The organism is Glutamicibacter sp. AOP38-B1-38, assembly GCF_052377485.1.
Lineage (GTDB): Bacteria > Actinomycetota > Actinomycetes > Actinomycetales > Micrococcaceae > Glutamicibacter.
Genome location: NZ_JBQSWU010000017.1, coordinates 1 through 57,002 on the forward strand (window position 1 = coordinate 1; position 57,002 = coordinate 57,002).

Annotated in this window: 53 protein-coding genes, 1 tRNA gene and 1 riboswitch (1 of these 55 running past the window's edge); of the genes, 28 read left to right on the plus strand and 26 right to left on the minus strand. The window is 60.1% G+C overall.

Features of this window, described 5'->3' with window-relative positions:
- Positions 1-9 precede the first annotated feature (9 nt).
- Complete coding sequence (locus ACT3TP_RS11200; RefSeq protein WP_096283001.1) at positions 10-1,152, minus strand: glycosyltransferase family 4 protein; 1,143 nt, start codon at positions 1,150-1,152, stop codon at positions 10-12.
- 882 nt (positions 1,153-2,034) lie between these two features.
- On the opposite strand from ACT3TP_RS11200, the gene ACT3TP_RS11205 reads away from it, so the two are divergent.
- Positions 2,035-2,904: a DMT family transporter gene (locus ACT3TP_RS11205; RefSeq protein WP_444620607.1), complete on the plus strand. Its 870-nt coding sequence runs from the start codon at positions 2,035-2,037 to the stop codon at positions 2,902-2,904.
- Here ACT3TP_RS11205 and ACT3TP_RS11210 read toward each other — a convergent pair.
- Positions 2,901-3,104: a hypothetical protein gene (locus tag ACT3TP_RS11210; RefSeq protein ID WP_096282917.1), complete on the minus strand. Its 204-nt coding sequence runs from the start codon at positions 3,102-3,104 to the stop codon at positions 2,901-2,903. The genes ACT3TP_RS11205 and ACT3TP_RS11210 overlap by 4 nt on opposite strands.
- A gap of 168 nt (positions 3,105-3,272) precedes the next feature.
- Here ACT3TP_RS11210 and ACT3TP_RS11215 point away from each other — a divergent pair, with 168 nt between their 5' ends.
- Together ACT3TP_RS11215 and ACT3TP_RS11220 are read left to right on the plus strand one after the other, a co-directional pair.
- Complete coding sequence (locus ACT3TP_RS11215; RefSeq protein WP_096282918.1) at positions 3,273-3,818, plus strand: peptidylprolyl isomerase; 546 nt, start codon at positions 3,273-3,275, stop codon at positions 3,816-3,818.
- Positions 3,819-4,066: 248 nt separating this feature from the next.
- On the plus strand, positions 4,067-4,774 hold the full coding sequence (locus tag ACT3TP_RS11220; RefSeq protein WP_176484042.1) for a rhomboid family intramembrane serine protease: 708 nt from the start codon (positions 4,067-4,069) through the stop codon (positions 4,772-4,774).
- A 494-nt stretch (positions 4,775-5,268) separates the two neighbouring features.
- Here the strand turns inward: ACT3TP_RS11220 and ACT3TP_RS11225 are convergent, their stop codons facing one another.
- Positions 5,269-5,883: a LysE/ArgO family amino acid transporter gene (locus ACT3TP_RS11225; RefSeq protein ID WP_444615401.1), complete on the minus strand. Its 615-nt coding sequence runs from the start codon at positions 5,881-5,883 to the stop codon at positions 5,269-5,271.
- Between the two features lie 71 nt (positions 5,884-5,954).
- On the opposite strand from ACT3TP_RS11225, the gene ACT3TP_RS11230 reads away from it, so the two are divergent.
- Together ACT3TP_RS11230 and ACT3TP_RS11235 are read left to right on the plus strand one after the other, a co-directional pair.
- Complete coding sequence (locus tag ACT3TP_RS11230) at positions 5,955-6,839, plus strand: ArgP/LysG family DNA-binding transcriptional regulator (RefSeq protein ID WP_444615402.1); 885 nt, start codon at positions 5,955-5,957, stop codon at positions 6,837-6,839.
- Between the two features lie 82 nt (positions 6,840-6,921).
- On the plus strand, positions 6,922-7,239 hold the full coding sequence (locus tag ACT3TP_RS11235) for a DMT family transporter (RefSeq protein ID WP_096282922.1): 318 nt from the start codon (positions 6,922-6,924) through the stop codon (positions 7,237-7,239).
- Positions 7,240-7,242: 3 nt separating this feature from the next.
- Here ACT3TP_RS11235 and ACT3TP_RS11240 read toward each other — a convergent pair whose 3' ends face one another.
- Entirely contained in the window at positions 7,243-7,500 is a 258-nt protein-coding gene (locus ACT3TP_RS11240) for a cell division protein CrgA (RefSeq protein WP_096282923.1), read from the minus strand.
- Between the two features lie 213 nt (positions 7,501-7,713).
- Between ACT3TP_RS11240 and ACT3TP_RS11245 the strand changes: the two genes are divergently transcribed.
- From ACT3TP_RS11245 to ACT3TP_RS11255, 3 genes are read left to right on the plus strand one after another with little or no spacing between them, the layout of a single operon-like run.
- Complete coding sequence (locus ACT3TP_RS11245) at positions 7,714-8,490, plus strand: class E sortase (RefSeq protein ID WP_444620608.1); 777 nt, start codon at positions 7,714-7,716, stop codon at positions 8,488-8,490.
- Positions 8,491-8,499: 9 nt separating this feature from the next.
- Entirely contained in the window at positions 8,500-8,667 is a 168-nt protein-coding gene (locus ACT3TP_RS11250) for a hypothetical protein (protein WP_176484044.1), read from the plus strand.
- Complete coding sequence (locus ACT3TP_RS11255) at positions 8,664-9,308, plus strand: anthranilate synthase component II (RefSeq protein ID WP_096282925.1); 645 nt, start codon at positions 8,664-8,666, stop codon at positions 9,306-9,308. Before ACT3TP_RS11250 ends, ACT3TP_RS11255 begins: the two co-directional genes overlap by 4 nt.
- On the opposite strand, the gene pknB is transcribed toward ACT3TP_RS11255, so the two are convergent.
- The 7 genes from pknB to ACT3TP_RS11290 form a co-directional block, all read right to left on the minus strand.
- Entirely contained in the window at positions 9,309-11,225 is a 1,917-nt protein-coding gene (gene pknB / locus ACT3TP_RS11260; RefSeq protein ID WP_444620609.1) for a Stk1 family PASTA domain-containing Ser/Thr kinase, read from the minus strand. It lies immediately after the preceding gene.
- Entirely contained in the window at positions 11,222-13,018 is a 1,797-nt protein-coding gene (locus ACT3TP_RS11265; RefSeq protein ID WP_444620610.1) for a protein kinase domain-containing protein, read from the minus strand. Before ACT3TP_RS11265 ends, pknB begins: the two co-directional genes overlap by 4 nt.
- Positions 13,015-14,409, minus strand: coding sequence for a penicillin-binding transpeptidase domain-containing protein (locus ACT3TP_RS11270; protein ID WP_444620611.1), 1,395 nt, complete (start codon positions 14,407-14,409; stop codon positions 13,015-13,017). The genes ACT3TP_RS11265 and ACT3TP_RS11270 overlap by 4 nt, the downstream gene beginning before the upstream one ends.
- A gap of 62 nt (positions 14,410-14,471) precedes the next feature.
- Positions 14,472-15,860, minus strand: a complete 1,389-nt coding sequence (locus tag ACT3TP_RS11275) for an FtsW/RodA/SpoVE family cell cycle protein (RefSeq protein ID WP_444620612.1) — start codon at positions 15,858-15,860, stop codon at positions 14,472-14,474.
- Positions 15,857-17,254, minus strand: a complete 1,398-nt coding sequence (locus ACT3TP_RS11280) for a PP2C family protein-serine/threonine phosphatase (protein WP_444615408.1) — start codon at positions 17,252-17,254, stop codon at positions 15,857-15,859. Before ACT3TP_RS11280 ends, ACT3TP_RS11275 begins: the two co-directional genes overlap by 4 nt.
- A gap of 3 nt (positions 17,255-17,257) precedes the next feature.
- Positions 17,258-17,737, minus strand: a complete 480-nt coding sequence (locus ACT3TP_RS11285; protein WP_444615409.1) for an FHA domain-containing protein FhaB/FipA — start codon at positions 17,735-17,737, stop codon at positions 17,258-17,260.
- Entirely contained in the window at positions 17,734-18,555 is an 822-nt protein-coding gene (locus tag ACT3TP_RS11290) for an FhaA domain-containing protein (protein WP_444620613.1), read from the minus strand. The genes ACT3TP_RS11285 and ACT3TP_RS11290 overlap by 4 nt, the downstream gene beginning before the upstream one ends.
- Positions 18,556-18,825: 270 nt before the next feature.
- On the opposite strand from ACT3TP_RS11290, the gene ACT3TP_RS11295 reads away from it, so the two are divergent.
- Positions 18,826-18,909, plus strand: a tRNA-Leu gene (locus ACT3TP_RS11295).
- Positions 18,910-19,232: 323 nt separating this feature from the next.
- On the plus strand, positions 19,233-19,748 hold the full coding sequence (locus tag ACT3TP_RS11300; RefSeq protein ID WP_444615411.1) for a YdeI/OmpD-associated family protein: 516 nt from the start codon (positions 19,233-19,235) through the stop codon (positions 19,746-19,748).
- On the opposite strand, the gene ACT3TP_RS11305 is transcribed toward ACT3TP_RS11300, so the two are convergent.
- Positions 19,749-20,792 (minus strand): LacI family DNA-binding transcriptional regulator, encoded by a 1,044-nt coding sequence (locus tag ACT3TP_RS11305; protein ID WP_444615412.1) that lies wholly within the window; start codon positions 20,790-20,792, stop codon positions 19,749-19,751.
- A gap of 138 nt (positions 20,793-20,930) precedes the next feature.
- Between ACT3TP_RS11305 and uriH the strand changes: the two genes are divergently transcribed.
- From uriH to ACT3TP_RS11350, 9 genes are all read left to right on the plus strand, one after another.
- On the plus strand, positions 20,931-21,890 hold the full coding sequence (gene uriH, locus ACT3TP_RS11310) for a uridine-preferring nucleoside hydrolase UriH (RefSeq protein WP_444615413.1): 960 nt from the start codon (positions 20,931-20,933) through the stop codon (positions 21,888-21,890).
- A gap of 91 nt (positions 21,891-21,981) precedes the next feature.
- Positions 21,982-22,680 (plus strand): dienelactone hydrolase family protein, encoded by a 699-nt coding sequence (locus ACT3TP_RS11315; protein WP_444615414.1) that lies wholly within the window; start codon positions 21,982-21,984, stop codon positions 22,678-22,680.
- A 77-nt stretch (positions 22,681-22,757) separates the two neighbouring features.
- On the plus strand, positions 22,758-23,189 hold the full coding sequence (locus ACT3TP_RS11320; protein ID WP_096282935.1) for a universal stress protein: 432 nt from the start codon (positions 22,758-22,760) through the stop codon (positions 23,187-23,189).
- Positions 23,190-23,284: 95 nt separating this feature from the next.
- On the plus strand, positions 23,285-24,004 hold the full coding sequence (locus ACT3TP_RS11325; RefSeq protein ID WP_444615415.1) for a LysR family transcriptional regulator substrate-binding protein: 720 nt from the start codon (positions 23,285-23,287) through the stop codon (positions 24,002-24,004).
- A 42-nt stretch (positions 24,005-24,046) separates the two neighbouring features.
- Entirely contained in the window at positions 24,047-24,835 is a 789-nt protein-coding gene (locus ACT3TP_RS11330; protein ID WP_444620614.1) for an enoyl-CoA hydratase/isomerase family protein, read from the plus strand.
- A gap of 2 nt (positions 24,836-24,837) precedes the next feature.
- Positions 24,838-25,512 carry an alpha/beta hydrolase gene (locus ACT3TP_RS11335; RefSeq protein WP_444620615.1) on the plus strand — a complete coding sequence of 225 codons (675 nt, stop codon included), beginning with the start codon at positions 24,838-24,840 and terminating at the stop codon, positions 25,510-25,512.
- Positions 25,509-26,414: a carbohydrate kinase family protein gene (locus ACT3TP_RS11340; protein WP_444615418.1), complete on the plus strand. Its 906-nt coding sequence runs from the start codon at positions 25,509-25,511 to the stop codon at positions 26,412-26,414. Before ACT3TP_RS11335 ends, ACT3TP_RS11340 begins: the two co-directional genes overlap by 4 nt.
- Positions 26,411-27,205, plus strand: coding sequence for an HAD family hydrolase (locus tag ACT3TP_RS11345; RefSeq protein WP_444615419.1), 795 nt, complete (start codon positions 26,411-26,413; stop codon positions 27,203-27,205). Before ACT3TP_RS11340 ends, ACT3TP_RS11345 begins: the two co-directional genes overlap by 4 nt.
- The gene (locus tag ACT3TP_RS11350) at positions 27,202-27,918 is read left to right on the plus strand and encodes a glycerophosphodiester phosphodiesterase family protein (RefSeq protein ID WP_444620616.1); all 717 of its coding nucleotides are present in this window, start codon (positions 27,202-27,204) and stop codon (positions 27,916-27,918) included. The genes ACT3TP_RS11345 and ACT3TP_RS11350 overlap by 4 nt, the downstream gene beginning before the upstream one ends.
- Here ACT3TP_RS11350 and ACT3TP_RS11355 read toward each other — a convergent pair.
- On the minus strand, positions 27,915-29,204 hold the full coding sequence (locus tag ACT3TP_RS11355) for a mandelate racemase/muconate lactonizing enzyme family protein (protein ID WP_444620617.1): 1,290 nt from the start codon (positions 29,202-29,204) through the stop codon (positions 27,915-27,917). The genes ACT3TP_RS11350 and ACT3TP_RS11355 overlap by 4 nt on opposite strands.
- Before the next feature lie 192 nt (positions 29,205-29,396).
- Here ACT3TP_RS11355 and ACT3TP_RS11360 point away from each other — a divergent pair, with 192 nt between their 5' ends.
- The 4 genes from ACT3TP_RS11360 (at position 29,397) to ACT3TP_RS11375 (ending at position 33,634) form a co-directional block, all read left to right on the plus strand.
- Positions 29,397-30,323: a carbohydrate ABC transporter permease gene (locus ACT3TP_RS11360; RefSeq protein WP_105554076.1), complete on the plus strand. Its 927-nt coding sequence runs from the start codon at positions 29,397-29,399 to the stop codon at positions 30,321-30,323.
- On the plus strand, positions 30,316-31,290 hold the full coding sequence (locus ACT3TP_RS11365; RefSeq protein WP_444620618.1) for a carbohydrate ABC transporter permease: 975 nt from the start codon (positions 30,316-30,318) through the stop codon (positions 31,288-31,290). The genes ACT3TP_RS11360 and ACT3TP_RS11365 overlap by 8 nt, the downstream gene beginning before the upstream one ends.
- A 71-nt stretch (positions 31,291-31,361) precedes the next feature.
- A complete protein-coding gene (locus ACT3TP_RS11370) occupies positions 31,362-32,717 on the plus strand; it encodes a Gfo/Idh/MocA family protein (RefSeq protein WP_444620619.1) in 1,356 nt (451 codons plus the stop codon).
- A gap of 8 nt (positions 32,718-32,725) precedes the next feature.
- Positions 32,726-33,634 carry an NAD-dependent epimerase/dehydratase family protein gene (locus tag ACT3TP_RS11375; protein WP_444620620.1) on the plus strand — a complete coding sequence of 303 codons (909 nt, stop codon included), beginning with the start codon at positions 32,726-32,728 and terminating at the stop codon, positions 33,632-33,634.
- Between the two features lie 36 nt (positions 33,635-33,670).
- On the opposite strand, the gene ACT3TP_RS11380 is transcribed toward ACT3TP_RS11375, so the two are convergent.
- Genes ACT3TP_RS11380 through ACT3TP_RS11400 form a run of 5 tightly spaced genes read right to left on the minus strand, consistent with a single transcriptional unit; the run spans position 33,671 to position 40,271 of the window.
- The gene (locus ACT3TP_RS11380) at positions 33,671-34,765 is read right to left on the minus strand and encodes a M24 family metallopeptidase (protein WP_444615425.1); all 1,095 of its coding nucleotides are present in this window, start codon (positions 34,763-34,765) and stop codon (positions 33,671-33,673) included.
- A 28-nt stretch (positions 34,766-34,793) separates the two neighbouring features.
- Entirely contained in the window at positions 34,794-36,899 is a 2,106-nt protein-coding gene (locus ACT3TP_RS11385) for a DUF6807 family protein (RefSeq protein ID WP_444615426.1), read from the minus strand.
- A 47-nt stretch (positions 36,900-36,946) separates the two neighbouring features.
- Complete coding sequence (locus ACT3TP_RS11390) at positions 36,947-37,855, minus strand: sugar phosphate isomerase/epimerase family protein (RefSeq protein WP_444620621.1); 909 nt, start codon at positions 37,853-37,855, stop codon at positions 36,947-36,949.
- The gene (locus ACT3TP_RS11395) at positions 37,852-39,108 is read right to left on the minus strand and encodes a dihydrodipicolinate synthase family protein (protein WP_444620622.1); all 1,257 of its coding nucleotides are present in this window, start codon (positions 39,106-39,108) and stop codon (positions 37,852-37,854) included. The genes ACT3TP_RS11390 and ACT3TP_RS11395 overlap by 4 nt, the downstream gene beginning before the upstream one ends.
- Positions 39,105-40,271, minus strand: a complete 1,167-nt coding sequence (locus ACT3TP_RS11400) for a Gfo/Idh/MocA family protein (RefSeq protein ID WP_096282950.1) — start codon at positions 40,269-40,271, stop codon at positions 39,105-39,107. The genes ACT3TP_RS11395 and ACT3TP_RS11400 overlap by 4 nt, the downstream gene beginning before the upstream one ends.
- Positions 40,272-40,436: 165 nt before the next feature.
- Between ACT3TP_RS11400 and ACT3TP_RS11405 the strand changes: the two genes are divergently transcribed.
- Positions 40,437-41,426, plus strand: coding sequence for a LacI family DNA-binding transcriptional regulator (locus ACT3TP_RS11405; protein WP_444615429.1), 990 nt, complete (start codon positions 40,437-40,439; stop codon positions 41,424-41,426).
- 185 nt (positions 41,427-41,611) lie between these two features.
- Positions 41,612-42,928, plus strand: coding sequence for an ABC transporter substrate-binding protein (locus ACT3TP_RS11410; protein ID WP_444620623.1), 1,317 nt, complete (start codon positions 41,612-41,614; stop codon positions 42,926-42,928).
- 63 nt (positions 42,929-42,991) lie between these two features.
- Here ACT3TP_RS11410 and ACT3TP_RS11415 read toward each other — a convergent pair whose 3' ends face one another.
- Complete coding sequence (locus tag ACT3TP_RS11415; RefSeq protein WP_444620624.1) at positions 42,992-43,969, minus strand: hypothetical protein; 978 nt, start codon at positions 43,967-43,969, stop codon at positions 42,992-42,994.
- A 91-nt stretch (positions 43,970-44,060) separates the two neighbouring features.
- Between ACT3TP_RS11415 and ACT3TP_RS11420 the strand changes: the two genes are divergently transcribed.
- Complete coding sequence (locus tag ACT3TP_RS11420) at positions 44,061-47,240, plus strand: HAD-IA family hydrolase (RefSeq protein ID WP_444620625.1); 3,180 nt, start codon at positions 44,061-44,063, stop codon at positions 47,238-47,240.
- Positions 47,241-47,349: 109 nt separating this feature from the next.
- Here the strand turns inward: ACT3TP_RS11420 and ACT3TP_RS11425 are convergent, their stop codons facing one another.
- The 7 genes from ACT3TP_RS11425 to ACT3TP_RS11455 form a co-directional block, all read right to left on the minus strand.
- Positions 47,350-48,756 (minus strand): sugar porter family MFS transporter, encoded by a 1,407-nt coding sequence (locus ACT3TP_RS11425; protein ID WP_096282953.1) that lies wholly within the window; start codon positions 48,754-48,756, stop codon positions 47,350-47,352.
- Positions 48,757-49,023: 267 nt separating this feature from the next.
- Positions 49,024-50,295: a uracil-xanthine permease family protein gene (locus ACT3TP_RS11430; protein ID WP_096282954.1), complete on the minus strand. Its 1,272-nt coding sequence runs from the start codon at positions 50,293-50,295 to the stop codon at positions 49,024-49,026.
- A 29-nt stretch (positions 50,296-50,324) separates the two neighbouring features.
- Complete coding sequence (gene thiD, locus ACT3TP_RS11435; RefSeq protein WP_444620626.1) at positions 50,325-51,761, minus strand: bifunctional hydroxymethylpyrimidine kinase/phosphomethylpyrimidine kinase; 1,437 nt, start codon at positions 51,759-51,761, stop codon at positions 50,325-50,327.
- The gene (gene thiE, locus ACT3TP_RS11440; RefSeq protein ID WP_096282956.1) at positions 51,758-52,399 is read right to left on the minus strand and encodes a thiamine phosphate synthase; all 642 of its coding nucleotides are present in this window, start codon (positions 52,397-52,399) and stop codon (positions 51,758-51,760) included. The genes thiD and thiE overlap by 4 nt, the downstream gene beginning before the upstream one ends.
- Positions 52,392-53,186, minus strand: coding sequence for a hydroxyethylthiazole kinase (gene thiM, locus ACT3TP_RS11445; RefSeq protein WP_096282957.1), 795 nt, complete (start codon positions 53,184-53,186; stop codon positions 52,392-52,394). The genes thiE and thiM overlap by 8 nt, the downstream gene beginning before the upstream one ends.
- Positions 53,176-53,270, minus strand: a riboswitch (TPP riboswitch). It overlaps the preceding gene by 11 nt.
- A 34-nt stretch (positions 53,271-53,304) precedes the next feature.
- Positions 53,305-53,673, minus strand: coding sequence for a GntR family transcriptional regulator (locus ACT3TP_RS11450; protein WP_444620627.1), 369 nt, complete (start codon positions 53,671-53,673; stop codon positions 53,305-53,307).
- Positions 53,670-55,199, minus strand: coding sequence for a hypothetical protein (locus tag ACT3TP_RS11455; RefSeq protein WP_444620628.1), 1,530 nt, complete (start codon positions 55,197-55,199; stop codon positions 53,670-53,672). Before ACT3TP_RS11455 ends, ACT3TP_RS11450 begins: the two co-directional genes overlap by 4 nt.
- An 87-nt stretch (positions 55,200-55,286) precedes the next feature.
- Between ACT3TP_RS11455 and ACT3TP_RS11460 the strand changes: the two genes are divergently transcribed.
- Positions 55,287-56,720: an aldehyde dehydrogenase family protein gene (locus tag ACT3TP_RS11460; RefSeq protein ID WP_444620629.1), complete on the plus strand. Its 1,434-nt coding sequence runs from the start codon at positions 55,287-55,289 to the stop codon at positions 56,718-56,720.
- Between the two features lie 76 nt (positions 56,721-56,796).
- On the plus strand, positions 56,797-57,002 hold the start of the coding sequence (locus ACT3TP_RS11465) for an amino acid permease (protein ID WP_444620630.1). Its footprint extends 1,237 nt past the window's final position; 206 of the gene's 1,443 nt are visible here — the first part of the coding sequence; the start codon lies at positions 56,797-56,799; its stop codon lies off the right edge, out of view.

A 57,002-nucleotide genomic window follows, 5' to 3' on the forward strand; every position in this document is an offset into this window, starting at 1 on the left:
TCAATTCGACTACTGGCTGACGCGGGCACGCATCACATTCTTGTAATGGCCCAGCAACTGTTCACCGATACTGAACCACGTCCGCTCTTGCACGCTCAGATAGGCGGTTCGAGCAAATGCCAGCCGCTTGGCATCATCGTAAATCAGGTCGCTCACCCGGGCGCGAAGCTCATTGAGATCTCCCGGGGCGTAAAGCCACCCTGTGCGCGAGGAATCCACTAAATCCAGTGGCCCTCCCCTGCCCACCGCTACGACCGGCACAGCGCAAGCCATGGCTTCTTGGATGGTTTGGCAGAAGGTTTCCGAGGCGCCTGGATGGACGAAAACATCAAAAGATGCAATGACCTCCGCTAATCGGGTACCCGAGAGGAAGCCGGTGAAGTGGGCATCGGGCAACGCATTGCGTAGTTCGTCTTCCAAAGGCCCGGAACCAACCACCACGATTCGGGTGTTCGGCAGCGAATTGAGCACCCGAAGATCTGCCACCTGCTTCTCTGCGGCCAGGCGGCCTACATAGCCAATGATGCGTTCACCATTGGGTGCGATAGCCGTACGGAACTTTATATCGCGACGATCTGGTGTGAACTGAACGGTATCCACTCCCCTGCGCCCCAACGCGAGCCGTGTAACGCCCAGAGATTCGAGCTGGCGCCTAGAAAAGGAACTTGGCACCAGCGTGAGGTCCGCGGCCGTGTGAATGGCTCTGACGTGTTCCCAGAGCCTCTCGGTGAGCCATGGCATCCGATAACGCGCCGCGTAGGTCGGCACTTCGGTTTGATACATCGCAAGAGTCGGGATATCCAATTCCTGGGCGGCGCGCAAGGCACGCCAGCCCAGGAGGAAAGGACTTGCCAGGTGAACTACGTCGGGAGCTTCCTTGGCCAGGATTTTTTTGAGCCGGCCGGTGCCGCCGGCGGCCAGGCGCACTTCTGGATATCTGACCATGGCGACTGAAGGGACGGTGATTACCGGAAAGCCCTTGTACGTCCGTGGCACGCTATGGCCCTTGAGCTCACCGGACAGTGAGCCCGCCGGGGTGATAACCACCGCGCTATGGCCGGTGAGGGCCAAATGATCGAGGGTCCTTAGGACCGAATTGGTGACCCCATTGACGTGGGGCAGGAACGATTCAGCAACGATAGCAACCTTCACATCTCCATACTGCGGTTTCGGGGTAACGCCGAGCTTAACGTGCCCTACAGCGTTCATTAACTTCTAGCATCGGCCAATCGCCAGGTAGTCATATCCCACGAAAATTATCGAAGGCGACTCTACCTAGGCGGCCGCCGAACATGGTTCATGGCGGTGAACAGAAAGTAGATCGGGACCTTCGACTCGGAGTCTTGCGTTTCCCGGTACTCATTCGGCCGGGCGGCGCGAGCGGACATATTTCCCCCGGACCTTCCTGGCTTCGCAAGGGTTGTGGAATCTCCGCCTCCGGAGATGCCATTGCGCGGTTGGACGGGTCCCGAGGACCGGAACCGGATTCGCGTTGGCAGCGAGACCGGTTCTAGTGGGCTATGGGCCCGGAGCAATTACCTCGAGCGGTGTTTTCCATCATGCCGGCGGGAACTGTCGTTAGGATCGTGCCGATCCCGGTGACCTTCCGCTTGCCGTCGATTTCAGTTTCCGCCATTGCCTTTGCCGCCACGATTATGGCCGCCCGAAGTGTTGCCCTATCAGTGAGGCTGGGGCGTTGGTCCTGTTCGCGGTGTATATGCCCAGCCGCTTGGGGCTGGCCGGTGGCAACGAGATCGCTAAATTTCCAATGGGTCCCGAAGCAGTCCCTCGCGCGATCGGCGTGGAAAGTGGCATGCAGAATTTTCGGATTGGCAGCTGTTTGACCAGTCAGAGTTTCTCCGCCGAAGCCGGCCATTCCTGTGCCGTGTTTGTGCCGCAAGAGGGATGGGCGAATCGATTTATTAGAGCTTGAGTTGGGTGTATGCATAAATGCGTATATATAAATACGAATCTTGGCGGGCTGACTCCGGGCTCGGCTCAAGGCAGTGATCCTGAACTTGTAAGCTTAGCCGGGTGACGTTCTTATTGGCCGCGGTGGGAATACTCGGCATTTCAGCTTCTGGCCCCATCATCGCGGCATTTCCCAGCGTCCCGGTGATGTCCATGGCGTTCTGGCGCAATGCGGCAGCGGCCCTCATTCTTGCCGGGCCTTCGATCAGGAAGAATCCTCGGGCGTACCTGCAATTCACTCGCCGCGAATGGTTTTATCTTCTCGTGGCCGGCAGCGCGCTTGCCCTGCACTTCGTGTGTTTCATGTTTGCCGTCCGAATGACCAGCGTGGCAGCGGCTACCGCCTTGGTTTGCATTCAGGGTGTTTGGATAGCTTTGTTTCAGTCCCTGCGCGGAGTTCGCTACCGCTCCCCGGTAATTATCGGTATGAGCGTCGCGATCCTAGGAGTAGTGACGATCACCGGATTCGATTTGGGGCAGGGGCGCATCGCATTCTTCGGAGACCTCCTGGCGCTAGCCGGTGGCATCCTTGCGGCTATTTATACCTTCGCCGGCGCAGCGGCACGGCGCACCATGACGACGTCCAGGTACACCTCGATCTGCTATGCGGTCACCGCGGTGTTGCTGCTGCTGATGTGCTTCTTTACCGGCCAACCGCTCTGGGGGTTTGATGCTTGGGGTTGGTTGGGGATCATCTTGCTGACGGTGTGCGCACAGTTATTCGGGCATACCGCGATGAACCATTTGTTGAGTGTTCTCGGCCCGTTGACGGTTTCGACGTTGATCTTGTTGGAGATTCCGGGCGCTGCACTGCTCGCGGCTTTGCTCTTGGGCCAGGTGGTTCCCGTCGGGACCTATCTGGGTTTAGGGATTATTCTGCTGGGACTCGTGCTGGTGGTGCGTGGGCAGGCCAAGCCCAAACTTGAGGCCTAGTCCTCGGAAATAAGCTTTTGGACTTCGGCGACGTCCGCCTCGCGGGATTCAACAGGTTGTTGCGGTTCGGCGATTTTTGGTTCATTTTCCCAGGGGTCCTCGACCGGCCTGGAAGCCTTCCACATGGCGACCCCCAAGGCCACGAGTCCGACGAACACGCCGAATGCTAAAAGTTTTCCTGCTGCACTTTTCTTGCTCATGGTTGCTCCCTAATGAATCAATTTTCGTTACCAGCTACCTCCAGACTAGGCAGTTAGCCGATACGAGGCCAGTGTTCAACAGGCGCACTCGGATAATGGCGGAAATGTTTCACTCAACGCGTACCCCAGCTTTGGCGGCCTCGGCCCTACTCATGGGAGAATAAAGCCATGACCGCAAACGCAACGCATAAAGCCACGATTCACACTACTTTGGGCGACATTGTCGTCGATCTTTTCGGCAACCACGCCCCGAAGACCGTAAAGAACTTCGTTGGCTTGTCGACCGGTGAGCAGGAATGGGTACATCCAGAGTCCGGTGACAAGAAGGCCAACACCCCGCTATACAGCGGCACCATCTTCCACCGCATCATCTCGGACTTCATGATTCAGGGTGGCGACCCACTGGGTCAGGGCTTCGGCGGCCCAGGCTACCAGTTCGATGACGAGATCCACCCAGAACTGGACTTCAACGAGCCATACAAGCTAGCGATGGCAAATGCCGGTATCCGCATGGGCCGTGGAACCAACGGTTCCCAGTTCTTCATCACCACCGTCCCAACCGCTTGGTTGCAGGGCAAGCACACCATTTTCGGTGAAGTGACCGAAGCCGAATCACGCAAGATCGTCGACGCGCTGAACGCGGTCGCCACTGACGGCCGTGACAAGCCAACGGAAGATGTTGTTATCAACTCGGTAGATATCGAGACCCTGTAACACCCTCTTTACCGACGTCGGCTCCGGTGATTCCCTAGTGGAGTCGCCGGAGCCGACGTATTTAACAGACAAACGCGCAAATGAGATCAAGGTTGAGATAGATGTCTTACGGTCAAGTGACTCCCGCGGGCCAAACCGCCCCCACCTGTTTTAAGCACCCCGAAACGATCTCATATGTGTCATGCACCCGCTGTGGTCGCCCGGTGTGCCCACGCTGTCAGGTACCTGCACCTGTCGGAGTCCAGTGCGTGGAATGCGTCAACCAAGCAAACAAGAACATTCCCACGCAGCGCACCGAATTTGGCGCACGAGCGCGCCAGGGTGCCCCGATTGTCACTTATACGTTGATCGCACTTAACGTCCTGGCCTATATTGCACAGTGGGTCATCCCGGGAACCACCGAGAGTATGGTGCTGGTGCCCGCGCTGGCTGGGTGGGAACCCTGGCGCCTGATCACTAGCGCATTCGCTCACTCAACTGGATCCATTTTTCACTTGGCGATGAACATGTACGGAGTTTACCTCTGTGGTGTATTCCTAGAGCCTCGCTTAGGTCGGGCCCGCTTCGGCTGGTTGTATCTGCTCAGCGCTCTAGGCGGGTCATTGGGGATCCTGTTGCTTAGCCCCGCGCTGAGTGCCACCTTGGGAGCTTCGGGCGCACTGGCGGGACTTTTCCTTTCCCTCTTCGTGGTCTTTCGCACCAACAAGCAAGTGCTGCGGCAAATGGGTATCGTGCTGGCGCTAAATATTGTGCTCGGCTTCGTCGTCTCGGGGATCTCGTGGCAAGGACACTTAGGTGGCGCCGTGATTGGCGCGCTAGCTGCCGCCTGCATCGTCCTGGTGCCCCGTAATCCACAGCGTTCAAAGATTCAGTTCACGTTGCTGGGGATTATGACGATACTTGTTGCCGTGGCGATATATCTTTCCGCAGCAGCGGTCAAATGGCCGATGGGCTAATTCGAACTCTCTGGACCCGAGTTATCCACACAATTTATCCACACTGTTAATAACTTACATCCGTGTAACTCACAATTGAATGCCAATCCCCCACCGCTGAGACCCCCGAAGTTCCGCGGATATGCCATCCGAGGTATTGAATACGCACAGCCTTACCCACATTTGTGGATAACTTTTAAACAGGGCCTGTAGATAGCGATACTACGAAGGAGCATGAGGGGTGTGATTGCTTGTTCGAATCTTTAAGCGAATCGGCATATTTTGGGGATATCCCTGATATAGGCGTGATGTCCACACGAGTAATCCACAGTGTTAATAACTTACAACCATGTGATTCCACAGCCTTTATTCGACCCTGACTAGGTCTTTTCTATAATATATACAAGTAGTCTCAGTGTTATCCCCATCTGTGGATAAAGTTGTGAACAAGTAAGCGCGACTGTTCTCCACAGGGCATGTGGATAAGCCGTTAATACTGTGGATATCTGACGCGCCTAGTCAAAGAGCGGCAGTACTAGCAAGGCAGCAAAAGCGGCCATGAAGACGCAGATAATTCCGTCAAGAACGCGCCAAGACTTGGCGCTGGAGAACACCCGGGCTAAAAACCTTGAGGCATAGCCAAGGGCGACAAACCAAGCGATGCTGGCGGCTATCGCACCACCGGCGAAGTGCCACTTCCCCTCACCTTGCGTGACAGCCACCGAACCTAGCAGCAGCACGGTATCCACATAGACATGCGGATTAAGCCAAGTCAGCGCAAGCGAGGCCAGAATGACGGATAGCCTGGCGGTCGGCGCCGATGACTTCGATGTACTCAGAACACCCGGAGAAATTGCCCGACGTAGCGCGAAAATTGCATAGCAAGCAAGGAAGATGAACCCACCTACCCTCGCATAAGTGAGAATCCATGGTGCGCGCTCAACGATGGCGCCGATTCCGGACACGCCTGCGAGGATCAGCAAAATGTCTGACAGAGCGAAGATGCATACCGTTAGTAGTACGTGCTCTCGTCTGATTCCCTGGCGCAAAAGAAAGGCATTCTGAGCTCCGATGGCAATGATTAGCGAAAGCCCTGTGGAGAAGCCGAGGAGTGCTGACGTGTGGATCATGAGGTAACCGTAGAAGAAACTCTTTTTCGCTGTCGAACTTAAAAAACTGATGTTGCATTAGTGTTTCTAATGTGAATCTTGATCTTGAGCACCTAGACACACTTCTTGCGGTGGTGGATGCAGGCAGCTTCGACGATGCTTCTATCGACCTTGGCGTGACCCCGTCCGCAATCAGCCAACGTATAAAAGCCTTGGAAAGCCGCCTCGGTTCAATATTGCTGGTGCGCAGTCGGCCCGTGAAACCAACGGAGAAGGGTGCCAGAGTTCTGCGATACGCTAGACAGATTTCCTTGTTGGGCACAGAATTCAGCCACGAACTCATGCGAGACGAGGTGCTTCAGGGCAAAATCACGCTCTCGATCGGCGTAAATTCCGATTCTCTCGCGACCTGGTTTTCTCCCGTATTCACCGAACTGACTCGGTGGCCGCAGCTTAGCTGCGAGATTCTACGCACCGACGAAAATCTCACCATGGAACTACTTCGCACCGGACGGGTCAGCGGCGTGGTGACTAATAGCCCAGAAGTAGCGCAAGGATGCTCCGTGCAGCGACTAGGGGCTATGCGATACCGAGCGGTAGCGGCGCCAAACTTCTTGAGCGCGTGGGCTGCTCAGGATCTGTCGCAAATGCCGATAGTACTTTTTGATCGAGCAGACCCGCTCCAGCACCAAATGCTTGAGCTTATAGACAGCTCGAAGAATCGACCTACCGGAACTATTTATTACGTCCCGGACTCTTCGCAGTTTGTCCAGGCAATACGCGCCGGCATGGGTTGGGGTATGGTGCCGGAGCAACAATTGTGCTCAGCGCCGGAGCTGAAAGCACTCGACGATAGTTGGTTCATCGACGTCCCCTTGTACTGGCAGCGCTGGTCGGTGGATTCACCTGCGCTTGACCGGCTCGGGTCCATATTGCTCAATGCCGCAGAGCAAAACGGGCTAGATTTGCTAATCTGAGAGGGAGTCGGCAGCAAGCCCACTCCCGGACGAGGGAGCCGTACCCGGAACGACAGCTAAGACGGCCAGTAAGGTAACTGGCATGTATTGGCTAATTCTTGTGATCTCGGGGCTATTTGAAGCGGTTTGGGCTACAGCATTGGGGATGAGCTCAGGGCTCACAAAACTCGTCCCAACAATTATCTTTTTCACTGCGCTAGTGATTTCAATGGGCGGGCTAGCCTACTCAATGAAAGAAATCCCCACCGGGACCGCCTATGCGGTCTGGGTGGGGATTGGGGCTTCTCTGACGGTCATCTATTCAATTGTGACCGGTCAAGAAGCATTCTCAGCACTGAAAGTATTCTTTATCGTGGGGCTGATCGGCTGCGTAATCGGGCTTAAAGCCGTCAGTCACTAAACGCTATTTCCAGCCAGTCGTCATGAAGAAGCCGACCATGGCAATGCCAAAGCCGATGACAATGTTCCAACCGCCAATACTAGGGATTGGGAATAGTGTCTGCGAAATGTAATAAACAATAATCCAGACCAATCCCAGGAGCATCAAGCCGAACATCACTGGCTTGTACCAGCTGGGCATGGGCTTATCCACCGCATGTGCGCCTTGTGCTGTCTGCTGGGACTGTGTTTTGTTCTTGCGTCGTGGCTTAGACTCTGGCACTAGAACGCTCCCTCGGCTTCATCCGCATAGTGTAGTAAATGTGGGAGACTCTCAGGTCTTCCCGGTAGGCTTGGGGCAGGTAATGAACGAAAGCTCGCATCGATTTCCTGCGTAGATTCCATACTAGCCGTAATGTGCATAGTCCATTGATTTACGGTTCACGGAAGTTCACCCGTTTTCTAATGCCCGATCGCCAAAAGGAGCATCACCGTAGTGAATCGTGTAGCGTCCGCGCCCGGGCGAAGAATGGCTCGTGAAAAGCAAACGGTCGGAAGCAGGATCACTGGATTCCTCGGTGAACTGCTCATTACCTTAGGCATCGTCCTGATGCTTTATGTCGTCTGGGAACTGTGGTGGACGAATATCGATTCTGCGAATGCCCAGAAAGAAGTCACGCAGAACCTAGTTCAAGACCTAGGCGATGTGGTGATTCCCGAAGAAGGCGTCGAAGAAGAAGAGGAAATCGACTACGGCCCTGCGCCGGTGGCCGAAGCTGATCCGGGGGACACCTTCGGGATCATGTACTTCCCAACCTTCGGTAAAGAGGGGACTCACCATCCGGTGAGCTACGGTGTGCAGAGTTCCGTGATCGATAATCTCGGAATCGGTTACTACCCGAATACCCAGTTGCCGGGAGAAAAAGGCAATTTTGCGGTCGCCGCTCATCGCCAGACCCACGGACAGGTCTTTTGGGATATCGATAAATTGGATAATGGGGACCACGTCTACTTGCAAACCAAGGAAGGCTATTACACCTACACCTGGTTTGACACTGAAATCGTAGCTCCGTCCAATGGCGACGTTCTGCTTCCAACGCCCCATCAGTGGGGCGTTGAGCCCACGGAATCAATTCTCACGATGACCAGTTGCCACCCGCCATTTAGCACCCGTGAACGCATCATTGCCTATTCCGAGCTGACCGATTGGCGCCCACTAGATGCCGGTCCGCCCAAGGAAATTCGGGAACTCGTTGCAGACGCCACAAGCTAGGGAGAAATAATGTACGCATGGATTTTTCGAAATCTGCCAGGACCGGTGTGGTTACGCATTATTGAGGCATTGATCCTGATCGCTGCGGTCGTGTTGTTGCTGATGGTGTATGTTTTCCCATGGCTGTCGCAATACAGCCCATTTACCGATTCTACGATTGGCCAGATAACCCCGTGAGTACCACCAAGATCCTCGTAATCGACAATTACGATAGCTTCGTCTACACCCTCGTCGGTTATCTTCAAGAGCTCGGCGCGGAAACAACCGTGTACCGCAATGACATGATCAGCCTCGAGCAGGCGATCGAACTTGCTTCCGAGTACGACGGGGTGCTGGTTTCTCCTGGACCAGGGGATCCTGCCGGAGCTGGAGTGAGCATCGACCTGATCAAGTGGTGCGGTGCGCACTCCAAGCCGATGCTCGGCGTCTGTCTGGGCCACCAGGCCCTAGCCGAAGCCTATGGAGGCACGGTCACGCATGCCGAAGAGCTGATGCATGGGAAGACCTCATTGGTCAGCCATGAAAATCATCCGGTTTTCAAGGACGTGGCCAATCCATTTACCGCCACGCGCTACCACTCGCTCGCTGCCATACGCGAGAGCATCCCGGAGTCCTTGGAAATTATCGCGCAAACCGCCGGGGGAGTCGTCATGGGATTGGCACATCGCAGCGCGCCGCTGTGGGGGCTGCAATATCACCCCGAATCCGTGCTCACCGAACAGGGCTATCAGATGCTCGGCAACTGGTTGGAGTTCGTAGGTCTGCAGGGCGCGGCCGGCAAAGCCGCAACCCTTAGTCCACTATTCAGCGGAGAGTAGCTACCCCTCTTGGTTTCCTCTGCCTTGACCATTGCCATTCCCAGGTCCGCTTGTGGACTGAGGAGGCTTTGACGATTCTGGCGTCGAAGAAGTAGCTTCTTCTGGCTCGTCAGTTGCCTCGGACTCTTCCGAATCATCGGAAGGTTCCGAGGGCGTAGGGGTTTCGCTGGGAGTGGGTTCGGCCCGTTTAATCGCTTCAGATACCTTCACCAGCGATCCCTGGGGGGCTTCCGTGCCGGCGACGGGATCCTGCAAGAAGAGCGTGCCTGGCTCCTCATCGCTCTCGACCTCAAGGAACTGCGCACGCAGTCCCACATCATCTGATGTGAGTGCCTTTTCCGCTTCATCGCGGCTCATCCCAGTAATGTCTGGAACCTTGACCATACCCGTTGAAAGAATCAGGTCAACGGTCGAACCAGCCTTGACCTTCGAGCCTAGCTCAGGGCTGGTACCAATCGCCCAATCGGTAGGGATGCTCGGGTGGTTTTCGCGGCTAACTTCGCCAACGACCAGTCCTGCTTCGCGGATTGCATCGCGGGCTGCCACTTCGGATTGGTTCTCCAAGGACTCAGGGATAACCCGATCCTCGGATCCATCGGAGATGAAAAGCTTCACCGTGGAATCCTTGGGAAGATTCGTCCCGTCGTTCGGATCGGTGCGCGTGGCCTTATTCTCATCAATGTCGTCGCTGAATTCATGTTCGACGTTCACCTTGAAGGTCGCATCATTCAGCAATCGCGTCGCGTCCTCCTCCGAAAGGTTCTTAACCTCGGGAACTGCCACTGGCGCGCGCTGTTCTGCCTCCGCCTGCAGGGAGCGAATGACCAGGAAACTAGCGATGCCCACGGCGAGCAAGGCGATAATGGTCAACAACCAAATCAGGCCACGATTCGACCGATGGTCCCGGGGCTCGGTCTGCCGAGCATCTGAACGGGAGGAAAAGACCGGGTGCTCGCTGGTGACCGGGTGCCGCGGTGGGGAACTCTCTTCTGCACGCTCATAAAATGGCACGCTAGCGGCGAGAATCGTGGCCGACTCGTCTCGGTATTCAATGCCGTTTTGCGCATCCTCTAGGGCCGTGGCAAAGGCTCCGGCGGACTGGAAGCGTTGGTCCCGTTCCTTGGCCAGGGATTTGAGCACCACCGGGTCATAGATTTCCGGGAGATCGCTGTTGACCTCACTCGGCGGAACTGGGTTCTCGCCGACATGCTGGTAGGCGACCGAAACCGGGGAGTCCCCGGTAAAAGGAGGCTGATGGGTGACCAACTCGTAGAAGAGGCAACCGGCGGAGTAGATATCCGAACGGTAGTCCACCAACTCACCGCGCGCTTGTTCGGGAGAGAAGTACTGCGCGGTGCCAACTACCGCGGCAGTCTGCGTCATCGTCGCTGAGGTGTCCATGGCCCGGGCGATTCCGAAGTCCATGAGTTTCACGTGGCCCTCATCGGTCAACATGATGTTGGCCGGCTTGATATCGCGGTGCACCACATTTTTCATATGCGAATGATCCAGCGCATCGCATACGCCGCGAATTAGTTCGACCGCATACTGTTCGTCGACTTGCTCTTCGCTCAGTACCTGCTTCAAGGTTCGTCCGGAAACATATTCCATGACGATATATGGAGAGGTGGCATTGCTGTGTTCGGTAGCCGGAAGCTCACCGGTGTCATACACGGCAACGATATTCGGGTGGCTCAGCCCGGCTACCGATTTCGCTTCGCGACGGAATCTGTTGACCACCATCGGATTATCCGCTGTGTCCTGCCGCAGGACCTTCACCGCGACCTTGCGCGCGAGCGTATGATCGGTGGCCAAGTACACGTCGGCCATGCCACCGCGGCCGATCAACGAGTGAATTTCGTAGCGGTCGGCGATCAGCCGGGGCAAGCCTGGCGGCAATGCATCAAATTCACTCATGGTGCTTCGCTTATGCCTGTTTCTTCTGGTGCTGGCGAATCGGTGGGGCTTGACGTTGGTGTGGTGCTAGGCGTCGACGAAGGGGTCTCCTCGGGCTCTGGACCCGAGGAAATCACCAAGGTGACACGAGAGCCAGGGGAGACCTGGGTGCCTTCGACAGGCATCTGGCTCAGCACCGTGCCGGCAACGGAAGAGTCGTACTCTTCCCCTCCCTTAGCCACGGCAAGTCCGGAATCCTGCAGCAGCTTCTGTGCTGCCTCATAGCTCATTCCGGTGACCGCGGGAACCTCGGTCATTTCGGGAGCCTTGGCATAGCTGACGTTGATGGTGGAACCCGGTTCAACGCTGCCGGTCGGGGACACCGACAAGACCTCGCCCGGTTCGGAACTGGAAGTTTCTTCTGCTGCGGCAGCTACGTCCAAGCCAAGCGCCTCCAGCACGCTGGTCACCGCGTCGATGTCCTGCCCGACCAAGTTAGCGGGCACGGTGACGAACTGGGCCGACTCCGTTGGTTCGGAGCTCTCCTCGCTAGGCTCGTTGGTTTCCTCGCTAGGTTCGGTGGTTTCCTCGCTTGGTTCGGAGCTTTCCACAGAGGCGGTGGTGCTGGCCGGCGGAACGGTCGGCTCCTCATTCGAAGAGTTGATCTTGGGAATCAGCCAAGTGCCGAGGGCGATGAGCGCGGCCAGGACGATGACAACCACCAATGGAATGATCCACGGGTTGCGCTTTTCCTCGGCATAGTCGTCTTGACGGTCAACCTGATGCTCGTCGAAGCCTTCGTCATCATAGCCTGCGGCGGCGAGCCCGGCTTCGGCCGGTGCCACTACGGTCGGCATGGCGTTGGTCAACGGCGGAGCGGTTTCGACAGGGGTCACCGCGCGGGTGGCGTCATCGTCGATGTTCAATGCCTGGGTGGCATCATCTTGCACGCCGGTGATCAGCATACCGGGTACGGCGATGGTCGCGGTGTTCGTATCCCCCTTGCGCAGTGCCTCGGCGGCGTCGGCCAGCGCGTTGGCGTTAGCTGGACGGTCTGCCGGGTTCTTGGCGAGCATCGACATGACCAATTGGCGCACTGGTGCCGGAAGCGAATCCGGCAGGGCCGGAGGCGCGTCGTTGACCTGGGCCAAGGCGATGGCGATCTGTGATTCACCGGTGAAAGGGCGACGTCCTGCAAGGCACTCGTATCCGATGACACCCAGTGCATAGATGTCCGAGCTGCCGGTGGCGATCTGTCCGGTAGCCTGCTCGGGGGCCAGATACTGGGCGGTGCCCATCACCTGTCCGGTGGCGGTCAGCGGGACCTGGTCGGCCAGACGTGCGATGCCGAAGTCGGTAATCTTCACCACGCCGGTAGGCATGACCAAGATATTTCCCGGCTTCACGTCGCGGTGAACCAAGCCGTGCTCGTGGGCTGCGGCCAAGGCGCGCGCGGTTTGAGCGATCAGCGACAAGGTGCGGTCCACCTCGAGCTTGCGCTCGCGTTCGATGATCGTCGAAAGCGGTGGGCCCGGAACGAGTTCCATGACCAGGTACGCGGAGCCTTGCTCCTCACCGTAATCGAAGACTCCGGCGATGCCCGAGTGGTTCAGCAGCGCCGTGTGGCGCGCTTCGACGCGGAAACGAGTCAAAAAACTCTCGTTGTCCGTGTATTCCTCTTTGAGGATCTTGATCGCTACTAGACGCCCGAGAACCTGGTCTCGTGCCTTCCAGACCTCGCCCATGCCACCGATCGCGATGCGGTCGGTCAGCTTGTATCGACCGCCCAAGGTGGTGCCCGTTACTGGCCTCACTTGTTGAACACCGCCTCTGTCATCTTCTTCATCAGTGACCCGGCCGTGTTGTGGCCGGTGTTGTAAGGTACATCGTGAATTGCGATAGTGATCGCCACCTGTGGATCGTCTCCCGGGGCAAAGCCCGTCATCCAAGAATTGAATAAGGCAGTTCCGTTGGCGTCTTCACGCCCGGTCTGCGCGGTGCCGGTCTTGGCGCGAAGATCGACCCCCGGAACGCGTGCGTTCATTGCCGTGCCGGAAGCAACCGGCCCAGCCATCATGTCCGCAACTTCGTTAGCGATTTCGGGCGTCGTCGCCGTCGAGAACGCCTTCGGTTTGGGTTCTTCAATTACACGCAAATCAGGAGCAACCACTTTCTTGACCAAATTGGGCTGCATGATGACGCCGTCATTTGCGATTGCCATGGCAACCATGTTCATTTCCAAGGGTGTCGCCTTGGTATCATCTTGGCCAATGACAGCGCGTGCAAACTGATCCTTTGTGCGGTTTTCCGGGAATGTGCTCGGGCGAACGGAGAGCGGAATTTCAAGCTGCTGGCCAAAGCCAAAGCGCTCGGCCACGTCGGAAAACGGCTTCTCTCCGAGATCTAGAAGCATCGCACCAAACGGGGTGTTGCAGCTTTGCGTGAAGATGAAGTCCAGTGTGGCAGTTGGCCTTCGATCGCAAATGCCCGCGGAGAAGTTTGTTAGCGGTGGTCCACTGCCCACATCGAGGCTACTCGGATTCTGCAGTTCTGTGGTTCGATCGTATTCCCCAGACTCCAGGGCCGCCACCACGTTGAGGATCTTGAAGGTCGAACCGGGCCAGATAGGCGTATCAATCGCCGGGTTGACGTAAGTGCTCAGGCCCTTGGAGCTATTCAGCTCCTTCATGTTCTCCGCCGCAGCAGAGGTCGAATGCACCGCCAGATCGTTTGGATCGTAGCTCGGCTTCGAAGCCATGGCCAGAATGTCTCCGGTTTTCGGATCCGTCACCACAATAGTGGCCTCTAAGTCGTTGGGAATCATCTCGTAGGCTTGCTTCTGGAGTTCCCCGTCGATGGTCAACTCGACCGATGCGCCTTCCGCGGTTTGTCCGGTGAACATCGCGGTGAGCCGGTCAAAGACGAGGTCGGAACTGCTGCCGGTCAACCAGTCATTGAGCTCTGATTCCAGGTGTGTGCTGCCATTGGCCAAAGAGTAGTAACCGGTTAGGTGAGCGTACTGCTCGGGGTCGTTGTACTGGCGCTGATAGGTGAATTGACCGTCGTCGGTGGGTACCGATTCGGCAATGGGTTTGCCATCCACCAAAATGGCACCACGCGGCAGGTCGAACTCGCGGAAGAGCTGACGCTTATTCAACGAGTTCTCGGCAAGTTTATCGGAGCTGAAGAACTGGATGTAGCTCATTCCGGCCAGGCAAATCACAAACATCATGGTCAGCGCGATCCAGACGCGCTTAATGGCTTGATTCATACGTTCTTCACCGCCTTTGGGCTCGTAGCTCCCGGAGTCGCAATCTCGTCGGTTGGACCCACGCCGCCGGTCATCGGTCGGCGCGAGTTATGCGAAATCATCAGCAACAAGGAGATGATGATCCAATTGGCGAGCAAGGAGGAGCCGCCGGCCGCCATAAATGGAGTGGCCAGACCGGTCAGTGGAATCAAACGTGTTACGCCGCCGATGATGACGATGCACTGCAGCCCCAGGGTGAAGGACAACCCCGCCGCAAGCAGCTTGCCGAAGGTATCTCGCGAACCCAATGCGGCACGTAAACCGCGGCTGATCAGCAGCATGTACAGCAGGATAATAGCCGTCAGGCCGATCAGGCCGAGCTCTTCACCGAAGGAAGCGATGATCATATCCGAGTTCGCTAGCGGCACCCGGTAGGGGGATCCCTCACCTAAGCCGGTGCCGAAGAGACCGCCATCGGCCATGCCGAATAGTCCTTCGACGATCTGCATGCTGCCGCCCGTGGCCTGGTAGATCTCCGGGTCGAAGGCATTGAGCCAAACATCGATGCGCCGGGTCACGTGGCTCATCGTGGTGGCTGCGAAGACACCGCCGGCTGCGACCATGAGCAAGCCGATCAGCACCCAGGAGATGCGCGCGGTTGCCACGTAGATCATCACGATGAACAGTCCGAAGAAGAGAATCGAGGAACCCAGATCGCGCTGGACCACCAGCACTCCGATGGACAAGATCCAGGCCACCACCATCGGGGCCATATCGCGCCGGCGGGGCAATTGCAGCGGTCCGATTTTGCGCCCGGCCAGCAAGATCAGATCTCGGTTGGAGGAAAGATACCCGGCAAAGAAGATCGACAAGGTGATCTTTGCCAGCTCACCTGGCTGCATTGAGAATGCGCCGAGTCGAACCCAAATACGGGCACCGTTAATGGTCACGCCGAACCCTGGAATCATCGGCAGCAGCAGCAGGATAATGGATGCCAACAAGGCGATATAGGTAAATCGGCGAAGCATGCGATGATCGCGAATCGCCCACAGAACGATGGCGGCGATGATGACCGCGATAGCGGTCCAAAGCAGCTGCCGCATCGACTGACTTGTGGTTTTGGCCAAGTCAATACGGTGAATCATGGCTAGGCCAAGAGCGTTCAGGGCCACCGTAATCGGAAGTATTACCGGGTCGGCATATTTGGCGAAGATGCGCAGCATGATGTGCATCAACAGCGCGAGTCCAGCCAAAACTCCGGTCTGCACAAAGAAGTCTTTGCCGTCGTCGCTGTCCGAGGAACTTCCGACGAGGAAGAAGGCTGCGGCGCCCACGCTCAAGGCCAGCAGCAGCAGGACCAGCTCAAGGTTGCGCCGTGGAACCGGTGCGGTGTGCAGTTCGCTCATCGCATGATCTCCTGACAGTAGGCTGGCGGAAGGGGAAGGTCATCGCTGGCACCGTCTGCACCTGGTGCCAGGACCGGACAATTCTGTTTCGCTGTAACCAGCAACTCTTGAATCATCATGCTTGCGTGCTCAAGGCTGTCTGCCGGAATGGAGGATTCCACCCGTTGGCGCGAGTACTCTGGCAAGGCTTCGAGCGGGATATTGCTGACCGTATCAACCTCGGATAGCGAGATGGGGCCAAGCTCCTGCGGCACTCCCTTGTAGATGGCGACCTTGTCTCCGACAGCGCCAACATAGAACTGGGTTTGCGTCCACAGATAACCCCAGACCCCGAGCCCGATCACCAGAAGCGTGATCATGGTCAGCAGCAAGGGCATGATCCAACGGCGGTGCGGCGCACGCGACTCGAGCGGATCGAGGATTTCTCCGGCCGCAGGGGAGCGGTGCGTGAGCAGCGCGGCGGCGCGACGCTCGCCGGTGTGCTGGGTGACCACCGGTATCTGCCCGGTCTGCGTGGCAAGCTGCGCGGCTCCGACAAGGAGGTGGGGGCGCTGAGAAATTTCATGGCGCAGGACCGACGCGCTCGCCTCAACATCGCCTTCGGCGGCGATGGTCAGCTGGCCGGTATCCGGGGCCGGCTCGAGAACCGAGGGTTCGGCATCTTCGGATTCGTCGACCTCGACCAGCTCAAAGAGCACCACCGTGACATTATCCGGGGCGCCATTGCGCAAGGTCGTGGCCACGAGTTCATTGACGGCCGCATCCATATCTGCGGTGCCGCGCACGATTTGTTCGATTATGGGCACGGCTACCGCATCGGTTAGCCCATCGGAGCACAGCAGCCAGCGTTCGCCAGCGGTTGCCTCGAGCTGTTGTACATCAAGTTCGGGGGAGGCATCCGAATCGCCAAGCACGCGCAACAGCACGTTCTTATGCGGGTGGGTCTCTGCCTCGTGGGGTTGAATGCGCCCCTCTTCGACAAGCCGCTGCACGAACGTGTGGTCACGGCTGATCTGTTCAAACTCGTTGTTTTTCAGCCGGTATGCGCGGGAATCGCCAATGTGCGCCATGTGCAGGGTCTGCCCAGAGAGCAACAGCGAGGTGACGGTGGTACCCATTCCCGAAAGCTTCGGGTTCGCGCCCACTAGTTCGTTGAGAACCAGATTAGCCGCCTGGATTTCATCGGGAAGCGCATTTTGCGGGTCTGCAGTGTATCGATGGTCAAGATGTACCAGATCCAGCACGGTGGATGCCGAGGCCACATCGCCACCGACGTGTCCGCCCATGCCATCGGCAAGTACCGCAAGATATTCTCCCGCGTAAGCGGAGTCATCGTTCTTTTTGCGCACGCGTCCGACATCGGACATCGCCGCGAATTTGAGCTTTAAAGCCATTGGCTAGGCCTTCAATTCCAGGACAGTCTTCCCGATGCGGATTCGCTGTCCCGGTTCGACCGGCTGCGCGCGGGTGAGCTGGCTTTCGCCTATGAAGGTGCCGTTGGTGGAGCCAAGGTCTTCGATGAACCAACGGGAACCCTGTGGGAAAAGTCGGGCATGGCGGCCCGAGGCGTAGTCGTCTTCAAGCACCACGGTGGCATCCTGAGCGCGGCCGAACAGGATCGGCTGGCCCTGCAACGGGATACTGCGCCCTGCCAGGGGGCCTTCAACGATCTGCAGGGTATGTACTGCCTTGCGCGTGCTGATCTCTGGTTCGGCAAGTTCTGGATTCTTTTTCAGTGCCCGGGCGCTAGGTGCTCCGGTTCGAGCTCGGGTGCCGATCACCAAGTCACGGCGCATCGCACCGACGATGCTCAGCACGAGCAGCCAAATCAAGACAAGAAAGCCAAGTCGGAACAGGTTGAGAACCAGATCATTCATGCACGGCCTCCGTTGCTAGGCGTAATTAGGCGAAAGACTATCTTGGTCTGTCCGATAGTGATGATCGAACCGTCCAATATACGCGTCTCACCCGAAATCTTCTTACCGTCCACATAGGTGCCGTTGGTTGAACCTAGATCGGTGACGGCATAAGCGCCCTTGCCCTTCGCTTCGAAACGGACATGCTGCCGCGAAACGCCGGTGTCATCCACGGGGATGTCGGTGCTCGCCGAACGCCCAAGCACGATCGAATGGTGATGAAGCGCGAAGCGTTGTCCGTTGACCTCGACAATCGCCTGTTTGGGAAGCGGAGGGGCTGCCGCCGCCGGCGGGGGAGTAGGGCGTGGCTGAGCGGAGGTTTTGGGGTCCGCAGCTGCGGCGCCCTGTTCCTGCTGCGGCTTGGAGGCCTTCGCCTTGACCGGGGCCGAAGCTGCCGGGTTGGCGCTGGAGTCCTTGACGGAACCGGAAACTTCCATTTCGCCGGGCTTGAGCTCCTGGGAATTCACGAAATGAATCATGATGTTTCCTTGGACCGAATAGCCTTGGGTTACTGCATGTTCCGCGGTTACCTTGGCCATCTCGTTGACGACCGGTGAGTCCCACGACTTGGCCGTTGCAAAATCCTTGTCGCTCAACGAGACGATGAAATCGTTCGGAGCAAGACTGCGACCCTCGCTGATCGCCAGAATTCCACGATCCATTTCGTTGCGCAGGGCGCTGGTGAGTTCAACCGGCTTGATGTCTGCGGTGCTGGTGCCACGAAAGAAGCTGGTGACGACCTTCTCCAAGCCTCGTTCGACGTTGTCGAGAAAGCTCATTGCGTGTGCTCCTTTCCTGTAGTCCACGGCGTTTGAAGGCCTTGCGATCTTAGTCTGATGCCTTCGAGACACAGAACTTCATTATCGATCTTACTGTTTACAGCTGTGCAATTCCCGGAAATATCCTTGAAGGAACGACCAGCATCATATTCAACGCCCCAGCAGCCCAAAAGGTTTCATGTGGCGCTAAGCACATGTGGGCCCTCTGATTAGGTGAACGGCAAAAAGTGCGTGTAAGCTATTTCTTGTTGCCGCGAGAGCGGGAATCATGCGCGAGTGGCGGAATTGGTAGACGCGCTGGCTTCAGGTGCCAGTGCCCTTCGGGGCGTGGGGGTTCAAGTCCCCCCTCGCGCACATGTGGAAAGAACCTCTCACTGGTCTGAAAAGACCAAGTGAGGGGTTCTTTTCGTTAACTCGCAAATGATCTTGATTTCGGTTCATGGCTCATAATATGGAGCCAAGGGCTCAGGGCGTGCCAATAGCCAGCGCCCAGCGAGCGGCGAAAACCATCGCAGTAATCCTGGCCTCACGATCTGCACGATTCTCCTGATTCGAGAAAAATTATTCGCCGGGCGTGGGAGCAGCCACTTCTTCCCGGCCTTAAACCCGGCCATATTGCCTGCGCGGCCCATCACATAGAATCGGATTCGTTGGATTACCGAAACGATGAGGGCGTCATGGCAGGCACTAGCAAAAGCATCGAACTGGCCGGAACCGTGCACCAAATCGAGGATCGATTGGTGTTGCGCTTCGAGCAAGAATCCAGTCAAAAACTTCCCAGTCGTGGGCAGGTGGCTGTGCGGCTGGTGGATTCAAACCAAAGTCTCATAGTGGAACCGGATGGGCGCCGTGGGCATTGGCTGCCTGCCGAACAGCTTGATCTGGAACTCGGGCAGCGACCCGTATTGCAAGTGGCGATCGCCGAGCAGTGGCCCGAGGTAACCCTCCCAGAAGATCTAGCCGGCGCCCTTGACGACGCGAGCGATCTGCAGGACACCTGGGAAGGGCTGACTCCCATGGCCAGATGGGAATGGGCGCGGTGGGTCAAGTCGACGAAGAACGCCGCGACCCGACAGCGGCGGGTGGAAGTCAGCATTTCCAAGCTGCGCGACGGCAAGCGGCGCCCCTGCTGCTTTGACCTGTCTTCCTGCACCGACCCGGAAGTTGCCAAGAGCGGAAAGCTGATCGAGTAGTTATTGGGCCCCACCGCTAGAGGCGCGAATCATGAGTTCGCTGGACAGCAGTAATTGGGATCGCTCGAGGCCCTTGCCCTCGATCAGGGTGCGCAGCGCCAGGGCGGCCTCAATGCCTACGGCCTGGGCATCGAGGCGAACGCTGGTCAGCGAAGGGTTCGAGGTAGCGGAGAAGGGCAGGTCATCGAAGCCGGTGACCGCCAACTCTTCGGGGATCCGCACCCCAGCGACGCTTGCGCCATGCAATACGCCGTAGGCGTGCGTGTCCGTGGCGCAGGCCAACGCGGTGATGCCCGCGTGTTTCCATTGCTTCCAGTTCGCGGAGAAGGTCGCTGCGGCGTCTCCCATTTCAATGGTCGAGGATCTGATGGCGGTCGCCGGAACTTCCATGCCGTGTTCGGCCGCCGCGTCCAGAAAGGCTTCGCGCCGCATGCGCAGGGTGGCGGTTCCGGTGTTTGCGTCGAGATAGCCAACTTTGCGGTGGCCCTGTGCGGCGAGGTGTGCCGCCACATCTCGTGCGCCTTGGAGCACATCAAAATTCACCGATGGAACTTCTTCTGGCGCATCCGGCGCATCGAGGGCGATCATTGGCAAGGGGCTGGATAATTCGGCGAGGAATTCGGGCGTGGGCGCATGGACGAGCAATCCTGCTGGGCGCAGGCCCAGCAGGCGCCGGGTTTCGGCGGCGCTGGGCGACAGGCCGGCGTCGGTGACCGACAGCAGCAGCTGGTAATCCTCCCCGAGGACCCCGCGAACCCCGGCGATGAGCTTAGCGAAGAAGGGGTTTGAAATATCCGGGGCCACCAGAATGACCAGCGAGCTGACCCCGCGAGCCAGCGAACTGCCGATGCTATCCACGTAGTAGCCGAGTTCGCGAATAGACTCGCGAACTCGTGCTTCATTCCTTTTGGAGACTCGTCCGCTGGATTTGCCATTGGCCACCAGCGAGACGGTTGCCGTGGAAACTCCAGCATGGGCCGCGACCATGGCAGCGGTGACCTTGCGCGCTGGCTGGGGTTGGTTCGGCGAATCACCATTATTCATGGCTCCATCCTAGTGTGCCGTCGAGCGTGCGCAATGTCGGGGTTAAGCGCTTGACGCTTGGCGTTATCCGAGGAAGAATCGAGGGTAACTACACATCGAACTCCCGATAGCCGGCTATCGGGCGGATCAAGGGCGCACATGAGCACACCACGTAAGATCATCCTTGACTGCGATCCGGGGCACGACGACGCGGTCGCCATCCTGTTGGCCCATGGAAATCCGCAGATCGAGCTGCTTGCGGTAACGACCGTCGTCGGCAATCAGACGCTGGAGAAAGTCACCGACAATGCACTGGCGGTGGGCACCATCGCCGGGATCACCGGGGTGCCGTTCGCCGCCGGTTGCCCGCGCCCGCTGGTGCGCAATATCGAAACCGCACCCCAGGTGCATGGTGACTCCGGGATGGACGGCCCGGCCCAGCCTAGCCCGCGCATCGAATTGGACGAGCGTCATGCGGTGGACCTGATCATCGAAACGATCATGTCGCACGAGCCGGGGGAGATCACGCTGGTGCCTACCGGAGCGTTGACGAATATCGCGTTGGCGGTGCGCCGCGAGCCACGCATCGTCGAGCGCGTGCGTGAGGTCGTGCTGATGGGCGGCGGCTACCACACCGGGAACTGGAGCGCCGTGGCCGAATTCAACATCAAGATCGACCCCGAAGCGGCGCATATCGTCTTCAACGAGAACTGGCCGGTGGTCATGGTGGGCTTGGACCTCACGCACCAAGCGCTGGCCACCAAGGAGGTGGTGCGGCGCATCGAGCAAATCGGCACCGGCCCGGCAAAATTCGTGCGCGAGCTCATGGACTTCTTCGCCCAGGCCTACCATGACCACCAGGGCTTCGACGCCCCGCCGGTGCATGATCCCTGCGCCGTGGCCTATGTGATCGATCCAACCGTGGTGCGCACCCTGCGCGCGCCGGTCAGCGTTGAATTGCGCGGCGAACTGACCTTGGGCATGACGGTAGCGGACTTCCGCGCCCCGGCTTCGGCCGATTGCCACACCTCGGTGGCCGTGGATCTGGACCACGAACGCTTCTGGGATCTGGTTGTCGACGCCCTGGAACGCATCGGTGAGGTCGAGCTAACAGCGTAGTTTCTCCAAAATCCAGCTAATTGTGATGACAGTCAATGCCAAAGCGCACCGTCATGCATAGACTGGAGATAAATACAGCTCAGGAGGCGAAGTGGCAGTCAAAACCCCGCACCAGAACGTAACCTTCGAATCGTCCGGAACGCAGGCGCACGGCTATCTTGCGCTTCCCGAGTCCGGTAAAGGCCCCGGCGTCATCGTGATTCAAGAATGGTGGGGGCTCACCGACCACATTCGCGATATCGCAGACCGCCTCGCTGCCCAAGGCTTTGTCGCCCTGGCTCCGGATCTCTACGGCGGCTCGATCACCCATGATGGCGACGAAGCCGGCAAGATGATGTCCGAACTGCCCGCAGAAAAGGGCGCGGAGCTCTTATCGGGTGCGGTCGACTACCTGCTCGCCAGCGACTATGTCACCGGCGGCAAGCTGGGGGCCATTGGATTCTGCATGGGCGGCGGTTTTGTCCTGCAGCTGGCCGCTCAGCAGGGCGAAAAGATCAACGCCGCGGTGCCGTTCTACGGAGTCGGCCAGGGCGTGCCCAACGAATTCAGCGGCGTGCGCGCGGCAATCCAGGGCCACTACGCGAACTTCGACGACTCCTACCCGGCCACCGAGGCCAAGGTCCAGGAGGAGCAGATTCGCCGTGAATCCGGCGCCGAGGTCCGGTACTTCTACTACGACGCCAAGCACGCATTCCACAACGACGAGAACCCTGCGGGCAACTACGACGCCCAGCTCGCAGATCTCGCCTGGCAGCGTGCCGTGGACTTTTTGCGGCAAAAAGCCAACTAAGCGCATAAAGTGGTAGGCATCACAGTCGGTGTATGCCTCGAATACTTCCGAAGCAATCCAAAACTCAAGGAGAAATAATGTCTGAAACCATCCTCGTAGGTGTAGACGGTTCCGAAACTGCGCAGCGTGCAGCCCGCCGTGCCGCCGAACTTGCAGTGAAGCTCGACGCCGATCTGGTGGTGCTCACAGCTCACGCCTCGGACAACACGGAGGTCGTCTCCATCGGCAGCGACACCTGGATCCTCGACGACGCCGAGCAGGCTCGCAAGCTGGCCCAGCGTGTGGCAAATGACGTGCGCAACGCGGTGCCAGGCGTGAAGATCAGCGCCGCCGCCGGCCACGGCAAGCCAGGCGACGTCTTGATCGCCGATGCAACCGATCGCGGCGCCTCGATGATCGTCGTCGGCAACGTGGGCATGAAGGGCCTGGGCCGCGTGCTCGGCTCGGTCGCCTCCTCGGTAGCCCACTCGGCACCATGCGACGTGCTTGTGGTCAAGACCGACAAGTAAGCGAAGCTTGAACTGCGGCGGGTACGGATCTTTTCCGGCCCGCCGCAGGGCTTTAACCGCACCGCACCCCAGCAAAAGACCAGTAGGCTTTAACCGTGCAAAAACTTCGAGTTTCCTACGTAGCAGGCGTCACCCCGGGCAAGTGGATGGATCGCTTCACCGAACGCTACCCGCAGGTCGAATTCCAGGCTTCGCGCTACGATGGCGAAGACATCCTCAACCTGCTGGCAACCGATCAGGCCGATGCCGTCTTCGTGCGCTACGTCGGGGATTCGCCAAAGGACGCCACTCGGCATCTCATTCCGCTCTACGAAGAGCTCGAGGTCGTCTGTGCGGCTAAAGACCACGACGTCGAATACTACGAGGAAACCATCGACGAGCAGGAAGTCGCGAAATTCCCGCAGCTTGACCTGTCCGAATACCCGGAAGAGGCCGGCGGGATCCCGATCGCGATGGAAGTTGTCGCCTCCGGAGCGCAGGTACTGCGCGTTCCGCAGAGCATCGCCCGGCTATACCAGCGCAAGGACGTGGTCTATCGCCTCATCGAAGGCGGAGCGAGAACACAAATCGGGATCGCCTGGCCCACTGCCCTGGAGGATACCGAGCTGGTCGATGAATTCATCGGCATCGTCCGCGGGCGCAGTGCAAATTCTTCCCGCCAGGCCTCGGTGCGCAGCACCCAGAAGGAAGCCAAGGCGGTTAATGACAAGCTGCGAGCGGCAGCCAAGGAAAAAGCGAAGCTGCGTGCAAAGCAGGAAAAGCAGGCTAAGGCCAAGGCGCGTTCGGGCGGGGCCAAATCCCGCAAGCGCCGATAATAACCTAGTCAGCCATGCTAGAGACATGAGAGAGTAGGCAATATGGAGCAATTCGATACCCTCAGTCTGAGCACGCAGGGCAGCGCCCTGGTCATCACCATCAACCGGCCTGCCTCGATGAACGCACTGGCCCTGGAGGTCGTTGCAGACCTCGAGCGGGCTGTCGACTACCTTGAAGCCAGTGGGTTCAAGCACCGCGGAGTGGTCATTACCGGCGCGGGAGAGAAAGCCTTCGTAGCCGGGGCGAATATCGTGCAGATGAATACGATGGACGCCGCCGCGGCCGAGGCCTATGGCCGCCGCATGCACCAGGTCACCGAGCGACTCGAGTCGCTGCAGTTGCCGGTGATCGCCGCGGTAAACGGGTTCGCCCTGGGCGGCGGGTGCGAACTGGCCTTGGCCTGCGATTTCATCTACGCCTCGCAGAAGGCAAGCTTCGGACAGCCCGAGGTCACCCTCGGCCTGGTGCCCGGGTTCGGTGGATCGGTACGTCTGCCGCGCCGCGTGGGCAATGCGATGGCCCGCGAACTGATCTTCACCGGCCGCCGGATCAAGGCCGAGGAGGCACTGCGCATCGGCCTGGCCAACCGCCTGGTAGCCCCGGAAGAACTGCTCACCGAAGCCGTCGCGACCATCGAGGAAATGGCCAAGGTTTCCCCGACTGCCGTGGCGAACGCCAAGCGCGCCATGATTAAGATGGACTCCCTCGACGTCCACGCCGGCCTCGAGCTGGAAGCGCAGAGCTTCCGCGAGGCCTTTAATACCGCCGATTCCGTGGAAGGCCGGGCGGCATTCGTTGATAAACGTGCGGCGAACTTCCCCGGAAACTAGCCATGCACTACGGGGCGCATCAGGACCAATGGCTGCGCTTCTACGCGCCGCAGGAGGCCACCGCGCGCGGTGCGGTGATGATCATCCACGGCGGATATTGGCGCGAAAAGTACACCGCACGGCTCGGCGAACCGCTGGCCATGGACCTGGCCGCCCGCGGTTTCCCCACCTACAACCTCGAATACCGGCGCGGGCCGGGCAGCGAAGCAAAGATGCTGGCCGATGCCCGGCTGGCGCTGGCCTTGATCAAGGAAGAAGGCCCGATCACCCTGATCGGGCATTCCGCCGGCGGGCACCTCGCGTGTCTGCTCGCCGCCCATGAGGAGCGGGTCAGCCAGGTGATTTCGCAGGCCGGCCTGCTCGATCTGCAGCTAGCCCGGACGCTGCGGCTGAGCAACGACGCGGTCAGCGAAATGCTCGGCGACTGTGATCTGTCCACGCTGAACCCCGTGGAATTATGGCCGATGGGGGCGCGTGTCGTAATCTTTCATGGACGGGCCGACGCGGATGTCCCGGTGAAAATTGCCCGGCGCGCGGCCGATCATGCGGCGGCACTCGGCCAACAGCACTCCTTGCGGATTTTTGATGGCGACCATTTCACTTGGATCGACCCGTGCAGCCACCAGTGGGAGGCGTGCGTCAAGGCGCTGTACCCGCTGCACTACAAAGGAGCATGATGAACCCGACGGTCATAGGCGAGGCGCTGGTCGACGTATTGGCCTCCGGAATTGCCCCGGCGCAAGAATTTGTGGGCGGAAGCCCGCTGAACGTTGCCGTCTCACTGGCCCGCCTAGGCTACCCGGGCACCCTGATCACGCGCTGGGGGCAGGACGAAAAGGGTGCAAAAATCGAACGCTTCCTGGCGGAGAACGAGGTCAAGTACCTCGGCGGCGCGGATGACGAGCCGACGGTTATCGCCCACGGAATCCTGGACCCCGCCGGGGGCGCGACCTTCGCGTTTAACGCCTTCTGGCAGATGCCGACCATCGGCCCCGAACTGGACCAGGACTCCGAGCTGGTGCACACCGGATCCATTGCCACGCTCTTCAGCCCCGACGAGCTGCTCCCCTTGCTGGCCGCAGCCCGGAGCCACGCCACCATCAGCTATGACCCGAACCTGCGCCCCTCGCTGGTGACCAACCACGCCCAAACGGTTGCCGAGGTGGAGCAATTCGTGGGCCAGGCGGATGTCGTGCGGGTTTCGGGGATCGACCTGAAATGGCTCTATCCGATGCGCTCGGTGCACGAGTCGGCCCGCGCCTGGCTGGCTATGGGTCCGGCGATCGTCGTGGCAACCGCCGGGTCGCGCGGCTCCTGGGGAGTGGTGCGCGCGGGCGAATCCGAACACACAGCACAGGCCGTCGAGGTCACGGACACCGTGGGCGCCGGGGACACCTTCACCGCGGCCCTGCTGTGCTGGCTGGCCGAACATGGGCTGATCGGCGCGTCCAATCGTGAAAAGCTGGCCCGGCTTGCGGTGGATCAGCTCGACCAGGCCCTGGATTTTGCCGCCCGCGCGGCGTCGGTCACCGTGGGACGCGCCGGCGCGAACCCGCCGAGCCGCGAGGAGCTTTCATGATCAAGCTGATCGCCTCGGATCTCGACGGAACCATCGTGGCGCGCGATGGCAGCATCAGCGACCGGACGCGCCGCGCCTTCCTGGACGCCCGCGAGGCCGGAATTCATATCGTCTTCGTTACCGGCCGCCCGTTCCGCTGGCTCACCCCCATCATCGAGGCCTTCGGCGGGATGGGGACGGTGATCTGTTCCAATGGGGCCGTGCTCTATGACCTGGAGCAAGACCGCGTCATCTGGTCCCGCACGCTCAGCTCGGCCACCGCCAGGGCGGCGGCCGAAATTATTCTGAAGCATGAACCGAACGCCGCCTTTGCGGCCGAGACCACTCGCGGATTGCACCTGGGCGAAAACTTTGCCGAACGCCACCGGACCCTTGGCAGCCAGTCGGTAATGGATCTAAACTCAGAAGCCATCGACCAGGAGGGGATCGTGAAGTTTTTGGCCCGCTCCAAAACTCTGCCCATCGATGAGTTCTACGCTGCCGTCGCCCCGGAACTGGAAAAGCTTCTGTCGGTCACCCACTCCGCATTCGATGTTTCGCTGCTGGAAATGGCCCATGTCGACATCCACAAGGCCACCACTCTCGATGTGTACTGCCGCGAGCTGGGCATAACCGCCGATGAAGTCATGGCCTTTGGGGATATGCCCAACGACCTGGAGATGCTCGAATACGCAGGCCACGGCTATGCGATGGCCTCCGGCCACCCGCTGGCCTTGGCCACCGCGCAGCACACCGCGGACACCCTCGAGGCCGACGGAGTCGCGCAGGTCATCGAGGATCTGCTGAAATGACCTACGCGTTCACGCACCGCGGCGTCCGGCGGGACGGCGAAGAGAATACGCTGATCGCCTTCCAGCGCGCGTGGGACCTGGGCATTACCCACTTGGAAACGGATGTGCGAGCCTCCAGGGACGGCACCGTTTACGCCTTCCACGACCAGAGCCTGGACCGGGTGACCGATGCCACCGGGCCGCTGGGCGAGCGTACCGACGAAGAACTTGCTTCGGTGCGTGCAGGCGGGCAGCCGTTGTGCACGCTCGCCGAATTATTGCGCAGTTTCCCCGATGCGCTGGTGAATGTCGATGTCAAGGACGAGGCGGTGATCGCGCCGCTTGCGCTTTTGATCGAAGAGCTGGGCTGCCACCGGCAGATCGCCTTGGCATCATTTGATAGCTCGCGCAGTGCCGCGGTGCAGCATCTCATTGCTACCGAAATGAAACGTTCCCCCGGTATTCGTGAGACGGCGTTGATCTGGTTGTGCGCCATGGTTTTCGGCCGCGTGCCCAAGCGGCTCATTAGGGATTTCTGGGCCGTGCAGGTGCCCCTTAAATACGGATTTCTGCCGGTGGTTACCTCGCGTTTTATCCGTGCGGTGCACGGCGCGCGGGTGCAGGTTCATGTGTGGGTCATCAATGATGAGCCGACCATGCGAATGCTGATCGAGAAGAACGTGGATGCAATTATTAGCGATGAGGCCGAACTGCTGGTCAAGGTGCTCGGTTAGTTCAGCAACACGCGTTTGACCAGATACTTCTCCAGAACCTGCACATCTGGTTCGAATCCCAGGCCGGGGGCTTGCGGCAGCGGGATCGCTCCGTACTCAGTCATGGCAGATTGATGCGGAGCGTGCAGCGGGTGCAAGGTTTGCTCCCATCTGACAAACGGAATCTCCAACTCTGGAAGCGGCGTCCCGTTGGTGAGAACCTGGGGTGGATCGAGGGCCAGAATTTGAGCGCTCGCAAGCAACGCAGGCCCGTAATAGAAGTTGTGCGGCACCACCGGAACGCCGAGCCGCTTGCCCGCCTGGCGGATCTCAAGCATTCCCGAGATTCCACCGATTTTGCCGACGCTCGGTTGCGCAAAGCTGAGCGCTTTGGACTCCATGGCTGAGATGAGCCCGGCAACTCCCGAGTGATTCTCCCCGGCGGAGATGTTCGCGAAGCGGGCGTTGAGCTCACGAAGCGCCGTCCTGGAATCGGGGGGAAAGATGGGTTCCTCAACCCAGAGCAGATCGAGTGCTTCAAACTGTGCGATCGCCTGCGTGGCGCTATCCAGATCCCAAGCGCAGTTGACGTCGACCATAAGCGCCGAACTGCCAATGCTCTGGCGGGCTGCCGCGATGGCCTCGCGGGTGCGTTCATGCAGTTTGAAGGCCGTAAATCCCAGGCTTTGCGCCTGCTTCACGTGGGATGAAACTTCATCCGGATCTTCGGCGTAATGCACCAGAGAGGCGTAGGCGTGGATCTGGTCGCGTGCGCCGGGCTCAATGTATTCACGCAAAGTCGCTCCGGCTTGTTGTGCTTCGAGGTCCCACAATGCGATGTCCATAGCCGAGAGCGCGTAATGCACCGGTCCGGTCCGCCCAAAGGCATGAAATGCATACTCGGCCGCGGGCATGGAATTGGCGATCCCGGTTTCTTGGCCGATAAAAAATGGGCCGACAATCTCTTGCAGCGCCGCCCATGTGGCGGGGTTCGATTTGTGGCCAAAGGCTTCACCCCATCCGGTAAGCCCGTTTTTGGTACTGACCTTGACCATCAGGGATTCCATGTGGGTGAAATTTCGCGACGATGCATTGAACGTATCGATTGATTCCACATCGGAATCTTCGAGTTCTTGGCGCCCGGCCTCGAAAGGCATGGAGATCAGAAGCAGTTCAATAGACTGAATGTAATCCTTTAAGTTCTCGTTGACTTGAGTCAATGCATCAATCTTTCGTTTTCTCTGGGGTATTTTCCGGCTTGGCAGGGTGCGGGGCGTGAGCCTTTGGTGAATTGTGGAACCGTTCAATGAATTGCTGCACCCAATGTGGTTGACCTCACGTTGGTTTTTAGTTTAGCGTGGGGGAATACGCTTTGGAAAGCGCATTCCTAACTATTAGTTATTCAGCTTCTCTAGGAAGCATCAAACCGAGGAGTCAGCCATGTTGGTCCACACTCGCCAGGGGTCCCAACGCACCCCTTCGAACGAGGGCGTTGGTCAATGAGTGCCATTGCTGAATTATCAAGACTTAGCAAAACCAAAGGCCGCAAGGCTCCCGCCAAAGACAACAAGGCCGGCCACCTCTTCTTGCTGCCGTGGACTATCGGGCTATTCCTGATCACGCTGGGCCCGATGGCAATGTCCCTGTACTTGTCATTCACGGACTACAACCTCTTGCAGGCCCCGGAATTCGTCGGCATGGACAACATCGAACGGATGTTCAGCGACGATCGGCTGCACAATTCGCTGCGCGTGACGTTTACCTATGTACTCGTCGGCGTTCCGCTCCAGCTCGGCGTCGCGCTCGGCGTCGCCATGCTGTTGGATCGCGGAATGCGCGGGTTGTCCTTCTACCGCTCGATCTTCTACCTGCCCTCGATGCTCGGCTCATCCGTAGCCATCGCGGTGCTATGGAAGCAGATCTTTGGAACTACCGGGCTGGTTAACCAGCTCCTGGGACTCGTGGGCATCGAAGGCATGGGCTGGATCTCCGATCCGAGCACTTCACTGAGCAGCCTCATCCTGCTCAACGTGTGGACCTTCGGCTCGCCGATGGTGATCTTCCTGGCGGGTCTGCGCCAGATCCCTGCGATGTACTACGAAGCCGCGTCGATCGACGGGGCCACCAAATGGCGCCAATTTGTCAGCATCACTCTTCCGATGCTGAGCCCGATCATTTTCTTCAACCTCGTACTGCAGGTGATTGGCGCCTTCCAGAACTTCACTCAGGCATTCATCGTCTCCAATGGTTCTGGCGGACCGGCGGATTCAACAATGTTCTTTACCTTGTATCTCTACCAGCAGGGCTTCAAGCAGTTCGATATGGGCTACGCCTCCGCGATGGCTTGGCTATTGGTCCTGATCGTCGGTGGTTTCACAGCACTGAACTTCTTCGTTTCTAAGTATTGGGTGTTCTACGATGACTAATCAGACTTCAACTTCGCGCGAGGAACTAGACGCGAATAAATTGACGGCACTTGACGAAGAAGCGCTGTTCGGGGGTCGACCTCCCCTGGGCGGAACCGATTCCAAGGGGAAAAAAGTCAAGGGCCACCGCCCCAGCGCACGAACCCGTGCACGTGCGATCATCAAGCACACCATTTTGATTCTGGCCGCGCTGATCATGATCTACCCGCTGCTCTGGATGATTGCCAGTTCCTTCAGGCCCAACGATCTGATCTTCCGCGAAGCCGGTCTGGTGATCTCGAGCGTGGAATGGGACAACTATCCCAACGGTTGGAGCGCACTGTCGGAACCATTCAGCAAATACCTGATGAACTCGGCCATCGTCGTGCTCGGTTGCATCCTAGGAAATCTGGTTTCTTGTTCGATGGCGGCCTATGCCTTCGCCCGCCTGGAGTTCAAGTTCAAGAAGATCATGTTCGTGCTCATGCTGATGACCATCATGCTTCCCATTCACGTCATCATCGTTCCGCAGTACATCATGTTCTCGCAGATCGGTTGGGTCAACACCTTCTGGCCTATCATCGTTCCGAAACTGCTAGCCACGGACGCATTTTTCATCTTCTTGATGATTCAGTTCATCCGCGGCATTCCCAAGGACATGGATGAAGCCGCGCGCATCGATGGCGCGGGCCACCCACGCATCTTCTTGCAGGTCATCTTGCCATTGATGGTGCCGGCACTGGCCACCACCGCGATCTTCACCTTCATCTGGACCTGGAGCGACTTCTTCACCTCGCTGATCTACCTGACAAATCCAAGTAACTACACGGTCCAGGTGGCGTTGAATGCCTTCATCGACTCGACCGGCGAATCAAACTGGGGAGCGTTGTTCGCAATGTCGATCATTACCCTCGTACCGGTTTTCCTGGCCTTCCTCTTCGGCCAGAAGTTCCTGATCAAGGGCATCGCCACTACCGGCATCAAATAACCACCAGGGATGGACTCGGTTGAAACGTCCGAGCCCATCCCTGGTCAACGATTTCTTAAGGACCCACCCAGATGACTGCACCTAGCCGCACCCGGAACGTACTAATCGGCACCGGAAACCGTTGCGAAATGTACCTCACGGCGATCCTGGGCGAGCACAGTGACGTCGCCGAACTCGTGGCATTATCCGATCCAAACCCCGGACGGATCGAGTACTACCAGGACGTTGTGGAGCAGACTTTCGGGCAGAGCCTGGATGCTTTTGATCCGGCGCAACTGGCCGACTATGTTGCCGAGCATGCGATTGACCGGGTGATTATCACCAGCCCGGACTACACCCACGCGGATCTTGTTTGCGCCGCGCTCCATGCCGGGGCCGATGTGATTGTTGAAAAGCCGCTGACCGTCGATGCTGCAAGCACCACGCGTATCGCGACGGCGGTTGCGGAAACCGGCCGGGAAGTCATCGTCACCTTTAACTACCGCTACTCACCGCGCAATACCGCGTTGAAGAAGGCCATCGATGACGGATTAATCGGCGAGGTAACCTCCATCGACTTCAGTTGGGTGCTCGACACCGTGCATGGTGCGGACTATTTCCGCCGCTGGCACCGGATCAAGGAGAACTCCGGCGGTCTGCTGGTGCATAAATCAAGTCACCATTTCGACCTTGTGAACTGGTGGCTGTCCGATACCCCGCAACGGGTCTTTGCGGCCGGCGGGTTGAAATTCTACGGTCCGGATAATGCCGCGCGGCGCGGACAGCAGGCCAGCGAACGTGGAACCCACGAACACAGCGAGGCAGAACCCTTCGACCTGGATCTACGCAGTGACAGTCGCCTGGAGAAGTTGTACTTGGATAGCGAACATCATGACGGATACCGCCGCGACCAAGGAGTATTCGCAGGCGAGATCACCATTGAGGACAATCTGGCGTTGACGGTGGAGTATGAAGGTGGTCCGGTGCTGTCCTACTCTCTGAATGCGCACAGCCCCTGGGAGGGGTACCGGGTGGCAGTCAATGGCACCGCGGGACGCCTGGAATTGGATGTGGTCGAGCGAGCAGCGGTGCTTCCTGCCGCAGGGGGAAATCCCGTGGATCCGTCCTTCTCGGACGACGGACAGAATACCGCGGGGCGCTCCAAGGGGGAGAAGCTTGTCCTCCAGCGTCACTGGGGGCCGGCCGAGGAATTGGAAATCATCAACGGGGAAGGTTCGCACGGCGGCGGGGACGCACTTCTGCTGGAGGAACTCTTCCGCGGCAGCACAGTCGACAGGTATTCACGGCAGGCCGGGTTCCTGGATGGAGCGCGAGCTATCGCCGTGGGAATCTGCGGCAATCAATCTCTGGAATCTGGTCAAGCAGTAGATGTAGATCATGCTGGACTTGGTGTTAATTTATCCCTCGTGGAACAGGTTCAGGTGTAATCGGAAAAATGAGCGAGAAAGTTATTATCACTGGCGGTTCAGGCCGTCTAGGCCGCGCTGTCGTAGCCGGTTTTGCCCACGCGGGGCACCATGTTGTGGCCTTGGACCGAACCCTTCCCGAGGCGCCTCTGGACGGTGTCGACTACCGAAGCGTGGACCTCTTGGATGCCGCAGCCACTTGTGCATTGTTCAAGGAAGTTACCCCGCAGGCGGTAGTCTCCCTAGCGGCCATGGCGGTGCCCTTTATGGCGCCGGAGGAAGTGCTGCTGCACACCAACGCAACGATCGCTCACAACGTCACCTCAGCCGCCGTGGAATCCGGGGCAACCCGCGTGGTCCTAGCCTCCAGTCCATCGATCATGGGCTACGGATCCCCAGGCGGCTGGAAGCCTGGCAAGCTGCCGCTGGACGAGACCGAAACCCCGCGCCCGTGGCACGCATACGGTCTTTCCAAATACGTTGCCGAACAGATCGGGGCAATGTTCGCCGCAAAGATGGGCCCAGCAAGCACGGTCAAGTTCGCTTCCTTCCGGCCTTGCTATGTCATTGCCGAAGAGGAATGGGCTGGTGCCACAACGCAGCAGGGACACACCGTGGCCGAACGCTTGGCCGATCCTAAACTTTCGGCTCCGGCGTTGTTCAACTACGTGGACGCCCGGGATGTCACGGATTTTCTGCTCTTGCTGCTGGAACGCTTTGACCGAGTGGAGAATGGTTCGGTCTTCTTTGTGGGGGCCAAGGACGCCATGGCTACTTCCCCATTGTCGGAGCTTCTCCCGGAAATCTATCCAGAGCTGGCTGAACTGGCGGCCAACCTGACCGGGGATTCTCCGGCTTTCAGTATCGAGAAGGCTCGAAGCGTCATCGGCTGGGAGCCAAAGCGCAGCTGGAGAACCGAATTGAAACATCAGGTCTAACCGGTCTAGCGGGGGCTCACTTCCTGCTCTGCGGTTTCAGCGCGCCAACACTGCGGGGCGATCCAAATTGCCTACCCGAATCACCGGCCACCGGGGATCGACGCTGAGTACTTCCACGGTTGGCTTACCGCCATGCTCGATGAGCAGGACGGTATCCTCAACTTTAAAGGTCATTGCGTCCTGTACCGCACTGGGATTCCACGCGTAAGCCTGATTCGCGCGGATGAGGTCGGTAGCATCTGGGGTCAGGCGAGGGTCTCTGCCGTTGTAACCGGCAATCCCACCTTGGTGATGGTTCTGCCATTCTTGGGGATCGAAACCATGCAGAGGATACGCGGCCTGAACGACGGGGAGCATCGATCTTAGTTCGGTGCCCGGTTGCAAGGATCTGAAAATCTCGTGCTCCACCTGAAGGATCGCGTGCTCTGCTTCCAGCTCTCCGGGCAACGGGTCGCCAAAACGGACCCACCGGGTGACATTGGCGATCAATCCACTGCGGCGAACGCAGAGTACCGCCATGGCTTTGCGCCCAAGCAGGGCCTTTGTGGGCAGGGGGTGACGGAATGCCGAGCGAGAATCCCCGCAGACCAATGCCACGAGCACTTCGCCGCCGAGGCTGATTGCTGCAGCACTGAGCCTGGCGGCAATATCCCGTTCGGAGTCTTCGGGGCTCGCCTCGCCGAGCACTTGCGTGAAAATACCGGCGACAGCCACACAGAGACCTCGGTACCTGCTGACCTCGGCGTCGCTTAGAACGCTACGCAAGCCGCGCAGCTGCACCTCAACTCGGGCCTCGGACAAGACCTCCAGTCCACGCACCTCTGGATACCATGCCGCATAGTCGTCGAGGGGCTCGTACCAGTCCAGGGCGTGCAATCGGGCCCCGGGGACTCCGTCCAGTTCTTCGGCAAGCAAGCGGTCCGCTTCGCTCAGCGGGGTGGCGATCTCACAACCTTTCCGGTGCACCAACACACGCAGGACCGGAGGACCCGCCAGCGAAACATGGGTTCGAGCGCCGGCTAGGTACCACGACAGCGAAGCAGCGGTGGATAACAAGATAGCGTCCGCACCCAGCTCGTCGAGCAGATCTACCAGCTGGGCATGTTTGAGGTTATATTCATTGAGGGGCATACTTCTCCTGCCGAGATGGAATAGGAAGTTATTCTTGACTGAACGTTTCGGCCAGCTGGGCACTTTGCTGCTTGGTGAGTGCTCCATCAACGACCAGAATCCGAACCTTGCGGCTGGCCAAGGCTCTCGGCTCCAGAATCACCGGGCTATCCCACGCCAGCGATGCTCCGATGCCGGGATATCCCGAGTACCGAACAAACCATGGGTCATTCGCCGTGGAACAGAAGATGAGCGTTGCGGCCCCATGGCCCAGGTCGCGGGAATTCAATCCCACCGAATCGGCGGAAAAAACTGCGCTAAACGCCAGCCAATCACTGGTGGAGCCATGCACGGCCGATTCACCGGAGGCATTTGCCGTATAGATTTCGCCCCGATGCACGGCCGGCAGGCGCCAGAAGAATCCGCCATAGCCGCCCTGGTCCCGCCCGTTGGAACCAGGAGACCCCAGCGATACCTGCTGGTCGCGCGCCTGCAGGGCAAACTCAAAGTCCAATGACCAGCCTCGGATTTGCAACCGTTCAAAAGCCTCGGCTCGAACGGTACGGTGTTCATCAAGGAGCACTTGTCCATGGTGGTCAACCCATTCAAGATGTGAAGTAACAGCGGAATTGGATTCGTTGAATTCCTCGCAGACGGCGCGAATGTGCCCATGGTCAGCTTTCCAGAGATAACGCCCAGCGGAGCGCGTGTAGGTTCGTCCGCCCCAGAAATTGGTTCCATTGACATCCTGCAGCGCGACTCCCAGACCGAGATGCCAGGTGTGGTCCAGGGGTTGCTGGTCACTGACGGTGACACCGTCGAGCGTGCGCAGCTGATCAAGGAATGGGCGTGGTGAGTTTGTCGGGGCAATGTCCGTTCCGGTGCGTAGCCTCGCAACCTCCACGGGATCGCCACTTATCGGATGGGCGATCTGGAGTGTTCCGCTAGTGGGTGCCGGCTTGGCCCACGGGGCTCCTAGGGAAGAGAACGCAGTTTGCGCGGCCACCGCGCGGTCAATGAACTTCTCGATGTCCGGAACCACCGGATGATATTCTCCATCTTCGCCTACGCCATAAACATCGCTGCGGCAGATCGCTTGCGGATCGGGTGAGGTCCGCACCTGTTCGAGGACTTTCATGAACGCTCCGGCATTTTCCACGGGGCACAGCAGTTTTGGCGCTGCGCCGCTTCGCACATCCACAAGATTTTCGAGCAGGTTAACTCGACCGAAGCTGCGGATATATTCTTCACCGCCGAGATCCGGGTTGGGGCGAACCACCAGCTCGTCTCGTGTGTAGTACAGGGTTGCTTGGCCTTCGGTCCCGTAGACGGTGACCCACGGGTCGCGTTGCTCGGCCGCGCACACGGTTAATGCGGCAGTCACCGGGATCCCCTTCACCGTGCGCAGGCAGAGCACCGAGGTGTCATCGGCTTCGATATCATGGGCGCGGTAAAGCTCGGTGGAAAGTTCGGCGACATCCTCGGCTCGGCGTGCCCCGGCAATGTGCAGGGCACTCATCACCGCGTGGGCCAACGGATTGGTGATGACCCCGTCGGCAATGTGGATGCCATCCAGGACTCGGTGGCCGGCCCAAGGCGCCCGATCATAGTACCCCTGAGTGCGCAGCCAGGTACCGGAGGCACCGACAGCGCGCAACTCGCCGATGGGTGAATCACGCGCATCATCAACAAAAAACTCCTCGAGAGCCTCTAAAGCCAAGGAGCCAACTGCCTGAAAACCGACCTGCACCCGGGCTCCGGCCTCCCGGGCAGCAGAAAGCAGTTCCTGGTATTGCGCGAAGGTAGCCGTAGGAGGCTTCTCCAGGTACAGATCGGCGCCGGTCACAAGTGCCTTGAGTGCCAGTTCATGGTGGGTGTTGATTGGCGTCGAAACAATGATGATATCCGGGCTGATACCGGCGTCGATCAGCGCATCAAGGGAAGCGAATATGGGGGTATCTTCACCGCGGATGTCCGGCCCCGGATCGTCGGGGCCGGCACCGGCCACAAAATTGGCTTTGCCCAGTGCAACGAGGCGGTGGATGTTCAGCAGGTGCTGGCGTCCGAACCCGTTCAGCCCTACTAGCGCGATCCCCGGTACTCTGAGATCCGGCGCATTCGTTGTCGTGGCACCTTGCTGCGAAGAGTCGGTCATACCCGTCCTTGGTTAATGTCGTTGACTAAGTGAAATAGGGATACGAGCTAGTTGGCCGCACTCGCCGGAAGCACCCCGGAAGCTTCATTGAGGTGCGGGAGCACTAGCTGCTCGTAACGCTCTTTCATGGTGCGAATGGTCAGCGCCGCGGCTTGATTATTAACTTGTTCGTTGAAGATCTCCACCTCAACGGGACCGCGGTATCCGGCTTGGGCGACCCAGCGGGAGATGGAAGCGAACTCAATGTATCCATCGCCCATCATGCCCCGTGACTGCAGGGCATCGCGGGCGATCGGGAGGTTGAAGTCGCAGATCTGGTAGCTTGCTAGTCGTCCCTCGTGGCCGGCCCGCTGAATTTGAGCTTGAAGCTGGGGATCCCAGAATACGTGGAAGGTATCCACCACGACACCCACGGTCGAAGTCGGGTAGGGAGTGGCCAAGTCCAAGGCCTGGCCCAAGGTGGAGAGCACCGCGCGGTCGACCACGTACATGGGGTGCAGGGCTTCGAGAACCAGCCGCACGCCATGTTCGGCGGCGTAGGGAACCAATTCCCCCAGGGCCTTGGCGACGCGGTCGCGGGCCGCAACAATGTTTTTGTCGGCCCTGTCCCCCTGGCCACCGAGGATATGCGCGGCGGCGGGAAGCCCGCCCACAACCATGATCAGCTCGTTGGCTCCGATGATGGCAGCCTCGCGGATCGCCTCGCGGTTCGATTCCAACGCTTCGCTTCGCCCCGCAGCCGAATTGCTGGTCAGGAAACCGCCGCGGCACAGCGTGCTTGCCTTCAACCCGGCGCCGCCGATGATCTTCGCCGCCGGTTCTGCCCCGCCCACGTCGCTAATGAGGTGGCGCCAGGGACCAATATGGCTCAGGCCCGCCTCGGCCGCTGCCTGCACTGCTTCGCGCAGATTCAGCTGAGGGGTCGTGCCGGTGTTCAGTGCCAGTTCGAAGCTCATGCGACTCCAGTCAGAGTTGGGACGGGGGAGAACACGCCATTAATTTCCAATAGCTGTTTCAGGCGTTCAGCGGCTAGCTCGGGATTCAGCAACAGACCGGCCTGATCGGCCAGGACAAACGTGCGCACCAGATGCAGAATCGAGCGGCCGGCATGCAGTCCGCCGACCATTTGGAAACCGGCTTGGTGCCCGTTGAGCCAGGAAAGGAAGGCAATTCCGGTCTTGTAGTAGAACGTCGGTGCGGAAAAAATATGCAGTCCCAGATCCCGAGTGGAATCCAGGATGGTGCGTGCCCGCTGTCCATCTCCCGCATCGAAGGCCTGCAGCGCGGTCGAGGCCGCCGGGTAGATTGCAGCGAAGATGCCTAGCAGGGCATCGGAGTGCCTGGTGCCGTCGCCTTGGATAAGTTCCGGGTAGTTGAAGTCGTCACCGGTGTAGAGACGGACACCCTGTGGCAGCCGTGCGCGCAAATACTTTTCATGCTCGGCATCCAAAAGCGAAACCTTGACGCCATCGATCTTGGCCGCATGGTTCTCCACCAGGCTGGCGAAGGTGGCGGTTGCCGTCTCGATATCGGTGTCCCCCCAGTAGCCAGCCAGCGCTGGATCAAACATTTCTCCGAGCCAATGCAGAATCACCGGTTCGGTGGCGGCCTCCAGCAGGGTGCCGTAGACGTTCAGGTAGTCTTCGGACGATTCGGCGGCGCGGACCAGCGCCCGCGAACACATCAAAATGACCTTCGCCCCGGACTCTTCTACGAGTCCCAGCATCTCCAAATAGGCGTCTGTGACCCGGGCCAAGTCGCCGGCCTGCACACTGAGCGGATCCAGCTGGTCGGTGCCGACTCCGCAGGCCAGCAGGTCACGCACGCTACGCCCGGTCAGCGCCGGATAGTTATTGCTGGCAACTACCCTTGCCGCTTCGGCGGCGGAACGTTGAATGAGTTCCCTGGTCGCCGCGTAGTCCAAGCCCATGCCACGTTGAGCGGTGTCCATGGCATCGGCGACGCCTAAACCGTAGGACCACAGTTCGTGGCGGTAAGCCAAGGTTGCTTCCCAGTCCAAGGCGGCCGGTGCCCCCGGAGTGTTATCGGCGGTCATCAGCGGAATTACGTGGGCCGCAGCGTAGACCTTACGTGTGCTGATCGGTGCGGAGGGGCGGCGAAAATCGCCGGGGCCGGAGAGCGTGTAGCTGTAGGGTTCCCCGTGCTCGTTGGGCAGGATGATCGTCGGTTGTGCTTGTTGCTGGCTCACAGGGTGATCTCCGGGATGTCGATGGTGCGCCGTTCGGCGCTGGACTGCAGGCCCAACTCGGCAAGCTGCACGCCACGAGCGGCCGACAGCAAGCCGTAGCGGTGTTCGCGGCCGGCCACGACATCGGCCAGGAATTCTTCCCACTGCAATTTGAACCCGTTGTCCAGATCCGCGTTGGCTGGCACTTCCAGCCATTGATCGCGGAAGGATTCGGTGACCGGAAGGTCCGGGTTCCAGACCGGCTTGGGTGTGTTGGCTCGCTGTTGGGCGACGCATTTGTTCAGACCTGCCACCGCGGATCCGTGAGTTCCGTCGATCTGGAACTCAACGAGCTCGTCGCGATAGACACGCACCGCCCAGGAGGAGTTGATCTGGGCAACAACTTGATCTCCGGCAGGAGTTTCAAGTTCAAAGATTCCGTAGGCGGCGTCATCCGCGGTTGCCTCGTAGGGCGCACCCTTTTCATCCCACCGGGTGGGGATGTGTGTTGCGGTTTTGGAGGTAACTGATTTGACCTTGCCGATGATGCCTTCGAGGACGTAGTTCCAGTGGCAGTACATGTCCGTGGTCATCGATCCGCCATCGGCCAGCCGGTAGTTCCAAGACGGACGTTGGGCTTCCTGGATTTCGCCTTCGAAGACCCAGTAACCGAATTCTCCGCGCAGGGACAGGATCCGGCCAAAGAAGCCCTCGTCGACAAGCCGGCGCAGTTTGACCAAGCCTGGCAGATACAACTTGTCGTGCACTACGCCGGCGGTAATGCCCTTGCTCTTGGCTTGGCGCGCCAGGTCTACCGCTTCGGTAAGGGTTTCGGCGGTCGGTTTTTCGGTGAAGATGTGCTTACCGGCTGTGATGGCCTTGGACAGGGTGTCGTAGCGTAGCGACGTCATCGAGGCGTCGAAGACGATGTCGACGGAGCCGTCGTTGATTAGCGAGTCGAGGTCGGTGGAGTAGTGCTCAACGTTGTGGAGCTGGGCCAGTTCCTTGAGTTTCGCCTCGTTGCGGCCAACGAGAATTGGCTCGACGGTCACCTTGGAACCGTCGGGCAAGGTAATTCCTCCCTGATCACGGATCGGCAGGATGGAGCGGAGCAGATGCTGCCGATAGCCCATGCGGCCGGTGATGCCACTCATGGCGATGCGAAGTACTCGTGGTTCTGTCATGGGGGTGCTCCTCGTGCAAGGGATTGTTTAAGAAAGGAAATGGGAATGCGCTTTCCACGATAGTGTTGCCCAATTAGTGTGTCAACCATCTCCGTTCAGGGAGATAAGCTTGTTCAAAATTGCAATGGGTGATAAGGATTTCATGTGGCTATTCGACTAACTGACGTGGCTAATGAAGCCGGAGTTTCATTGGCAACCGCATCGCGCGTACTGAACGGGTCGGCGCGCAAGCCTGCCGAGGAAATCTCCCTCCGAGTTCGTGCGGCGGCAGAGAAATTGGGTTATTTCCCCAACGCACAGGCGCAAGCGCTTGCCCGATCCTCGACAAAGCTGGTGGGCCTCGTGGTACACGACATTGCCGACCCGTATTTCTCGTCCATTGCACGCGGGGTGCAGCGCGGGCTGGACGCCAGTGGCATCCAACTGCTGCTGACCAGTACTGGCGCGGAACATGACCGGGAAATAGCTGCCGTTCGCGCCTTCATGTCACACCGGACCGACGCTATTATCATCTCGGGAACCCGGCGCTTGAGCGGTGATCAGGAGCTCATGGAATTGCTGGAAAGCTACCAGAGCAATGGTGGCCAAGTGGCGATGATTGGGCAAACCTTTCCCGCAACGGGCGGAATTCAGGTCGATAACGCCGGGACCGCAAGCGACCTGGCCGGGGAACTGCTCAAGGCCGGTCATCGCCGTTTTGTCGTTTTGGCCGGCGACCCGAACTTGGTGACCGCGAAACATCGTGCCGACGGGTTTGTGTCCAAGCTTGAGCGCTCCGGCGTGCCGGTTGAGGAAGTGCTCCACGGAGCTTTCTCGCGCGAGGGGGGTTATTTGGTCATGAGCGACTACTTGCGACGGTATCAATCCACCGAATACACCGATCCGGTCTGTGTCTTCTGCGTATCTGACGTCATGGCACTGGGGGCGATTCGCGCAATTCGCGAGCACGGCTTGCGGATTCCCGGCGATATTGCGATTGCCGGCTTCGACGACATCCCAACGCTGATTGATGTCACCCCGTCGGTGTCTACCGCCCGCCTGCCGCTCGAAGAAATGGGCCGCATGGCCGGCGAGATGGTTCTTACGCATAGCGATTCGAAGCTGCTGGTCGTTTCGGGAACCCCGGTTTTGCGGGAAAGCACCGGGAATCGCTGATCCGTCGATACCTTTTTGGAATCATTCGATTCAAAGGTGTCATCGACATATTCCCACTTCGACCTTGACTCGTGAGCTGAATCACATCTAGATTACTTGGGAAGCGCTTTCCATTCGCGTCGGCGCACAGATGTCTCGACACTGAGTAAACCCTCGCGAGTTCTCGCCCATCCAAGGAGGAGCCCATGAACAATCAACAACGGTCCGAAGGCATGCGTCGCATTGCCGGTCAACGACTAACCAAGTCCCTTGCCATAGCTGCGGTCGCAGCGCTGGCATTGACGGGGTGCGGCGGAGGTGGGAACGCGGCTGACAGCGCCGATGGAAAGGTGAGTTTGCGATTCGCCTGGTGGGGTTCGGACTCAAGGGCGCAGGCTACCAATGAGATCATCGAGGCCTTCGAGGCAGAGAATCCAAATATCGACGTTCAGGGCGAGTATTCGGACTGGAGTGGATATTGGGACAAGCTCGCTACCCAAGTTGCCTCGAATGATGCCCCGGATATTATCCAGATGGACGACAAGTACCTTCGCGAATACGCCGACCGTGGCGCCCTTCTCGATCTTGACGGTGTTGACGTCTCCAACTTTGAAGAGGTTTCCGTTTCCAACGGCACTACCGAAGATGGGTTGGTAGGCATCACGACGGGAATTAACTCGTTTACGTTGACCGCAAACCCCAAGGTTTTGAAGGAAGCTGGGCTGGATATCCCGGACGACAAGACTTGGACGTGGGACGATTATCGCGAAATCACCAAAACCGTTAGCGAAAAAGCCGAAGGGAAATACGGTTCCGAGGCGCCGAATGAACCCGCTGGATTGCAGTCCTGGCTGAGGCAATCCGATAAGCATTTAACCACTGAATCCGGAGAGCTTGGTTTGACCGTTGAGGATCTTGCCGGCTATTTCCAGCACCACCAGGACTTGTTGGACAGTGGATCCTATCCAGTGGCCTCGGTTCTAGCCGAGAATCAGAATGCCGGGCCTGATCGTTCCATGACCGGCACCGGTACGTCGGCCTTTGGCATGTGGTGGAGTAACCAGCTCGGCTCGCTTTCCGCAGCGGCCGGTGTTGATCTGGTGCCCCTGCGCCTGCCTAGCTCCACGGGCGAAGCCGAAGACAACGGGCTTTGGTACAAGTCATCGATGATGATGTCCGGGTACAGCAAGTCCAAGCATCCCGAAGAGGTCAAGAAGTTCATTGACTTCATGGTGAACTCCGAAGAAGCTGGCGAGCTGAACAAAATGGACCGCGGGCTGCCGGCCAACACGGAGATTCGCGACTTGGTAGTGTCCGACCTTGAGCCAATCGAGGCCGCTTCAGCGGAGTTCGTCACCGGAATTGAAAGTGAGCTGGCAGGGTCTGAACCAATTCCACCAATGGGATTCAGCAAGATCCAAGACATTTTGTACCGCTACGAGATGGAAATCTTCTTCAAGCGGCAGTCGCCGCAAGATGCGGCAACCAACGCGTTGAACGAGATGCGCTCTGCCGTTGAATAGCAAACACATGATTTGATCTGAATATAAGCTTGGCGGGGAATATTTAATTCCCCGCCAGGCTTTTTAGTTTATAAACAGGGTGTCCAAGACTGATGCGGCGTTTTCCTGCAGATGCTCATCGTCCGCGTCAAGCAGGAGCCGCAACCAAGTCTCATGCTGGGATAGCGGAGCCACTAGGCATGCGGGGGCGACTAAGCCATAGAGCTCGTCGGGGCTACCGTATGCGGCGAACTCACCTAGGTAGGCGCCCAGGGCACGCATCACGCGCTTGTCGTCGGTCCGGCATTTCCACGACTGGGTCATTGCCGCCAGTGGGGCCGCCAGCGAGGAAAACGGATGAGCCCAGTGGGCCGTCGCAAAGTTCGTGATCCGCGCATGCTGGCCCTTTTCCGAGGGCACCACCGTCTGCGCCAAATCGAAGGCGCCATGTTCCAGGCTCAGCGGGATGGGACCGCGATGCAAGGCTTCGCAGGCGTCGGAAAGGGTCTTTAATTGGCCGTGCAAAGCGTCGGCCTGTTGCGGGTCCAAATGCAACGGATGGTTTGCCTCGAGAGACACATGCATGGTCAATGCCTGCTCGAACTGTTCTGGGAGGAACTGCGGATCCACCACCGGCATGCCGACGTCGAAGAAGGCCTCTTCGTTGCCCATCAAAGCCACCTGGAAGGAGCCCAGTGAGGCAAGCGCCAGCTGCCAGTTCTCCGCGCTGTCGCCCAAATCCGCCAGGGTATGGCCAAAATCGGGGGAGAGCATATAGCCGGCCATGCGGTCGATTGCCAGCGGCATCACCACGCGTTCGGGCTGCAGTCCGCCGGCGGTGATCGTCACCGCAGCTTCGGCTGCCAGTCCCGGCGCGTTCGCCTTAAACACCAGCTCGGCCGCGTCGGTCCCTACCAGCGCCGAAACCTGGTCCAAGGATGCCGGCCAAAAATCCGGGCCCGCGACACGCTCGATGCCGTAGGCGGAGCAGGCCTCATCGATCCAATTGGCGGCAGACTCACGCCATTGTTCGCTATTCCATTCATCTATCCACTGAGCCACAATCCTAATCGTAGTATGTCGATGCAAGCGAGATCACTTGCTACCGTTGGGTCTACGGCCAATAATTGCTCCTCGACGAAGGATTTCGATCGTGAACGCTGCACGCCCGACGTACCGCCACCGTGATTTCAAGGCCGTCCTTTTTGATTTGGATGGAGTTCTCACACCTACCGCGCTATTGCACCGTGCGGCATGGAAAGAGTTGTTTACCGGATTTTTCGCCCAAGAACACCCGGGCGTGCCGCCTTATGCCGACCCGGATTATTTCGAACTGCTCGACGGCAGGCCACGCTATGAGGGCGTCGGTGCCGTGCTCGAATCCCGGGGGATAGCGCTGCCCTGGGGAGATCCGAATGACCCTGCGGGGTACACCTCGGTGTGCGCGCTGGGAAATCTGAAGAATTCGGTTTTCACCGCGGTGCTGGAGCGCGATGGGATTGCGCCCTATTCCGGGTCTAGCAACTACCTGCAGCAGGTGCTGGAGGCAGGTCTGGATGTTGCAGTGGTCTCCTCATCACGCAACGCCCGCTCGGTGCTGGAAGCCGCGGGATTGGCTGGGTTCTTCAACACCATCATGGGCGGGCACGAGGCAGCGGCACGCGAGCTGCCTGGCAAGCCGTCGCCCGCCACGTTCTTGGCTACCGCCAAGGACCTAGGCTGGCGCCCCGAAGAGTGCGTGGTCGTCGAGGATGCCAGCAGCGGCGTGCAAGCCGCCCGTGAGGGCGGCTTCATGGTCGTCGGGGTGGCACGTGAAGACAATGAGCAACAGCTATTGGATGCTGGTGCGCACTTCGTGGTCCAGGACCTCAGCGAGCTGGTGTCCGCCTCCGCGGTGCAGGCCTGGAACTTTGACCCCTGGTCCATCACCCGCGAAGCCGAACGCGATGAGACGGGCGCCCAGGACACGGTCTTCGCTCTGGGCAACGGCTTCCTTGGCGCTCATTCGGCACAGGTGGGACTGGGCGAGCAAGTTGCCGGGACGTTCCTCAACGGGTTGCACGAAACGTGGCAGATCCGCCACGCGGAAAGCGCGTTCGGGCTGGCCGAAACCGGGCAGACGATGATCAGCGCCCCAGATTTCCGGACCCTGCGGGTGTTCATCAACGACGAGGCGCTGGAGGTGGGGCGAACCGAGATGCTCCGCGATGACTTGCGCTTGGACTTCCGCGAAGGCACGTTGATTTCGCGGACCCTGTGGCGCACCGCGGAAGGCCATCGGGTGGCGGTCACGGCACGGACCATGATCTCCTTCAGCGACCGGCACCTAGCCCTCCAAGACCTGCATGTGCGCCTGCTCGACGGGCCGGCTCATGTGCTGATCCAGTCCTCGGTGATCGGCTATCGCTCCGAACCGGAGGTATCCTCCCCGGCCGATCTCGACTCGGGCCAGGACCCGCGCAAGTCCGAGGAGTCCTCGGATAATCCCTTGCACCCGGCCGGCCACATCGAGGAAGGACCCCGCCTCGGGCTTTCCTACACCGTGGCGGGTTCCAATATGTCCGTGTCGGCAGTCGTGGAACACCTGGTGAATACCACCGGTGGTGCCAGCTCCCAGATCCATACCGAGCGTTCGGCTAAGCCTGATCGCGCCGATGAGGTCTCCAGCGCGAACCTCGAAGCGGGCCAGGGGCTGCGCGTGGCCAAGTTCGCGGCCTACCACTCCTCGCGCCGCCATCCGGCCAAAGAAATGCTGCAGCGTTCAAGCCGCGCGCTGAATCATCTGGTGCCCCGAGGGATCGACGAGCACTTCCGTGCACAGCGCGCATTTATGAAGGATTACTGGCAGCGCAGCGACGTTTTGGTGGACAGCGACGATCCGAGCCTGCAACGCAAGATCCGTTGGAATCTCTTCCAGCTTGCCCAGGCCTCGGCCCGAGCCGACGGTTTAGGAATCAGTGCCAAGGGGGTTAGCGGCAACGGATATTCCGGACACTACTTCTGGGACACCGAAATCTATGTGCTGCCGTTTTTGACCTACACGAACCAGCAGTGGGCCAGAAATACGCTCCGCGCGCGGATCTCGATGATCCCGGCGGCGACGCGCCGGGCTCGCATCATGAACGAGGAGGGGCTGCTCTTTCCTTGGCGCACCATTAACGGTGAGGAAGCCAGCGCGTACTACCCGGCGGGTACCGCGCAATATCACATCAACGCCGACGTGGTGTATTCGCTCAACCGCTATCTCGACGCCGCCTGCGACGACGAGTTCCTCGAGGCAGGCGCCGCAGAAATTCTGGTCGGCACCGCCCGGATGTGGGCGTCTTTGGGTTTCTGGCGCGACTCAGGGGAACAGCGCAGCTTCCACATTCACGGGGTGACCGGCCCGGATGAATACACCGCGGTGGTCAACGACAACACCTACACCAATGTGATGGCGCGCTTTAACCTGCGCCGTTCGGCGCAGCTGCTAGGCGAGCTAGCCGCCCGGCGCCCGCAGTTCTATGCCGAGCTGGCCGAGCGGATGGGACTAGACTCAGCGGAGATCTCCACCTGGCAGCTGGCGGCCGAACGAATCCATATCCCGTATTCGAAAGCCGTGGGAATCCACCCGCAGGACGAGCATTTCCTCAATCGCGAGGTCTGGGATCTTGAGGCCAGCGGACCGGATAAACGTCCGCTGCTGCTGCACTACCACCCATTGGTGATCTACCGCTTCCAGGTCATCAAGCAGGCCGATACGGTGCTGGCGCTATGGCTGCGCTCCAGCGATTTCACCGCCGAGCAGAAACTCGCCAATTTCAACTACTACGACCCATTGACCACCGGAGACTCGTCGCTTTCGGCCACCGTGCAGTCAATCCTTGCGGCCGAGGTCGGCTATCGGGATCTGGCCTTCGACTACTTCGAACATGCGTTGAATGTCGACCTTGAAAACCTCCACGGAAATACCGCCGACGGGGTGCATGTGGCGTCCACCGGTGGGGTGTGGGCCGCGCTGGTCAATGGCTTCGCCGGGCTGCGCGACGATGACCAGCGGTTGCATTTCGACCCGCGGCTGCCCGAGCGCTTCAGATCCCTGCGCTTCCAGCTGGCCTATAACGGTTCGGTGATCAAGGTGCTGCTCGACGCCAGCGGAATCGAATTCTCCCTCACCGGCCAGGGCCCGCAAAGCCTCTGGGTGCGCGGGGAGGAGATCGTGCTGCAGAGCGGCCAGCGCCACCGGGTGGCCCTGCGCGATCAGGGGCCGCAGCTCTCCGGGCGTCCGAGCCTGGAGCATGTGCTCTCGCTGCAACGTGAAGCCGGCGTCGAGGTGCCCAACAAGCCCTGGTAGCCAAAGCGGATCGTGCGCGGAGGGCTGCCGGCCCGCACAATAAAAAAGTCGTCGGGTGGACACCGCATGGTGTCCACCCGACGACTTTTGCCCCGGAGGAGTTCTTATCCTAGAGGGTCATTTCCTCGAGCTGGCGTCCCTTGGTTTCCTTGACCAGGAAGATCACGAAGATCAGCGAAAGCAGTGCGAAGAACGCGTAGATGCCGTAGGCCAACGCCAAGCCTGCCTCGGCGAGGGCCGGGAAGGTGGTGGAGACGGCGAAGTTGGCGATCCACTGGGCGGAGGCGGCAACGCCGAGCGCCAGCGCACGGATGGAGTTCGGGAAGATTTCGCCGAGCAGCACCCAGACGGCAGGTCCCCAGGTCGCGCCGAAGCCAACCACGAACAGGTTCGCGGAGACCAGCGCCACGATGCCCCAGCTGCCGGGCAGAGAAACTGCGCCGTCGATGGTGACCGACTGGGCGAAGGCGATGGCCATCATGCCCAATGACACGGTCATGATGGACGAGCCGATCATCAGCAGCAGCTTGCGGCCGAGCACGTCGATCAGCAGCACCGCAACGATCGTGGCCACCACGTTGGTGATCGAGGTGATCAGCGAGATGGTGAAGGAATCGGATTCGGCAAAGCCGACGGACTTCCACAGCGTCGTGGAGTAGTAGAAGATCACGTTGATGCCGACGAACTGCTGGAAGACCGAGAGCAGGATGCCCACCCAGACCAGCGGGTGGAAGCCGAAGCGTCCGAGCAGATCCTTGAACACCTGGCGGCGCTCGACGTGGACGGTGGTGCGGATTTCTTCGATCTTGGCTTCGGTCTCGGCCCCCGGGAGCATGCCCATATCGCGGGTCAGTACGGTAGCCGCCTCGACGTAGCGGCCACGCTCGACCAGATAGCGAGGGGATTCCGGCAGGCGCATGGCCAGCACGCCATAGAGGATTGCCGGGATGGCCAGCGAGAGGTACATCCAGCGCCAGGCCGAAAGGCCGAACCAGCCGATGGCGTCGGCCGAACCCATCACGAAGACCAGCAGCGCGCTGACCAGGAAGGCCACGAAGATACCGAGCACGATGGCCATCTGCTGCATGGAGCCCAGGCGTCCGCGGTGCTTGGCGGGGGATACCTCGGCAATGTAGGCCGGGGCGATCACCGAGGCGAAGCCGACGCCGATGCCGCCGACGATGCGCCAGATGATGAGGTCAAACGCGCCGACGCACAATCCGCAGCCCAGCGCGGAGATCAGCAGCATCGCGGAGGCGATCACCATGGTGCGTACGCGTCCGATGCGTTCGGAGACCATTCCGGCGATCCAGGCGCCGAGCGCAGCGCCAAGCAGGGCGCAGGAAACGGTGAAACCGATGGTCAGCGCGTTGAGCCCGAATTCGTGCTCGACAGCGTCCACGGTGCCGTTAACGATTGATGAGTCATATCCAAAAACGAACCCACCCAGGGCAGCGCCGAGGGCGATCAGGATGAGTCGAGCGGATATCTTTCCGTCAGATGTAGTCGCAGTCACAAGGAGCCATGCTATCGGATTGGGCTGGGGCGCAAAACATTTCCAGCGGGTTTTATGGCCGTGCGGGCCGCCGGTTCATGCGAGCTCGGCCATAATTTGGAAAGAATCCTTACAATAGGCGTTCGGGCGGTGCGGGGATCCGCGCAACCCAGCCCCGAAATCCCGCGCAAATCGGACGAGGCGCCGACGCCGGGCATTTCCGGCAGGGCAAAAGAAAACCGGCATCATGAGCTTGATCACAATGCCGGCTGGTTCTTCGGTCTTGGCTTAGCGCTCAACCGGCTCAAGGTTGCTATTGCGCAGCTTGGCCACGGTATTCATCAGGTGGTAAACCACCAGGGTCGCGATGGTGCCCAGCGCGATGCCGCCCACCTGGAACTGGCCGAAACTCAGATCGGTGGTGACCGCAATCGCGATAATCAGTCCGGTTCCGGCGGTCATCAGGTTCACCGGGTTCTGGAAGTCCACCTTCGCCTCGATCCACAACCGGGCACCGATAATGCCGATCATTCCGTACAGCACGATCCCCAGACCGCCGATCACCCCGGCCGGAATGGTATTGATCAGGGCGCCGAATTTCGGCAGGAAGGCCAGCGCTATCGCGGCGACCGCCGCGACCCAGTAGGCCGCGGTGGAGTAGACGCGCGAGGCGGCCATCACGCCGATATTCTCCGCATAGGTGGTCGTCGCCGAGCCGCCGCCCATGCCGGCCACCAGGGTTCCGACGCCATCGGCCATCAGCGCTCGCCCATTGAATTCGGAGAGGTCCTTGCCGGTCATGATGCCCACGGTGCGCACATGGCCGATATTCTCGGCGATCAGCACGAATACCGCCGGCAGGAACATCAACGCCACGCTGAAATCAAAGCTGGGGGCATGGAACTGCGGCAGCCCAATCCAGCCGGCCTGGCCCACGGCGGCAAAGTCCACCTGGCCCTGGAGGAGTGCAATCGCGTAGCCGATCACCAGGCCCACCAGGATCGACAGGCGCCCGAGCAGCCCCTTGAACGCGACGGTGGACAGCACCACGGCGAGCACCGTGAGGAAGGTCGTCGCCGGGAAGTCGCGCATCGGAGCCAGCGTGGCGCTGGCGAGGTTCAAGCCGATCAGCGCGACGATGGTGCCCATGACCACCGGCGGCATCAACGCGTGGATCCACCGGGTGCCGGTCTTCGCCACGATCGCGCCGACGATGAACAGCGCCGCACCGGTCATCGCGATGCCGCCCAGCGCCGCGGAGAAGTCGTCGCCGACCTTCGAGGCCATCACCGGGGCGATCAGCGCGAAGGAGGAGCCCAGGTAGCTGGGCACCTTGTTCTTAGTGATCAGCAAGAAGATGATCGTCGCGACGCCGGTGAACAGCAGCGTGGTGGTCACCGGGAAGCCGGTCAGCGTCGGCACCAGGATGCTGGCGCCGAACATCGCCAGAATATGCTGGGCTCCGATCGAAATGGTCTGCGGCCAATGCAGCCGCTCATCCGGGGCAACAACCTCACCTTCGGTGATGGTCTTCCCGTTGCCGTGAATGCTCCACTTCATGCGTTCCTCCAGAATTCCTGGCCCCGCGTTTAGGCCGTAGAGAAGTCTACGCCCTTCGCGTGCGCTTGGGCGAAGAAAGTCAGCTCATGCTCGGCCGAACGCCGGAATGCATCCCACATCCGCTCGCGCAACCCCGGGTCCGCGAGCCGCCAGGCGGCCGCCACCAGCTCGATGGCCGCCGCGGTGGCCTCGTCGAACTCCGCCGAACTGTAGGTGGCCAGCCAGCTCTCATACCGGTGCCCGGCATGATTCGCGGCGCTCAGCCGATTGCCAATGTCCTGGTAGATCCAGTAGCAGGGCAGGATCGCGGCGATCAGCTCCGGATAGCTTCCGGCGCAGGAGCTGAGGTGGTTGACGTAGTTCAACGTGGTGGCGCTCGGCTCGGGGGCCAGGTCCAGCAGCTCGCTGCGGTGCAGCTTCAGCTCGCCTTCCAGGATGCCTTCCGCACCCTTGGCCCAGAAGCGCTGGGCCTCGAGCTGCGGGGCCAGCGCGCTGGCCTGCGCGAGCACCTGCGCATAGCGCTGCAGATACAGGGCGTCCTGGGCCAGATAGTACTCGAAGCGTTTGCGCTCCAGCGTGCCCGCGGAGAGCTCGCGGATGAACTGAAGCTCATCGATTCCACCGCGCAACCCGGCGATCCGCTCCCACCAATCGGCCATCGGATCCGCGCTTTGCCCCGCGAAGAGCCCGGCAAAGTGGTTCACCGGTCCGTGCCCGCTGCCCACCTGCAGCTCATCGGCCGCGGCAATCGCCGCGAAGAGGTACTCCTTCGCCGCGCCCAGGGCCTTGGCCCAATCCCCGCCGCGGGCATAGTGCGTGGCCAGCGCGCTGGATAGCGTGCAACCGGTGCCGTGGGTGTTGCCGGTGGCGTGGCGTGGGCCGTCATAGCAGGCGATCACCCCGGCCGGACCCACCAGCGCGTCGGGGCAGCTTTCGGTGGGCAGGTGGCCGCCCTTGGCGATCACCAGCACCTCGTATTTGGCCGCCAGGCGCTGGGCCTGCTCCAGCAGTTCCTCCCAGCCGCGCACCGGCGGCTCCCCGAGCAGCGCCGCAAGCTCTGCGGTATTCGGGGTGAGCACCTCCGCCCGGGAAAGCAGCGCGTCCAACGCCGAGCCATCGGCCAGCAGCCGGTCCCCGCTGGTCGAGATCATCACCGGGTCCAGCACCACCGGGGCGTGCACCGTTTCCAGCCATCGGGACACCGCGGCGATGATCTGCGGATCGGCCAGCATGCCGATCTTGATCGCGTCGATGCGCACATCTGCGGACACCGATTCCAGCTGCTTGGCCACGAATTCCGCGTCGACGGCCTGCACCGCATCCACCCCTAGGGTGTTCTGCGCGGTGAGCGCGGTGATCACGGCCATGCCGTAGCCGCCGTTGGCGCCGATGGCCTTCAGATCCGCCTGGATGCCCGCGCCTCCCGAGGGGTCGGAGCCGGCAATGGAAAGAATGTTGAGGCTCATTTGGCACCTTCCCAGCGGTCCAGCAGTTCGGCGCTGGCCGCCTGCGGATCCTCGGCGGCGCAGATCGCGCGGACCACCGCCATGCCGGCGGCCCCGCCGTCGCGCAGCGCCGCGGCATCCGCGGCGGTCAGCGAGCCGATGGCCACGGCGGGCAGCTCGGTGAGCCGCTTGGCCCGCAGGAATCCATCGATGCCCAGCGGGGTGGGATGGTCCTTCTTCGTGGGCGTCGCGCGGATCGCCCCGACCCCCAGGTAATCGAGGTATTTCGCGTCGGCGTTGGCCCCGGTCAGCTGTTCATCGGTGGAAGCGCTGAGCCCGATAATCCCCTCGCCGATGATTTCGCGGGCGTAGCGCACCGCAATATCCTTCTGCCCGATGTGGATGCCGGTGACCGCGGCACCCGCTGCCCGTGCCGCGAGGAATACGTCGATGCGGTCGTTGACCAGCAGTTCGGCCTTGCCGGCGGTGAGTTCTGCCGCCGCGCAGGTAAGTTCGAAGAATTCGCGGGCGGTCTCGTTCTTGGCCCGCAGCTGCACCCATTGCACACCCGCGGCCACCGCACCTTCGATGACTTCCAAGGTGCTGCGCGGCTGGCAGCTTTCGGTGTTGGCTACCAGGTAGATTCCCAGATCACGCATTATTTGCCTCCTCAAGGCGCAGGTTGTGCAATTCCTCGGGGTCCAGCAGCGAGAGTTCGTCGAGGAAGGCCGCGGCGAAACTTCCCGGACCGCGGCCGATGGCCAGGGCCTTTTCGGCGGCCAGTCCGTACAGGCCGTGGGCTGCGATCGCCGCGTCGAACGGGTCTTCGCTCACCGCGAGCATTCCGGCGCAGATTGCACCCAGGGCGCAGCCGCCGCCGGTAATCCCGGTCAAGCCGATCCCGTTGCTGTGCACCAGCGTGGTGCGTTTGGCATCGATGATCGCATCGGCCGCCCCGGAGATCGCGACCACCGAACCATATTCGGCGGCCAACTGGCGTCCGGCCTCGATGGCCGCGTGCACGGTGTCCTGCGCGTCCACTCCGCGCCCGGTCGAGCTCCGCCCGGCCAGCGCCAGAATTTCCGAGGCATTGCCGCGGATCAGGGTGGGGCGCTGGGTCACGATTTTTCGCGCGAAGTCAGTGCGCACCGGCAATGCGCCCACGGCCACCGGGTCCAGCACCCAGGGGGTGCCGGCCTGGTTCGCACCGTGAACCGCTTCGTCCATGGCGCGCAGCTGTTCGGTGCTCGGGGTGCCCAGGTTCACCAGGACCGCGGAGGCCACCGCGGCAAATGGCCCGGCTTCGCCGGGCAGGTCGGTCATGGCCGGAGCCGCCCCGGAGGCCAGCAGCGCATTCGCGGTGAAGTTGGTGACCACGGTATTGGTCAGGCAAAACACCAAAGGGGATTGTTGCCGGTAATTCCGGGCAACGGAAGTCAGGGTCATGCGACATCCCTCCGCTAGTTTGAACTAGTTCAGGTTCGACGGGTCTCATCTCAGTCGGTGAATCCGACACCCCGTGTCACTGGCTAGAGCGTACTCACCAAAGCCGCGGAAGAACAAATTATTGCCGCGCCCGGCGTTGCACCAGCGCCCTGACGGTGGCCTCGTCGATTCCCTGAGCTCGGGCCAGCTCCCACACCCGATCCACCGCTTGAACCAGATCACCGGAGGATTTCTCCATATCGGCTCCGGCGTTCACCACCGTTCCGGCACGCCGCCGGGAGGAAACCAGTCCGATGGCCTCGAGTTCCTTGTAAGCGCGGGCCACCGTCCCGGAAGCGACCCCCAAATCGGTGGCCAGTGCCCGCACCGTAGGCAGCTTGCTTCCCGCCGGCAGCTCGCCCAAGGAAATCAGCGAAGAGATTTGCGTGCGGATCTGTTCATAGGGCGGAACCGCCGCGTCCAGGTCCACGAAAATATGTTGGCTCATACGCGCTGCGGCACCCTAGCTTCTGGGCGGGCCAAAATGATCACTGCCGGGCAGCAGAAGACGATGATCCCCACGGCCGAAACGTAGGGACCTGCCTCGTAACCCCAGGCCAGCATGGCGACGGCCGCCGCGGTGACTACACGGATGGCGCGTAGTTCGTGAACCTGGCGATACCAAATTTCTTGCTCCACGGTGACATCCCAAGGCAAGGCCGCACGCCGAACCCACCAGATGTGGCAGGCGGTAGCGGCAAGCAACGCGAGGAGCGCACCCAGCGCAAAGACCGGTTTGACCGGAACTAGACCCCAAAAATATTCGAATGGTGGATTGATCAGCAGGTATGTGGCGCCGATGAGCAAGAGTCCGGCGAGCACATAGACATAGCGCGGCAGGTCTGCGCTGTGCCGAGCCAGTGAATGGGTTCCCCTGGACTTCAGGTGCAGGTAGCCCAGGAACCCGGCATTGAGCACCAAGAACAAGAGGGCTACCACCAGGAGCGACACAATTGCCTGCGGGGCATTCTCACCGGGGCGCGCATTGTCCGCGTACTCGGTCTGCACAAGCGAGGAGGAGCAGGCCAGTGCGATGAGTGTGAGCGCGGTGGTGAGGAATCCAATGGCAAACAAATTTTCGCGCATCCGCAAAAAGGAGGAGGCAGGCTTTGGGCTAGTGGTTCTGGCAAAATTTTCCGGTGGCTTCCACAATGCCATGGCGATGAAGGTGATGAGCATGGCCACGTTAGCGGTGTTTTGCCAGGGTTGATACATGGTGCGATCCAGCGACATAAGCCACGAGGCCTTGTAATGCAGCGCCGAGGCTCCAACGGAGGCAAAGGCCAGGATCGAGGTGCGCAGCAGCCGGTTGAGCCAGACTTCGCGCAATACCTGGTTATCGTGGGGGCTGAGCGAACCAAGCGGTTTGCGCAGCAAAATGAAGAGCATCGCGATGAGCAGGGCCAGCGCCAGGGAGGCCAGGTTGATGGCAAACAGGGCCAGCATCTGGTCCGCCGCACGCAGTCCGTCGGTCGCGGACTGCGAAACCCAGGTGCTTCCGTAGGCGTCCGAGGAGGCAACCTCATATTGCGGGGGGACCCCGGTGACGTCGCGGATCATCCACAGGGTAAGACCGGCGCCGAGGAGTACCAGCGCGGCGACGGCACTCAAGGCCTTAGGCAACGGCGTCATCATCGAACGAGGCTCCAGGGAGGCCGCGCGCACATTCGCCACCGACGCCGGCCAGGAGTAGAGGCCGATCAGATAGATCGACAGCAGCCAGAGTGCCGGACCGGTGGCGGCGAGCAGATCGCTGGCCCACAGGGATTCGCCGGCGCCGGCATGGGCCGCTTGCTGGTTGCTCACCCCGCCGGAACTGCTTACGAAGAAGGCAATCAGCGCGCACCAGAAGGAGTGGGATCTCGCCCGCAGCAGTGCGGGCCTGTTGTCTTGACGGGCAACCGTGCGCAGCCACGCGTAGATCAGGGCTGCGCCGATCGCCATGCTGAACGCGGCGGTGGAGAGTTGATCCATAATTACCTCCGTAAGTTGAATAACTAATGTATCAAACACCTGATACAAATGGAATATCCCGGGGAATCAATGAAGTAGCATCGAGCCATGGGTCTCTTTACCTCAAATCCGCTTCCAGATCCCGTCGGCGACGCCGCACCGCCGGTAGACGAGCACCCCTCGCGCATCACCGAGGTCCTCGGGCACCTGCGCCGCTCCGCCGACACCCGCATCACGCACCCGCGGCGCTTTCGCGCCCAGCAGTTGCGTGCCCTGGAAAAGATGCTGGCCGAACGCACGGGAGAATTCCTCGACGCGCTCGCCGAGGACCTTGGCAAGAGCGCCACCGAGGCGAAGTTCAGCGAAATCGACGTGGTCCGTTCCGAAATCGACCACGCCCAACGGCATCTCTCGGAGTGGATGGATTCAACCGCCGTCAAGGTTCCCCTCGCGCTGCAGCCGGCCATGGCCAAGGTCGAGCCCCGGCCGCTGGGGGTCGTGCTGATCATCGGGCCGTGGAACTATCCCTTGCAGTTGATGCTGGCTCCACTGGTCGCCGCGATCGCCGCCGGAAACGCCGCGGTGCTCAAGCCTTCGGAGCTCGCACCGGCCACCTCGGGAGTGCTGGCGAAACTGCTCCCGATGTACCTGGACGCCCGGGTCTACGCGGTTATCGAGGGCGGAGTGGACACCGCCACCGAGCTGCTCGCCGCACGCTGGGACCACATCTTCTTCACCGGTGGACAGCAGGTCGCGCGGGTGGTCGCCGAAGCGGCCGCCAAGCAGCTGACACCCACCACCCTCGAGCTCGGCGGCAAGAGCCCCGCGGTGGTAGACAACCAGTCATTGCCCACCGCCAAGCGCCTGGCCTATGCGAAATTCATGAATACCGGACAGACCTGCGTGGCCCCGGACTATGTGCTCTCCATCGGGGACACCGACGCATTGATCGCCCGGCTCGGCCAGGCGATTGCCGGCTTCTACGGCAAAGACCCGATCAACCACCCGGATTACGGCCGAATCGTCAGCCGGAAGCATTTCGACCGACTGGTGGGCATGCTCGATTCGGGTGAGGTGGTCCACGGCGGCGACTGCGACGCGGACACCTTGCGCATCGCCCCGACCATCATGCGCCAGGTCGACCTCGACTCGAAGCTGATGCAGGAAGAGATCTTCGGTCCGATCCTTCCGGTCGTCGAGGTGGCCTCCTTCGACGAGGCGCTTGAATTCATCGCCGCACGCCCCTCCCCGCTGGCCGCGTACCTGATGAGCGAGTCCCCGCGGCTGCAGTCGATCTTCTCCGATCGAGTGCGCGCCGGAGCCATTGTGCACAATGCGCCACTGGCCCAAATGGTCATCCCGTCCCTGCCATTTGGCGGGGTGGGGGCCAGTGGAATGGGCTCGTACCACGGCAAGTATGGCTTCGACCGGCTTTCGCAAATCCGCTCTGAACTCAGCAAAACGACGGTCATTGACACCTTGAGCGCAATATATCCTCCATATACATGGGCTAAGCGAAAGATTATTGATCGCTTACTGTAGCGCGGTTCATAGCTGCTGAAGCGTTCCAGGTGGAATGATTGTTAAGGCCCAAAAACCTTACTTCAGGAGCATCTGCATGACCGAGCCCGCACCGTCCACCGATGGTTTGAAGCGTGGCCTCAAAGCGCGCCATATGCAGATGATCGCCATCGGCGGGTCGATCGGCACCGGACTCTTTGTCGCCTCCGGCGGCACGATCGCCCAGGCAGGCCCGGGCGGTTCGCTGCTCGCCTACGCGCTGATCGGCCTGATGGTCCTGCTCCTGATGCAGTCCTTGGGCGA

What these genes read in the sequence shown, in the direction of transcription:
- ACT3TP_RS11210 (WP_096282917.1), bottom strand. Translation starts at nt 3,104, where the DNA reads ATGAGCAAGAAAAGTGCAGCAGGAAAACTTTTAGCATTCGGCGTGTTC.
- ACT3TP_RS11215 (WP_096282918.1), top strand. Translation starts at nt 3,273, where the DNA reads ATGACCGCAAACGCAACGCATAAAGCCACGATTCACACTACTTTGGGC.
- ACT3TP_RS11225 (WP_444615401.1), bottom strand. Translation starts at nt 5,883, where the DNA reads ATGATCCACACGTCAGCACTCCTCGGCTTCTCCACAGGGCTTTCGCTA.
- ACT3TP_RS11235 (WP_096282922.1), top strand. Translation starts at nt 6,922, where the DNA reads ATGTATTGGCTAATTCTTGTGATCTCGGGGCTATTTGAAGCGGTTTGG.
- ACT3TP_RS11250 (WP_176484044.1), top strand. Translation starts at nt 8,500, where the DNA reads ATGTACGCATGGATTTTTCGAAATCTGCCAGGACCGGTGTGGTTACGC.
- pknB (WP_444620609.1), bottom strand. Translation starts at nt 11,225, where the DNA reads ATGAGTGAATTTGATGCATTGCCGCCAGGCTTGCCCCGGCTGATCGCC.
- ACT3TP_RS11270 (WP_444620611.1), bottom strand. Translation starts at nt 14,409, where the DNA reads ATGAGCTACATCCAGTTCTTCAGCTCCGATAAACTTGCCGAGAACTCG.
- ACT3TP_RS11275 (WP_444620612.1), bottom strand. Translation starts at nt 15,860, where the DNA reads ATGAGCGAACTGCACACCGCACCGGTTCCACGGCGCAACCTTGAGCTG.
- ACT3TP_RS11280 (WP_444615408.1), bottom strand. Translation starts at nt 17,254, where the DNA reads ATGGCTTTAAAGCTCAAATTCGCGGCGATGTCCGATGTCGGACGCGTG.
- ACT3TP_RS11285 (WP_444615409.1), bottom strand. Translation starts at nt 17,737, where the DNA reads ATGAATGATCTGGTTCTCAACCTGTTCCGACTTGGCTTTCTTGTCTTG.
- ACT3TP_RS11290 (WP_444620613.1), bottom strand. Translation starts at nt 18,555, where the DNA reads ATGAGCTTTCTCGACAACGTCGAACGAGGCTTGGAGAAGGTCGTCACC.
- ACT3TP_RS11300 (WP_444615411.1), top strand. Translation starts at nt 19,233, where the DNA reads ATGGCAGGCACTAGCAAAAGCATCGAACTGGCCGGAACCGTGCACCAA.
- ACT3TP_RS11305 (WP_444615412.1), bottom strand. Translation starts at nt 20,792, where the DNA reads ATGAATAATGGTGATTCGCCGAACCAACCCCAGCCAGCGCGCAAGGTC.
- uriH (WP_444615413.1), top strand. Translation starts at nt 20,931, where the DNA reads ATGAGCACACCACGTAAGATCATCCTTGACTGCGATCCGGGGCACGAC.
- ACT3TP_RS11320 (WP_096282935.1), top strand. Translation starts at nt 22,758, where the DNA reads ATGTCTGAAACCATCCTCGTAGGTGTAGACGGTTCCGAAACTGCGCAG.
- ACT3TP_RS11330 (WP_444620614.1), top strand. Translation starts at nt 24,047, where the DNA reads ATGGAGCAATTCGATACCCTCAGTCTGAGCACGCAGGGCAGCGCCCTG.
- ACT3TP_RS11335 (WP_444620615.1), top strand. Translation starts at nt 24,838, where the DNA reads ATGCACTACGGGGCGCATCAGGACCAATGGCTGCGCTTCTACGCGCCG.
- ACT3TP_RS11340 (WP_444615418.1), top strand. Translation starts at nt 25,509, where the DNA reads ATGATGAACCCGACGGTCATAGGCGAGGCGCTGGTCGACGTATTGGCC.
- ACT3TP_RS11345 (WP_444615419.1), top strand. Translation starts at nt 26,411, where the DNA reads ATGATCAAGCTGATCGCCTCGGATCTCGACGGAACCATCGTGGCGCGC.
- ACT3TP_RS11350 (WP_444620616.1), top strand. Translation starts at nt 27,202, where the DNA reads ATGACCTACGCGTTCACGCACCGCGGCGTCCGGCGGGACGGCGAAGAG.
- ACT3TP_RS11360 (WP_105554076.1), top strand. Translation starts at nt 29,397, where the DNA reads ATGAGTGCCATTGCTGAATTATCAAGACTTAGCAAAACCAAAGGCCGC.
- ACT3TP_RS11365 (WP_444620618.1), top strand. Translation starts at nt 30,316, where the DNA reads ATGACTAATCAGACTTCAACTTCGCGCGAGGAACTAGACGCGAATAAA.
- ACT3TP_RS11370 (WP_444620619.1), top strand. Translation starts at nt 31,362, where the DNA reads ATGACTGCACCTAGCCGCACCCGGAACGTACTAATCGGCACCGGAAAC.
- ACT3TP_RS11375 (WP_444620620.1), top strand. Translation starts at nt 32,726, where the DNA reads ATGAGCGAGAAAGTTATTATCACTGGCGGTTCAGGCCGTCTAGGCCGC.
- ACT3TP_RS11380 (WP_444615425.1), bottom strand. Translation starts at nt 34,765, where the DNA reads ATGCCCCTCAATGAATATAACCTCAAACATGCCCAGCTGGTAGATCTG.
- ACT3TP_RS11385 (WP_444615426.1), bottom strand. Translation starts at nt 36,899, where the DNA reads ATGACCGACTCTTCGCAGCAAGGTGCCACGACAACGAATGCGCCGGAT.
- ACT3TP_RS11390 (WP_444620621.1), bottom strand. Translation starts at nt 37,855, where the DNA reads ATGAGCTTCGAACTGGCACTGAACACCGGCACGACCCCTCAGCTGAAT.
- ACT3TP_RS11400 (WP_096282950.1), bottom strand. Translation starts at nt 40,271, where the DNA reads ATGACAGAACCACGAGTACTTCGCATCGCCATGAGTGGCATCACCGGC.
- ACT3TP_RS11410 (WP_444620623.1), top strand. Translation starts at nt 41,612, where the DNA reads ATGAACAATCAACAACGGTCCGAAGGCATGCGTCGCATTGCCGGTCAA.
- ACT3TP_RS11430 (WP_096282954.1), bottom strand. Translation starts at nt 50,295, where the DNA reads ATGAAGTGGAGCATTCACGGCAACGGGAAGACCATCACCGAAGGTGAG.
- thiD (WP_444620626.1), bottom strand. Translation starts at nt 51,761, where the DNA reads ATGAGCCTCAACATTCTTTCCATTGCCGGCTCCGACCCCTCGGGAGGC.
- thiE (WP_096282956.1), bottom strand. Translation starts at nt 52,399, where the DNA reads ATGCGTGATCTGGGAATCTACCTGGTAGCCAACACCGAAAGCTGCCAG.
- thiM (WP_096282957.1), bottom strand. Translation starts at nt 53,186, where the DNA reads ATGACCCTGACTTCCGTTGCCCGGAATTACCGGCAACAATCCCCTTTG.
- ACT3TP_RS11450 (WP_444620627.1), bottom strand. Translation starts at nt 53,673, where the DNA reads ATGAGCCAACATATTTTCGTGGACCTGGACGCGGCGGTTCCGCCCTAT.
- ACT3TP_RS11455 (WP_444620628.1), bottom strand. Translation starts at nt 55,199, where the DNA reads ATGGATCAACTCTCCACCGCCGCGTTCAGCATGGCGATCGGCGCAGCC.
- ACT3TP_RS11460 (WP_444620629.1), top strand. Translation starts at nt 55,287, where the DNA reads ATGGGTCTCTTTACCTCAAATCCGCTTCCAGATCCCGTCGGCGACGCC.